The sequence below is a fragment of the Enterobacter sp. 725m/11 genome (assembly GCF_011683705.1).
Taxonomy (GTDB): Bacteria; Pseudomonadota; Gammaproteobacteria; order Enterobacterales; family Enterobacteriaceae; genus Enterobacter; species Enterobacter bugandensis.
The window spans coordinates 1-57,671 of record NZ_JAAQOK010000023.1 but is presented as its reverse complement, the minus strand read 5'-3'; the positions used below and the strand labels follow the sequence as shown (position 1 = coordinate 57,671).

General features: G+C 54.9%; 52 protein-coding genes and 1 rRNA gene. 20 read left to right on the top strand and 33 right to left on the bottom strand.

Annotated elements, in window-relative coordinates:
- Nucleotides 1-23 precede the first annotated feature (23 nt).
- Nucleotides 24-959, top strand: a complete 936-nt coding sequence (locus tag HBA26_RS11975; protein ID WP_126345639.1) for a LysR family transcriptional regulator — start codon at nucleotides 24-26, stop codon at nucleotides 957-959.
- 34 nt (nucleotides 960-993) lie between these two features.
- Here HBA26_RS11975 and gyrB read toward each other — a convergent pair whose 3' ends face one another.
- Genes gyrB through dnaA form a run of 4 tightly spaced genes read right to left on the bottom strand, consistent with a single transcriptional unit; the run spans nucleotide 994 to nucleotide 7,006 of the window.
- The gene (gene gyrB / locus HBA26_RS11970; protein ID WP_028014934.1) at nucleotides 994-3,405 is read right to left on the bottom strand and encodes a DNA topoisomerase (ATP-hydrolyzing) subunit B; all 2,412 of its coding nucleotides are present in this window, start codon (nucleotides 3,403-3,405) and stop codon (nucleotides 994-996) included.
- A gap of 28 nt (nucleotides 3,406-3,433) precedes the next feature.
- Nucleotides 3,434-4,507 (bottom strand): DNA replication/repair protein RecF, encoded by a 1,074-nt coding sequence (gene recF / locus HBA26_RS11965; RefSeq protein ID WP_045260850.1) that lies wholly within the window; start codon nucleotides 4,505-4,507, stop codon nucleotides 3,434-3,436.
- Nucleotides 4,507-5,607, bottom strand: a complete 1,101-nt coding sequence (dnaN, locus tag HBA26_RS11960) for a DNA polymerase III subunit beta (protein ID WP_008500170.1) — start codon at nucleotides 5,605-5,607, stop codon at nucleotides 4,507-4,509. The genes recF and dnaN overlap by 1 nt, the downstream gene beginning before the upstream one ends.
- A 4-nt stretch (nucleotides 5,608-5,611) precedes the next feature.
- Nucleotides 5,612-7,006 (bottom strand): chromosomal replication initiator protein DnaA, encoded by a 1,395-nt coding sequence (dnaA, locus tag HBA26_RS11955; RefSeq protein WP_032644944.1) that lies wholly within the window; start codon nucleotides 7,004-7,006, stop codon nucleotides 5,612-5,614.
- 599 nt (nucleotides 7,007-7,605) lie between these two features.
- On the opposite strand from dnaA, the gene rpmH reads away from it, so the two are divergent.
- The 9 genes from rpmH (at nucleotide 7,606) to HBA26_RS11910 (ending at nucleotide 15,125) form a co-directional block, all read left to right on the top strand.
- Nucleotides 7,606-7,746: a 50S ribosomal protein L34 gene (gene rpmH / locus HBA26_RS11950; RefSeq protein WP_000831330.1), complete on the top strand. Its 141-nt coding sequence runs from the start codon at nucleotides 7,606-7,608 to the stop codon at nucleotides 7,744-7,746.
- A 16-nt stretch (nucleotides 7,747-7,762) separates the two neighbouring features.
- Complete coding sequence (rnpA, locus tag HBA26_RS11945; RefSeq protein ID WP_014072458.1) at nucleotides 7,763-8,122, top strand: ribonuclease P protein component; 360 nt, start codon at nucleotides 7,763-7,765, stop codon at nucleotides 8,120-8,122.
- Entirely contained in the window at nucleotides 8,086-8,343 is a 258-nt protein-coding gene (gene yidD, locus HBA26_RS11940; RefSeq protein ID WP_001307474.1) for a membrane protein insertion efficiency factor YidD, read from the top strand. Before rnpA ends, yidD begins: the two co-directional genes overlap by 37 nt.
- Nucleotides 8,344-8,345: 2 nt before the next feature.
- Nucleotides 8,346-9,989, top strand: a complete 1,644-nt coding sequence (gene yidC / locus HBA26_RS11935) for a membrane protein insertase YidC (RefSeq protein WP_028014931.1) — start codon at nucleotides 8,346-8,348, stop codon at nucleotides 9,987-9,989.
- 72 nt (nucleotides 9,990-10,061) lie between these two features.
- Nucleotides 10,062-11,426 (top strand): tRNA uridine-5-carboxymethylaminomethyl(34) synthesis GTPase MnmE, encoded by a 1,365-nt coding sequence (gene mnmE / locus HBA26_RS11930; protein ID WP_126345640.1) that lies wholly within the window; start codon nucleotides 10,062-10,064, stop codon nucleotides 11,424-11,426.
- 111 nt (nucleotides 11,427-11,537) lie between these two features.
- Nucleotides 11,538-12,713 (top strand): MFS transporter, encoded by a 1,176-nt coding sequence (locus HBA26_RS11925; RefSeq protein ID WP_126345641.1) that lies wholly within the window; start codon nucleotides 11,538-11,540, stop codon nucleotides 12,711-12,713.
- A complete protein-coding gene (yidZ, locus tag HBA26_RS11920; protein WP_061096720.1) occupies nucleotides 12,682-13,653 on the top strand; it encodes an HTH-type transcriptional regulator YidZ in 972 nt (323 codons plus the stop codon). Before HBA26_RS11925 ends, yidZ begins: the two co-directional genes overlap by 32 nt.
- 122 nt (nucleotides 13,654-13,775) lie before the next feature.
- Nucleotides 13,776-14,522: a 4'-phosphopantetheinyl transferase gene (locus HBA26_RS11915; RefSeq protein ID WP_028014927.1), complete on the top strand. Its 747-nt coding sequence runs from the start codon at nucleotides 13,776-13,778 to the stop codon at nucleotides 14,520-14,522.
- 36 nt (nucleotides 14,523-14,558) lie between these two features.
- Nucleotides 14,559-15,125: an NADPH-dependent FMN reductase gene (locus tag HBA26_RS11910; protein ID WP_003861147.1), complete on the top strand. Its 567-nt coding sequence runs from the start codon at nucleotides 14,559-14,561 to the stop codon at nucleotides 15,123-15,125.
- Between the two features lie 91 nt (nucleotides 15,126-15,216).
- On the opposite strand, the gene adeP is transcribed toward HBA26_RS11910, so the two are convergent.
- On the bottom strand, nucleotides 15,217-16,554 hold the full coding sequence (adeP, locus tag HBA26_RS11905) for an adenine permease AdeP (RefSeq protein ID WP_028014926.1): 1,338 nt from the start codon (nucleotides 16,552-16,554) through the stop codon (nucleotides 15,217-15,219).
- Nucleotides 16,555-16,719: 165 nt separating this feature from the next.
- Here adeP and yieH point away from each other — a divergent pair, with 165 nt between their 5' ends.
- Nucleotides 16,720-17,385 carry a 6-phosphogluconate phosphatase gene (yieH, locus tag HBA26_RS11900; protein ID WP_047366739.1) on the top strand — a complete coding sequence of 222 codons (666 nt, stop codon included), beginning with the start codon at nucleotides 16,720-16,722 and terminating at the stop codon, nucleotides 17,383-17,385.
- Between the two features lie 44 nt (nucleotides 17,386-17,429).
- Here yieH and phoU read toward each other — a convergent pair whose 3' ends face one another.
- The 24 genes from phoU to asnC form a co-directional block, all read right to left on the bottom strand.
- Nucleotides 17,430-18,155 (bottom strand): phosphate signaling complex protein PhoU, encoded by a 726-nt coding sequence (gene phoU, locus HBA26_RS11895; protein WP_003861153.1) that lies wholly within the window; start codon nucleotides 18,153-18,155, stop codon nucleotides 17,430-17,432.
- Between the two features lie 26 nt (nucleotides 18,156-18,181).
- Nucleotides 18,182-18,955: a phosphate ABC transporter ATP-binding protein PstB gene (gene pstB / locus HBA26_RS11890; protein WP_010426574.1), complete on the bottom strand. Its 774-nt coding sequence runs from the start codon at nucleotides 18,953-18,955 to the stop codon at nucleotides 18,182-18,184.
- A 47-nt stretch (nucleotides 18,956-19,002) separates the two neighbouring features.
- The gene (gene pstA, locus HBA26_RS11885; RefSeq protein WP_014881893.1) at nucleotides 19,003-19,893 is read right to left on the bottom strand and encodes a phosphate ABC transporter permease PstA; all 891 of its coding nucleotides are present in this window, start codon (nucleotides 19,891-19,893) and stop codon (nucleotides 19,003-19,005) included.
- Nucleotides 19,893-20,852: a phosphate ABC transporter permease PstC gene (gene pstC / locus HBA26_RS11880; RefSeq protein ID WP_028014924.1), complete on the bottom strand. Its 960-nt coding sequence runs from the start codon at nucleotides 20,850-20,852 to the stop codon at nucleotides 19,893-19,895. The genes pstA and pstC overlap by 1 nt, the downstream gene beginning before the upstream one ends.
- Before the next feature lie 81 nt (nucleotides 20,853-20,933).
- Entirely contained in the window at nucleotides 20,934-21,974 is a 1,041-nt protein-coding gene (pstS, locus tag HBA26_RS11875) for a phosphate ABC transporter substrate-binding protein PstS (RefSeq protein WP_028014923.1), read from the bottom strand.
- Nucleotides 21,975-22,219: 245 nt separating this feature from the next.
- A complete protein-coding gene (stgD, locus tag HBA26_RS11870) occupies nucleotides 22,220-23,293 on the bottom strand; it encodes a fimbrial protein StgD (protein WP_052954293.1) in 1,074 nt (357 codons plus the stop codon).
- 9 nt (nucleotides 23,294-23,302) lie between these two features.
- Nucleotides 23,303-25,825, bottom strand: a complete 2,523-nt coding sequence (locus HBA26_RS11865; protein ID WP_126345642.1) for a fimbria/pilus outer membrane usher protein — start codon at nucleotides 25,823-25,825, stop codon at nucleotides 23,303-23,305.
- Between the two features lie 17 nt (nucleotides 25,826-25,842).
- On the bottom strand, nucleotides 25,843-26,529 hold the full coding sequence (locus HBA26_RS11860) for a fimbrial chaperone (protein WP_047366741.1): 687 nt from the start codon (nucleotides 26,527-26,529) through the stop codon (nucleotides 25,843-25,845).
- A gap of 70 nt (nucleotides 26,530-26,599) precedes the next feature.
- A complete protein-coding gene (locus tag HBA26_RS11855; RefSeq protein ID WP_047366742.1) occupies nucleotides 26,600-27,181 on the bottom strand; it encodes a chaperone-usher fimbrial major subunit in 582 nt (193 codons plus the stop codon).
- A 442-nt stretch (nucleotides 27,182-27,623) separates the two neighbouring features.
- Nucleotides 27,624-29,453 (bottom strand): glutamine--fructose-6-phosphate transaminase (isomerizing), encoded by a 1,830-nt coding sequence (glmS, locus tag HBA26_RS11850; protein WP_047366743.1) that lies wholly within the window; start codon nucleotides 29,451-29,453, stop codon nucleotides 27,624-27,626.
- 224 nt (nucleotides 29,454-29,677) lie between these two features.
- The gene (gene glmU / locus HBA26_RS11845) at nucleotides 29,678-31,048 is read right to left on the bottom strand and encodes a bifunctional UDP-N-acetylglucosamine diphosphorylase/glucosamine-1-phosphate N-acetyltransferase GlmU (protein WP_126345644.1); all 1,371 of its coding nucleotides are present in this window, start codon (nucleotides 31,046-31,048) and stop codon (nucleotides 29,678-29,680) included.
- 138 nt (nucleotides 31,049-31,186) lie between these two features.
- Entirely contained in the window at nucleotides 31,187-31,606 is a 420-nt protein-coding gene (locus tag HBA26_RS11840; protein ID WP_006177560.1) for a F0F1 ATP synthase subunit epsilon, read from the bottom strand.
- 20 nt (nucleotides 31,607-31,626) lie between these two features.
- A complete protein-coding gene (gene atpD / locus HBA26_RS11835; protein ID WP_003862362.1) occupies nucleotides 31,627-33,009 on the bottom strand; it encodes a F0F1 ATP synthase subunit beta in 1,383 nt (460 codons plus the stop codon).
- A gap of 31 nt (nucleotides 33,010-33,040) precedes the next feature.
- Nucleotides 33,041-33,904 (bottom strand): F0F1 ATP synthase subunit gamma, encoded by an 864-nt coding sequence (atpG, locus tag HBA26_RS11830; RefSeq protein WP_003862364.1) that lies wholly within the window; start codon nucleotides 33,902-33,904, stop codon nucleotides 33,041-33,043.
- A gap of 51 nt (nucleotides 33,905-33,955) precedes the next feature.
- Entirely contained in the window at nucleotides 33,956-35,497 is a 1,542-nt protein-coding gene (gene atpA / locus HBA26_RS11825) for a F0F1 ATP synthase subunit alpha (RefSeq protein WP_003862367.1), read from the bottom strand.
- A gap of 12 nt (nucleotides 35,498-35,509) precedes the next feature.
- Nucleotides 35,510-36,043, bottom strand: coding sequence for a F0F1 ATP synthase subunit delta (atpH, locus tag HBA26_RS11820; RefSeq protein WP_003862369.1), 534 nt, complete (start codon nucleotides 36,041-36,043; stop codon nucleotides 35,510-35,512).
- Nucleotides 36,044-36,057: 14 nt separating this feature from the next.
- Nucleotides 36,058-36,528 (bottom strand): F0F1 ATP synthase subunit B, encoded by a 471-nt coding sequence (gene atpF, locus HBA26_RS11815; RefSeq protein ID WP_003862370.1) that lies wholly within the window; start codon nucleotides 36,526-36,528, stop codon nucleotides 36,058-36,060.
- 48 nt (nucleotides 36,529-36,576) lie between these two features.
- Nucleotides 36,577-36,816 carry a F0F1 ATP synthase subunit C gene (gene atpE / locus HBA26_RS11810; RefSeq protein WP_000429386.1) on the bottom strand — a complete coding sequence of 80 codons (240 nt, stop codon included), beginning with the start codon at nucleotides 36,814-36,816 and terminating at the stop codon, nucleotides 36,577-36,579.
- A gap of 49 nt (nucleotides 36,817-36,865) precedes the next feature.
- Nucleotides 36,866-37,681, bottom strand: a complete 816-nt coding sequence (atpB, locus tag HBA26_RS11805; protein WP_028014916.1) for a F0F1 ATP synthase subunit A — start codon at nucleotides 37,679-37,681, stop codon at nucleotides 36,866-36,868.
- A gap of 8 nt (nucleotides 37,682-37,689) precedes the next feature.
- Entirely contained in the window at nucleotides 37,690-38,070 is a 381-nt protein-coding gene (gene atpI, locus HBA26_RS11800; RefSeq protein ID WP_008500194.1) for a F0F1 ATP synthase subunit I, read from the bottom strand.
- Between the two features lie 616 nt (nucleotides 38,071-38,686).
- Nucleotides 38,687-39,310 (bottom strand): 16S rRNA (guanine(527)-N(7))-methyltransferase RsmG, encoded by a 624-nt coding sequence (gene rsmG, locus HBA26_RS11795; protein ID WP_166720909.1) that lies wholly within the window; start codon nucleotides 39,308-39,310, stop codon nucleotides 38,687-38,689.
- Between the two features lie 107 nt (nucleotides 39,311-39,417).
- Nucleotides 39,418-41,307: a tRNA uridine-5-carboxymethylaminomethyl(34) synthesis enzyme MnmG gene (gene mnmG / locus HBA26_RS11790; protein WP_126345647.1), complete on the bottom strand. Its 1,890-nt coding sequence runs from the start codon at nucleotides 41,305-41,307 to the stop codon at nucleotides 39,418-39,420.
- Between the two features lie 374 nt (nucleotides 41,308-41,681).
- Nucleotides 41,682-42,131 (bottom strand): FMN-binding protein MioC, encoded by a 450-nt coding sequence (gene mioC / locus HBA26_RS11785; protein ID WP_041911749.1) that lies wholly within the window; start codon nucleotides 42,129-42,131, stop codon nucleotides 41,682-41,684.
- Between the two features lie 90 nt (nucleotides 42,132-42,221).
- Nucleotides 42,222-42,680 (bottom strand): transcriptional regulator AsnC, encoded by a 459-nt coding sequence (gene asnC / locus HBA26_RS11780; protein ID WP_008500198.1) that lies wholly within the window; start codon nucleotides 42,678-42,680, stop codon nucleotides 42,222-42,224.
- A gap of 151 nt (nucleotides 42,681-42,831) precedes the next feature.
- Here asnC and asnA point away from each other — a divergent pair, with 151 nt between their 5' ends.
- Nucleotides 42,832-43,824 carry an aspartate--ammonia ligase gene (gene asnA, locus HBA26_RS11775; RefSeq protein ID WP_126345648.1) on the top strand — a complete coding sequence of 331 codons (993 nt, stop codon included), beginning with the start codon at nucleotides 42,832-42,834 and terminating at the stop codon, nucleotides 43,822-43,824.
- Here asnA and viaA read toward each other — a convergent pair whose 3' ends face one another.
- Nucleotides 43,825-45,276: an ATPase RavA stimulator ViaA gene (gene viaA, locus HBA26_RS11770; RefSeq protein WP_126345649.1), complete on the bottom strand. Its 1,452-nt coding sequence runs from the start codon at nucleotides 45,274-45,276 to the stop codon at nucleotides 43,825-43,827.
- Entirely contained in the window at nucleotides 45,270-46,766 is a 1,497-nt protein-coding gene (gene ravA / locus HBA26_RS11765; protein ID WP_126345650.1) for an ATPase RavA, read from the bottom strand. Before ravA ends, viaA begins: the two co-directional genes overlap by 7 nt.
- 221 nt (nucleotides 46,767-46,987) lie before the next feature.
- On the opposite strand from ravA, the gene kup reads away from it, so the two are divergent.
- From kup to rbsR, 7 genes are all read left to right on the top strand, one after another.
- Nucleotides 46,988-48,856 carry a low affinity potassium transporter Kup gene (gene kup, locus HBA26_RS11760; protein ID WP_041911753.1) on the top strand — a complete coding sequence of 623 codons (1,869 nt, stop codon included), beginning with the start codon at nucleotides 46,988-46,990 and terminating at the stop codon, nucleotides 48,854-48,856.
- Between the two features lie 227 nt (nucleotides 48,857-49,083).
- Nucleotides 49,084-49,503, top strand: a complete 420-nt coding sequence (rbsD, locus tag HBA26_RS11755) for a D-ribose pyranase (protein WP_003862392.1) — start codon at nucleotides 49,084-49,086, stop codon at nucleotides 49,501-49,503.
- Between the two features lie 7 nt (nucleotides 49,504-49,510).
- Complete coding sequence (gene rbsA / locus HBA26_RS11750) at nucleotides 49,511-51,016, top strand: ribose ABC transporter ATP-binding protein RbsA (protein WP_126345655.1); 1,506 nt, start codon at nucleotides 49,511-49,513, stop codon at nucleotides 51,014-51,016.
- A gap of 4 nt (nucleotides 51,017-51,020) precedes the next feature.
- Nucleotides 51,021-51,986, top strand: coding sequence for a ribose ABC transporter permease (gene rbsC, locus HBA26_RS11745; RefSeq protein WP_006808742.1), 966 nt, complete (start codon nucleotides 51,021-51,023; stop codon nucleotides 51,984-51,986).
- Nucleotides 51,987-52,013: 27 nt separating this feature from the next.
- On the top strand, nucleotides 52,014-52,904 hold the full coding sequence (gene rbsB, locus HBA26_RS11740) for a ribose ABC transporter substrate-binding protein RbsB (protein WP_010426610.1): 891 nt from the start codon (nucleotides 52,014-52,016) through the stop codon (nucleotides 52,902-52,904).
- Nucleotides 52,905-53,012: 108 nt separating this feature from the next.
- The gene (gene rbsK, locus HBA26_RS11735; RefSeq protein WP_028014906.1) at nucleotides 53,013-53,942 is read left to right on the top strand and encodes a ribokinase; all 930 of its coding nucleotides are present in this window, start codon (nucleotides 53,013-53,015) and stop codon (nucleotides 53,940-53,942) included.
- Nucleotides 53,943-53,945: 3 nt separating this feature from the next.
- Nucleotides 53,946-54,938, top strand: coding sequence for a ribose operon transcriptional repressor RbsR (gene rbsR / locus HBA26_RS11730; RefSeq protein WP_072252026.1), 993 nt, complete (start codon nucleotides 53,946-53,948; stop codon nucleotides 54,936-54,938).
- Here rbsR and mdtD read toward each other — a convergent pair.
- Nucleotides 54,904-56,337, bottom strand: coding sequence for a multidrug transporter subunit MdtD (mdtD, locus tag HBA26_RS11725; protein ID WP_126345651.1), 1,434 nt, complete (start codon nucleotides 56,335-56,337; stop codon nucleotides 54,904-54,906). The genes rbsR and mdtD overlap by 35 nt on opposite strands.
- Nucleotides 56,334-57,041, bottom strand: a complete 708-nt coding sequence (locus tag HBA26_RS11720) for a FadR/GntR family transcriptional regulator (protein ID WP_028014903.1) — start codon at nucleotides 57,039-57,041, stop codon at nucleotides 56,334-56,336. Before HBA26_RS11720 ends, mdtD begins: the two co-directional genes overlap by 4 nt.
- Before the next feature lie 452 nt (nucleotides 57,042-57,493).
- Between HBA26_RS11720 and HBA26_RS11715 the strand changes: the two genes are divergently transcribed.
- Nucleotides 57,494-57,671 (top strand): 16S ribosomal RNA (locus HBA26_RS11715); the annotation flags it as partial.

Genomic DNA, 57,671 nt, shown 5'->3' with positions numbered 1-57,671 from the left:
TGACGCCTGAATGGATACAAACCGTGACCGATACGCTGAAAGATATTCCTGTTTTTGTCGCTGCCGTGGAGGCAGGAAGCTTTGCGCAGGCCGCAGTTCGCCTGCACCTGTCGCGCTCTGCGGTGGGTAAAAGCATTGCTCGACTTGAGGAACGTCTGGGAGTGCGGCTGTTTCAGCGCACTACCCGCAGCCAGCGGCTCACCGATAACGGCGCCCTGTTCTACGAGCGCTGCCTGCGCGCGCTGGAGGAGATCAGGAGCGCGGAATCCCTGCTGGAAACGGGGAAACATCAGATCAACGGTCGGCTTCGTGTTGCCATGCCGGTGCTGTTTGGACGCCAGTGCGTCGCGCCGCTGCTGATTGAACTGGCGCAGGAACACCCTGGGCTTGAGCTTGAAATGTCGTTCAGCGACCGCGTGGTGGATCTGGTCGAGGAAGGCTTCGATATGGCGGTACGTAACGGCACGCTGCAGGACAGCAGCGTGCTGGTGGCCAGAAAGCTGGGAGAACACCGCATGGTCCTGTGCGCCTCGCCCGACTATCTGCAAAAAAGAGGTCATCCAGACGCTGTGGATGATTTATCCCGGCACGCGGCCATTAACTATCTGCGCGCAGGCCGCGTGCTATCCTGGCAGCTTATGGACAGCGACGGAACGCCGCGCACGTTTACGCCGCGGTCATCACTCAATATGGATGATTTGCAGGCCATCTGCGACGCGGCGGTGACCGGGCACGGCATTGCCTGGCTCCCCTGCTGGATGGCCATCAAAGAAATGCATCAGGGAAAGCTCGTCCCGCTCTTTAAGCAGGCGCCGGATGTCCATTTTGACGTCCATGCCGTCTGGCAACAGACGCCGTACCTGCCCCTGAGGGTAAGAATGGCCATAGATGCGCTGGCGAGCCGTTTACCGGCGGCGATGTCGCTGGACATTCCTGCGCCCATAAAAAAGCCGCGCTAAAAGCGCGGCCAGTTTTCATGCGGGATAGCGACTGTTAAATATCGATATTCGCCGCTTTCAGTGCGTTCTCTTCAATGAACGCACGACGTGGTTCTACCGCATCGCCCATCAGGGTGGTGAACAGCTGATCCGCTGCAATCGCGTCTTTAACGGTGACGCGCAGCATGCGGCGGCTTTCCGGATCCATGGTGGTTTCCCACAGCTGATCCGGGTTCATTTCGCCCAGACCTTTATAACGCTGGATAGACAGACCGCGACGGGATTCTTTCACCAGCCAGTCCAGCGCCTGCTCGAAGCTTGCTACCGGCTGACGACGCTCGCCACGTTCGATGAAGGCATCGTCTTCGATCAGGCCGCGCAGCTTCTCGCCGAGGGTGCAGATGCGGCGGTATTCCGGGCCGGTCACGAATTCGTGCTCCAGCGGGTAGTCGGTGTCGACGCCGTGAGTACGCACGCGAACAATCGGCTCAAACTGCTGTGCCGCATTCTGCTGAACGTCGAACTTCCACTGGCTGCCGTGCTGCTCTTTCTCGTTCAGCTCGCTCACCAGGGTATTCACCCAGCGGGTCACGGCCTGCTCGTTGCTCAGATCGGCTTCGGTCAGGGTTGGCTGATAGACCAGCTCCTTCAGCAGCGCTTTTGGATAGCGGCGTTCCATACGGCCAATCATTTTCTGCGTGGCGTTGAACTCGGAGACCAGACGCTCCAGCGGCTCGCCTGCCAGTGCCGGCGCGCTGGAGTTCGCGTGCAGGGTCGCGCCATCAAGGGCGATCGCGATTTGGTACTGATCCATCGCATCGTCATCTTTAATGTACTGTTCCTGCTTACCTTTCTTCACTTTGTACAGCGGCGGCTGGGCAATGTAGACGTGGCCACGCTCAACGATTTCAGGCATCTGACGATAGAAGAAGGTCAACAGCAGCGTACGGATGTGCGAGCCGTCGACGTCCGCATCGGTCATGATGATGATGCTGTGATAGCGCAGCTTGTCCGGGTTGTACTCGTCGCGCCCAATGCCGCAGCCGAGCGCGGTGATGAGCGTCGCCACTTCCTGAGAAGAGAGCATCTTATCGAAGCGCGCTTTCTCAACGTTGAGGATTTTACCCTTCAGCGGCAGGATCGCCTGGTTCTTACGGTTACGGCCCTGCTTCGCAGAACCGCCCGCGGAGTCCCCTTCCACGAGGTACAGTTCGGACAGTGCCGGGTCACGTTCCTGACAGTCAGCCAGCTTGCCCGGCAGGCCTGCCAGGTCCAGCGCGCCTTTACGACGGGTCATTTCACGGGCTTTACGCGCTGCTTCACGAGCACGTGCCGCATCGATAATTTTGCCCACCACGATTTTCGCATCGTTCGGGTTTTCCAGCAGGTATTCGCTCAGCAGTTCGTTCATCTGCTGCTCAACCGCCGATTTCACCTCAGAAGAAACCAGCTTGTCTTTGGTCTGTGAGGAGAACTTCGGATCCGGCACCTTCACGGAAACCACGGCAATCAGGCCTTCACGGGCATCGTCACCGGTGGCGCTGACTTTCGCTTTTTTGCTGTAGCCTTCTTTGTCCATGTAGGCGTTCAGGGTACGGGTCATCGCCGCGCGGAAGCCCGCTAGGTGAGTACCGCCGTCGCGCTGTGGAATGTTGTTGGTAAAGCAGTAGATGTTTTCCTGGAAACCGTCGTTCCACTGCAGCGCCACTTCCACGCCGATACCGTCTTTTTCGGTGGAGAAATAGAAGATATTTGGGTGAATTGGCGTTTTGTTCTTGTTCAGATACTCAACAAACGCCTTGATACCGCCTTCGTAGTGGAAGTGGTCTTCTTTATTGTCGCGTTTGTCGCGCAGGCGAATAGAGACGCCGGAGTTCAGGAACGACAGTTCACGCAGGCGCTTCGCCAGGATGTCGTACTCGAATTCAGTGACGTTGGTGAAGGTTTCAAGGCTCGGCCAGAAACGCACCATGGTACCGGTTTTATCGGTATCACCGGTAACGGCCAGCGGGGCTTCAGGCACGCCGTGCTGATAGATCTGACGGTGAATTTTGCCTTCGCGCTGAATAACCAGCTCCAGCTTTTGCGACAGGGCGTTTACTACGGAAACACCTACGCCGTGCAGGCCGCCGGAAACCTTATAGGAGTTATCGTCGAACTTACCGCCTGCGTGCAGTACGGTCATGATCACTTCCGCAGCAGAGACGCCCTCTTCCGGGTGAATACCGGTTGGGATGCCACGGCCGTCATCGGTAACGGAGACGGAGTTGTCCGCATGGATGGTGACCACGATGTCTTTACAGTGACCCGCGAGCGCTTCGTCGATAGCGTTATCTACCACCTCGAATACCATGTGGTGCAGACCGGTGCCGTCATCCGTGTCGCCGATATACATACCCGGGCGCTTACGCACCGCATCCAGCCCTTTCAGGACTTTGATACTGGAGGAGTCATAAGAATTCGACATCAACGTTTCTCGCTCATTTCAACTTGGGTTAATCCGTTATTTTACCCTTTTCCACGGTAAACATCTTCGAATTTTCGTCCGACATGTCCATAACGTGTTCAGCGCTAATGGCGCTGACGAAAACCTGCGACTGCGTGGCTTTTAAGCGGCTGGCAAGCAGCCCGCGCCGCGCGTCGTCAAGTTCCGAGGCAAAATCATCTATCAGGTACAGGCAGCGTCGTCCGCTCTCGCGGGTGAGGAACTCCCCCTGCGCCAGGCGTAGCGCGCACATCAGGAGCTTGAGCTGCCCGCGCGACAGCGTGTCTTCCACCGGCGCACCGTCGGCACGAATGCGGAAATCCGCCTTGTGCGGGCCGTGCGCGGTGTAGGTCAACATCCGATCGCGCTCGAAGCTTCTCTCTAACACCTCGGCATAATCCGTCTCTTTCTCCCAGCCACGCTGGAAGGAGAAGGTGAGAGAGAACTCGGGTAAAAACTGTTTGCAGGTGTCGGCCATATCTTCGGCGATACCCGCGCTGTATTCGGCACGCCAGCGGCTTATCTGTTCCGCAAGAGGGATGAGTTCCATGTCCCACGGACGCAGCTGGGCGTAGCGCGTGACCTGGCGCAACGCGGCGTTACGCTGTTTAAGCAAACGCTTCAGGTTGCTCCAGGCGTTAAAGAAACCGGCTTCATTGTGAAAGCATCCCCAGTCGAGGAACGCTCTTCTGTATTTGGGGCCGCCGTTGAGTAAAGTAAACCCCTCGGGCGTAATCAGCTGCATTGGCATCAGCAGCGCCAGCTCCGCCACCTTATGGCCGTCGGTGCCGTCGATGCGCACCTTGCTATCGCCCTGCTTGTCTTTGGTCAGGCCGATGGCGGTTTCCCGCTCTGCGCCCTGCAAACGCCCGTGCAGAACAAAGGATTCCTGCTCGTGGCGAATGACGCGACCAATCTGCAAACTGCGAAACGCCCGGCCATGGCCGAGCGTATAGATGGCTTCCAGCACGCTGGTTTTGCCGCTGCCGTTCGCGCCAACCAGGAAGTTAAAGCCGGGGGATAAAGCGAGATCCGCGCTTTCGATATTGCGAAAGTCGCGGATCAACAGACGGGTGAGCGACATTACAGTCTCATTGGCATGACAACATAAGCCGCGCTTTGGCTGGCCGCATCTTCAATCTGTACGCTCGAAACGGAGTCGGTCAGCAGAATGCGCACATTCTCGCATTTCAGTGCATTGAGCACATCCAGCACGTAGCTGACGTTGAAGCCGATTTCCATCTCAGCCCCGGCGTAGGTGACGTCCAGAATCTCTTCTGCCTCTTCCTGCTCCGGGTTGTTGGCGGTGATTTTGATCTGGTTTTCACTCACGTACAGGCGCACGCCGCGGAATTTCTCGTTCGAGAGAATCGCCGCGCGGGCAAACGCCTGCTTGAGGCTATCGCAGCCCGCTTCCAGCGTTTTGTCCGGGTTCTTCGGCAATACGCGGCGATAATCCGGGAAACGGCCATCAACCAGCTTCGAAGTGAAGACAAAATCGCCCACGTGGGCACGGATGTTATTGCTGCCAATCTGCACCCGCAGCGGCGTGTCACCGCCGTCGAGCATACGCATCAGTTCAATCACGCCTTTACGCGGCACGATCACCGAATGGTTCGGCAGCGAGTCGCCAATCGGCATGGAACAGACCGCCAGACGGTGACCGTCGGTGGCGACGGTACGCAGCTCTTCACCTTCGGTTTCGAACAGCATGCCGTTTAAGTAGTAACGAACGTCCTGATGCGCCATGGAGAACTGCGTGGCTTCAATCAGACGCTTCATCGTCGCCTGCGGAAGAGTGAATTCAACTTCACTCTGCCAGTCGTCCAGGTTCGGGAAGTCCGCAGCGGGCAACGTGGAGAGCGAGAAACGGCTGCGGCCAGAGCGCACCAGCATGCGGTCGCCCTCCAGCTGCACGGCGATTTCAGCGCCTTCCGGCAACCCGCGGCAAATATCAAAGAATTTACGTGCCGGAACCGTTGTCGCGCCCGCGTCGTGCGGCTGCGTCAACGTAACGCGCGCGATCATTTCCATTTCCAGATCTGTACCGGTCAGCGACAGCGTACCGTCCGCGACCTGAAGCAGCAGGTTTCCGAGAATAGGCAGCGTTGGGCGGCCGCCTAATGGGCCACTCACCTGTTGCAGCGGTTTTAATAAATGTTCACGTTCAACGGTAAATTTCATAGCGTCACGATGATAATGTTCTGATTAGATTGGAAAAATCTTCTTTTATGTCGTGGCTTTCTTCGCGTAACTGCTCAATCTTGCGACAAGCGTGCAGCACGGTCGTATGGTCACGGCCACCAAACGCATCGCCGATTTCCGGCAGACTGTGGTTGGTTAACTCCTTTGCCAGCGCCATCGCCATCTGACGCGGACGCGCCACCGAGCGGGAACGACGTTTAGACAGTAAATCTGCCACTTTGATCTTGTAGTACTCAGCCACCGTCTTTTGAATATTGTCGATGGTGACCAGTTTTTCCTGCAATGCCAACAAATCGCGCAGTGCTTCACGCACAAAATCGATGGTGATCGCACGACCGGTGAAGTTGGCATTGGCGATAACGCGGTTCAGCGCCCCTTCCAGCTCACGCACGTTGGAGCGCAGGCGCTTGGCGATAAAGAACGCCACTTCACCCGGCAGGCGGATGTCGTTCTCATCGGCTTTCTTCATCAGGATCGCGACGCGGGTTTCCAGCTCCGGTGGCTCGATCGCCACGGTGAGGCCCCAGCCGAAGCGGGATTTGAGACGATCTTCAACGCCGTTGATCTCTTTAGGATAACGATCCGAGGTCAAAATGATCTGCTGATTACCTTCCAGCAGGGCGTTGAAGGTGTGGAAAAATTCTTCCTGCGATCGTTCTTTATTGGCAAAGAACTGGATGTCATCGATCAGCAGCGCGTCAACGGAACGGTAGTAGCGTTTAAACTCTTCGATCGCATTGTTTTGCAGGGCTTTTACCATGTCCTGAACGAAGCGCTCGGAGTGCATATACACCACTTTCGCGTTGGGCTTGCGCGCCATAATGCCGTTACCTACCGCATGCAGCAGGTGGGTTTTACCGAGACCCGTGCCGCCATACAGGAACAGCGGGTTGTAAGCACCGCCGGGGTTATCGGCAACCTGACGGGCTGCCGCGCGCGCCAGCTGGTTCGACTTACCTTCAACGAAGTTATCGAACGTGTGTTTCACGTTAACGTTAGAGCGGTAGGTTGGCTCTGCGGGGGCAGGGACGTTATCCCAGCCCTGACGAGCAGGTGCAACGCGAGGCGCCGGAGCCGGAACAGCCTGAGCGGGCGCGGCTACATTTACGGTTTCACGAACGGTTTGGGTGACCGGCTTTGTGCCCACTTCAAAACGCAGCTGTGGGACATCTGACCCGCAAAAATCGTTCAGCAGGCCATTGATGTTATTAAGATACTTGTCTCTTACCCAATCGAGCACAAAACGGTTTGGCGCATACAAAGCCAGCGTGTTATCGCTCAGCTCCGCCTGCAACGGGCGGATCCACATACTGAATTCTGTGGCTGGTAACTCATCCTGCAATCGGGCAAGACACTGCTGCCAAAGCGAAAGTGACACGGCGGACTCCACTCGAACAATAAAAGAAAACTATTGAATATTCATGATTGTTGGCGCACATCGACATGACCCTGTGTAAAGGGGGACGTGCGAATTGCTATCTGCAATTTATCCTGACCAGGATCCTGGGATCCCGATCGGGACCGCGGATCATAGCGTAAACTGAGCCAGAGATCTTCTGTTTCTCACAGATTCTTCCCGATTTATCCACAGGAAGATCCGAAACCGGGTAAGTGTAAACGATCCTGGCGCGAGTGCCCCGCGATTTAGCCCGCATATTGGAAAATTTAATGAGCAGCGACAATTTATTGCTTAAATGATCTAACGAAGATCCGGGACGATCCTTGCGCTTTGTTGGCGAGGCCGTATAATCCTCGACCCGGCGCGTGATGCTCATCTTCCTGCGTCGTCCGTTGCTCATTTTCCACGCGAAATCGTGCGGAAATACGCGGGAAATAAGGAAAGAGAATTGACTCCGGAGTGTACAATTATTACAATCCGGCCTCTTTAATCACCCACGGCTTCGGCGTCCGTCATTCGAAACTCGGTCGGGCATCCGCAAAAGTCATGAATTTTTTCAAGTTTAGGTAGAAATCGCCATGAAACGCACTTTTCAACCGTCTGTACTGAAGCGCAACCGTTCTCACGGCTTCCGTGCTCGTATGGCTACTAAAAATGGTCGTCAGGTTCTGGCACGTCGTCGTGCTAAAGGCCGCGCTCGTCTGACCGTTTCCAAGTAATAAAGCTAACCCCTGAGTGGTTAAGCTAGCATTTCCCAGGGAGTTACGTTTGTTAACTCCCACTCATTTCACTTTCGTCTTCCAGCAGCCACAACGGGCTGGCACGCCGCAAATCACCATCCTCGGCCGCCAAAATTCGCTGGGGCATCCCCGCATCGGTCTCACAGTCGCTAAGAAAAACGTTAAGCGTGCGCATGAACGCAACCGGATTAAACGTCTGACGCGTGAAAGCTTCCGTTTACGTCAGCACGAACTGCCTTCTATGGATTTCGTGGTGGTGGCTAAAAAAGGGGTTGCCGACCTCGATAACCGTGCTCTCTCGGAAGCGTTGGAAAAATTATGGCGCCGCCACTGTCGCCTGGCTCACGGGTCCTGATAGCCCTCATTCGGGTCTATCAACGCCTGATTAGTCCGCTACTCGGGCCGCACTGCCGTTTCACACCAACATGCTCAAGCTACGGAATTGAGGCATTGCGCAGGTTTGGAGTGATAAAAGGCAGTTGGTTGACGGTGAAACGCGTATTAAAATGCCACCCTTTACACCCCGGTGGAGACGACCCCGTCCCCCCAGGACCTTTTGATACCAGAGAACACTAACGATGGATTCGCAACGCAATCTTCTTATCATCGCTTTGTTGTTCGTGTCTTTCATGATCTGGCAGGCATGGGAGCAGGATAAAAATCCTCAACCCCAGCAGCAGACCACGCAGACCACGACCACCGCAGCGGGTAGCGCCGCCGACCAGGGCGTACCGGCCAGTGGCCAGGGGAAACAGATTACGGTTAAGACCGATGTGCTTGAGCTGACTATCAACACCCGTGGTGGTGATGTTGAGCAGGCGCTGCTGTTGACCTACCCGAAAGAGCTGAAGTCTAACGAACCGTTCCAGTTACTGGAAACCACACCGGAGTTCCTGTATCAGGCGCAGAGCGGCCTGACCGGTCGTGATGGCCCGGATAACCCGGCTAACGGTGCGCGTCCACTGTATAACGTCGAGAACGACACCTTTGTACTGGCTGATGGCCAGAACGAACTCGTTATCCCGATGACCTACACCGACGCGGCAGGCAACACCTTCACCAAAACCTTCACCCTGAAACGCGGTGAGTATGCGGTGAACGTGGGCTACAGCGTACAGAACGCCGGTGCGAAACCGCTGGAACTGTCTACCTTCGGTCAGCTGAAGCAGTCCATCAATCTGCCGTCACACCGTGACACCGGAAGCAGCAACTTTGCGCTGCATACCTTCCGTGGCGCGGCGTACTCCACGCCTGATGCGAAGTACGAGAAATACAAATTCGACACCATTGCCGATAACGAAAACCTGAACGTCAGCTCCAAAGGCGGTTGGGTAGCAATGCTGCAGCAGTATTTCGCGACCGCGTGGATCCCGAATAACGACGGTACGAATAACTTTTACACCGCGAACCTGGGCAACGGTATTGCAGCCATCGGCTACAAATCACAGCCTGTTCTGGTTCAGCCGGGTCAAACCGGTAAGCTGGCAAGCACCCTGTGGGTCGGCCCGGAAATTCAGGACAAAATGGCTGCCGTCGCGCCGCATCTGGATCTGACCGTTGATTACGGCTGGTTGTGGTTCATCTCGCAGCCGCTGTTTAAGCTGCTGAAGTTCATCCACAGCTTCCTGGGTAACTGGGGCTTCTCCATCATCGTTATCACCTTTATCGTTCGTGGCATCATGTACCCGCTGACCAAAGCGCAGTACACCTCCATGGCGAAGATGCGCATGCTGCAGCCGAAGATTCAGGCGATGCGTGAGCGTCTGGGCGATGATAAACAGCGTCAGAGCCAGGAAATGATGGCCCTGTATAAGGCAGAGAAAGTGAACCCACTGGGTGGTTGCTTCCCGCTGCTGATTCAGATGCCAATCTTCCTTGCGTTGTACTACATGCTGATGGGTTCCGTTGAGCTGCGCCACGCGCCATTCGCCCTGTGGATCCATGACCTGTCCGCACAGGACCCGTACTACATCCTGCCGATCCTGATGGGCGTGACGATGTTCTTCATCCAGAAAATGTCGCCAACCACCGTGACCGACCCGATGCAGCAGAAGATCATGACCTTTATGCCGGTCATCTTCACCGTGTTCTTCCTGTGGTTCCCGTCAGGTCTGGTGCTGTACTATATCGTCAGCAACCTGGTGACCATCATCCAGCAGCAGCTGATTTACCGTGGTCTGGAAAAACGTGGCCTGCATAGCCGCGAAAAGAAAAAGTCCTGATTCGGTAAGATAACGCTAAAATAAGGGCGGTCGATTGACCGCCTTTTTTATTTGTATTGAACGAGAGCAACCATGAGCCATAACGACACTATCGTCGCCCAGGCAACCCCACCGGGACGCGGTGGTGTAGGCATTCTGCGTATCTCCGGCCTGAAGGCGCGCGAGGTGGCTGAAGCGGTGCTGGGTAAACTGCCAAAGCCGCGCTACGCTGATTACCTGCCGTTTAAAGATGCCGACGGCACGGCGCTGGACCAGGGCATTGCGCTGTGGTTCCCCGGCCCGAACTCCTTTACCGGCGAAGACGTGCTGGAACTTCAGGGCCACGGCGGCCCGGTTATCCTTGACCTGCTGTTAAAACGTATTCTGACCCTGCCTGGCCTGCGCATTGCGAAGCCGGGCGAATTCTCCGAGCGTGCCTTCCTGAACGACAAGCTCGACCTGGCGCAGGCCGAGGCGATTGCAGACCTGATCGACGCCAGCTCTGAACAGGCGGCCCGCTCCGCCCTGAACTCGCTGCAGGGCGCGTTTTCCGCACGTGTGAATCACCTTGTGGAAGCACTTACTCACCTGCGAATCTATGTCGAAGCGGCTATCGACTTCCCGGACGAGGAAATCGACTTCCTCTCTGACGGTAAAATCGAAGCACAGCTGAACCAGGTGATGAGCGATCTGGATGCCGTCCGCGCCGAAGCGCGTCAGGGCAGCCTGCTGCGTGAAGGGATGAAGGTCGTCATTGCTGGTCGCCCTAACGCCGGGAAATCGAGCCTGCTGAACGCCCTGGCGGGCCGTGAAGCGGCAATCGTAACCGACATAGCTGGGACCACCCGCGACGTGCTGCGCGAGCATATCCACATCGACGGGATGCCGCTGCACATTATCGACACCGCGGGCCTGCGCGATGCCAGCGATGAAGTCGAGCGTATCGGCATCGAACGCGCCTGGCAGGAGATTGAGCAGGCCGACCGCGTGCTGTTTATGGTAGATGGCACCACGACCGACGCCGTTGACCCGGCGGAGATCTGGCCGGACTTTATCGCCCGTCTGCCGGCCAAACTGCCAATAACCGTAGTGCGCAACAAGGCAGACGTGACCGGCGAAACGCTGGGCATCACCGATGTGAATGGTCACTCACTTATTCGCCTGTCGGCGCGGACGGGTGAAGGCGTGGACGACCTGCGTAATCATCTCAAGCAGAGCATGGGCTTTGACACCAGCATGGAAGGTGGCTTCCTGGCGCGTCGCCGTCACCTGCAGGCGCTGGAAGAGGCGGCACGCCATCTTGACCAGGGCAAAGCGCAGCTGATTGGTGCGTGGGCGGGTGAACTGCTGGCGGAAGAGTTGCGTCTGGCGCAGCAGAATCTGAGCGAGATCACCGGGGAGTTTACGTCGGACGATCTGTTGGGCAGGATTTTCTCGAGCTTCTGTATTGGTAAATAGTTTCCGCTAATTGATGGTGATTTCCTCTCAGGAAATCACCATTGTCCAAATGGCAACTCGCCTAAACCCTTTTCACCCCCTATTCTGCATGCCTGCATTTATGGGGGGTTTATGGCGCGTTTTCTGTTTTGTAGTTTCGCATTAGTTCTGCTTTATCCGTCGGGTATTGATATGTATCTGGTGGGATTACCGCATATCGCCCGCGATCTGGGTGCCAGCGAAGCGCAGCTGCATATCGCGTTTTCGGCCTACCTCGCAGGAATGGCGTCGTCGATGGTCTTTGCCGGGAAGATCGCGGATAAGGCTGGCCGTCAGCCCGTCGCAATTACCGGAGCCATCATCTTTGCCCTGGCCTCTCTTCTCTGCTCACAGGCACAGAACAGCACCTTGTTCCTGGCAGGACGGTTCATCCAGGGCATTGGTGCCGGCGGCTGTTACGTGGTGGCGTTTGCCATTTTGCGCGACACCTTAAGCGCCCAGCGCCGTGCTAAAGTGCTCTCCATGCTGAACGGGATAACCTGCATCATTCCGGTGCTGGCACCGGTTGTAGGCTATCTGATCATGCTGAAATTCCCGTGGCAGAGCCTGTTCTGGACCATGGCTGCAATGGGCGCCCTGGTCTTTGTGCTGTCGATCGCCGTACTGAAAGAGACCCACCCGGGCTCGCAGAATCCCAGCCATACCGCGACCATTCATCCGGCAGAGAAACTTCTCAATCGCTTCTTCCTCAGCCGTCTGGCCGTAACCACGTTAAGCGTGGCGGTGATCCTGACGTATGTAAACGTTTCCCCGGTGTTGCTGATGGAGACCATGGGTTTCGATCGCGGTGAGTATTCCACGGTAATGGCATTAACCGCTATGGTCAGTATGGCCGTCTCATTTTCTACCCCCTTCGCGCTGAATATCTTCCGCCAGCGCACGCTGATGCTGACCTCGCAGGTACTGTTTCTCGCCGCAGGTGTGGTTCTGGCAACCACCAGCTCGCATGCGCTGATGCTGACGGGCATTACGCTCATCTGTGCCGGGTTCTCGGTTGGCTTTGGCGTGGCGATGAGTCAGGCGCTTGGTCCCTTCTCGCTGCGGGCAGGCGTGGCAAGCTCGGTCCTGGGGATCGCGCAGGTCTGCGGTTCGTCTCTGTGGATATGGCTGGCGGCAGTCATCGGACTTAACGCGCTCAATATGCTGATCGGGATTCTGATTGGCTGTAGCATAGTCTGCATCACCTTACTTATGGTCATCCAGCCCGCGGCACAGTATGAAGAAGCCCATCAGCAGTCTCGATCTTAACCTGTTGCTTTGCCTGCAGCTTTTGCTGCAGGAGCGCAGCGTCACCAAAGCCGCAAAGCGGATGAACGTGACGCCGTCGGCGGTGAGTAAATCGCTGGCCAGGCTGCGCGACTGGTTTGACGACCCGCTGTTTGTCAAAACGCCGTTAGGGCTGCTGCCTACGCCGCTGACAGTCAGCCTGGAGCAGGATTTGGCCGACTGGATGCAGATCGGCAACCAGATCCTCGATAAATCTCACCATGATTCGCCTGGCGGGCTGACGTTTGTGCTGGCCGCCGAAACGCCGCTGATGCTCATCCGCTTTAACGCCCTGCTTGAGCAGGTGAACCAGCGTTATCCGCAGGCGACGGTGAAGGTGCGTCACTGGGATTACGACTCGCTGGACGCCATTACGCGCGGGGAAGTGGACGTTGGCTTCACCGGTCGCGAAACCCACCCGCGCTCGCGTGAACTGCTGAAGCTGATGCCGTGGTTTATCGACTACGAAATCCTGTTTAGCGACCGTCCATACGTCTATTTGCGTGAGGACCACCCCGCTCTGCAGGAGGAGTGGAATCTGGAGACCTTCCTGCGCTATCCCCATATCAGTATCTTCTGGGAACGGAGCGACACCTGGGCGCTGGATGAGGTGCTAAAAGAGATGGGGCGGGAGAGAAACATTGCCATGTGTTTGCCGGGCTTTGAGCAGTCGATGTTTATGGCGGCGCAGCCCGGTCATAACTATATCGCCACGGCTCCCCACTACTGTCGCCACTACAATGAACTCCACCAGCGGAAGCTGATCGCGCTTCCTATTCCCATTGACGAAGCGCAGGCTGAAAAGCTGACCGTTCCCTTCACGCTGATCTGGCATAAACGGAACAGCCATAATCCGAAAATCCTCTGGCTGCGGGAGACCATCAAGGCGTTGTACGGTGGCAGCGATCCAATTTTTGCCTAAGAAAATGTAAAGTTCGGCCTTCAGGCTTCTCTTACTCCGATTTACTGATTAAAACAGGAGTCAAGTTAAGCGATAATCATGTAACCGTTTAACCGATTACGACCATTATCAAGGAGCGAAAAATGGCAACGCACTTTGCAAGAGGGATACTTACAGAAGGACGTCTCGTATCGGCCAGACTCTCTTCAGCCTGTCACAGTGAGGCGCTCAAACTCCCCGAACACCGCAGGACGCGGTTTTTAGCCTCGAGAGCACTTCTCGCAGAACTGCTGTTTATGCTGTACGGCACCAGCGAACTGCCGGAGATCATCACGCAACCTGAAGGCCGCCCGGTCTTTGCTGACCCGGAACTCCCCCGTTTTTCCATTGCCTATACGGGCAATATCATTGGCGTGGCGCTGACCACCGAAGGGGATTGCGGGCTGGATATGGAGCTTCAGCGTGCAACGCGGAGCTTCCACGGCGCAAGCCCGCACGATGACTACCCGCTCTCCAGTAATGAGAAGCTGTGGGTACGCAACCAGAACGACTCCGTCGAGGCCAGAGCCCAGCTCATCACCCTGCGCCAGAGTATTCGCAAGCTCTGCGGATGCGCTTCAGACGACGCCAGCCTGTTGCAATTGTTGCCCGGCTCCGGACGCCTGCGTGCCGCTAAAGCTACGCTTGTAGAGGCGCTCAGCGATGCAGAAGATGTGTTGATATGGTCTGTTGCAGTTAGCCCAGCCATCGAACGGCTAAAGATTTGGGAATTTGACAGTAAAGAGGGATGGAGTAGCCTTCCGGATGTGCCCGAGCGCGCCAACGAGCCCGCCGCACGCCTGATGCGTTTAACCAGTTTACCGGCAGAAAAAGCATTTACCCATAGCTGATCCAATCAGGGTCATCATGATGAAACAGGAGTAATCATGTCTGATACGTTGAAAGTAGTTACGTTACTGGGAAGCCTGCGCAAAGGTTCATTTAACGGAATGGTTGCCCGCACGCTGCCGCAGCTGGCCCCGGCAGGTATGGAAATTAGCGCCCTGCCATCTATTGGCGATATCCCGCTGTATGATGCAGATGTCCAGCAGGAAGAGGGGTTCCCGCAGAGCGTGGAGGCGATAGCCGAGCAGATCCGCCAGGCCGACGGTGTGGTCATTGTCACGCCGGAGTATAACTACTCGGTGCCGGGTGGCCTGAAGAACGCGATTGACTGGTTATCCCGTTTACCGGAGCAGCCGCTGTCTGGCAAACCGGTGCTGATCCAGACCAGCTCAATGGGCGCGATTGGTGGCGCACGCTGCCAGTATCACCTGCGTCAGATCCTGGTGTTCCTGGATGCGATGGTGATGAACAAGCCGGAATTTATGGGCGGTGTGATTCAAAACAAGGTCGACCCGCAGACGGGTGAAGTGGTGGATCAGAGCACGCGTGACCATCTCTCTGGCCAGCTGACCGCGTTTGGTGATTATATTAAGCGGGTTAAAGCCTGATAAAAAAGCCCGGTGGCGCTAGCGCTTAACGGGCCTACACTCGTCTGTAGGTCAGGTAAGCGAAGCGCCACCTGACACCACAAACCGCACCTTAGTGCGCGTCAATAAACACAATCTTCAACACAAACAGCAGCGCAACGATAATCACGCACGGGCTGAGTTCGCGGAAGCGGCCGGTACCGATCTTCATTACGCAGTAAGAGATAAAGCCCAGCGCGATACCTTCGGTGATCGAGAAGCTGAACGGCATCATCACGGCGGTAATAAAGGCCGGCACCGCTTCGGTTAAATCTTCCCACTTCACGCGCGCCAGGCTCGAGGTCATCAGCACGCCCACGTAAATCAGCGCGCCGGCAGCCGCATACGGTGGAACCATACCCGCCAGCGGAGAGAGGAAGATCACCAGCAGGAACAGGATACCCACCACCACCGCCGTCAGGCCGGTACGGCCACCCACGGACACGCCGGAAGAGGATTCAATGTAAGCGGTAACAGATGAGGTGCCGATGAAAGAGCCGGCGACGGACGAGATGCTGTCCACATACAGCGCCTGCTTCATGCGCGGGAATTTGCCTTTCTCGTCAGCCAGACCCGCTTTGTCCGTCACGCCAATCAGCGTACCGGAGGAGTCAAACAGGTTGACCAGCATGAAGGAGAAGATCACGCCCGCCAGGCCCAGGTTCAGGGAACCCGCCAGGTCAACGTGACCAATCACGGTAGAGACGCTCGGCGGCGCAGAGACAATACCGCTGTAATGCACGTCACCCAGCATCCAGCCCAGCAGCGTGGTCACGATGATAGAGACCAGCACCGCAGCGTGGATGTTGCGCGACGCCAGGATCGCGATGATGAAGAAGCCCAGCACGCCCAGCAGCACGCTGTGCGAGGTCAGGTTACCGATGCTCACCAGCGTTTCCGGGTTCGCCACGATCACACCGGCGTTTTTCAGCCCCATCATGCCGATGAACAGACCGATACCGCTGGTGATACCCACGCGCAGGCTCACCGGGATATTGGCAATCATCCAGTAGCGGACGCGGAAGATGGTCAGCAGCAGCAGGCCGACCGCACCCCAGAAGATAGCGCCCATACCAACCTGCCACGGCAGGCCCATCGCCTGAACCACCACGAACGCGAAGAACGCATTCAGGCCCATAGCGGGTGCCAGCGCCACAGGCAGGTTAGCGAAAACGCCCATCAGAATGCTGCCAAGGGCCGCGATCAGACAGGTGGTAACAAAGACGGCGCTGGTGTCCATGCCAGCGACGCCCAGAATTTGCGGGTTCACAAAAACGATATAGACCATCGTCAGGAAGGTGGTGAAACCGGCGATCACTTCGGTGCGTGCCGTTGTGCCGTGCTCGCGCAGTTTGAATACGCGCTCAAGCAGACCCTGACCAGATGTCTGGGTTGTGTGTTGTTGACTCATCATCAATTTCCGAACAAGGAGGGAAAATTCGTCGCTATCCTATACCAAAATGCGACAATAGTGGCGGTTACGGGATACTTTTTTCATTGATTATGCTTATACGGCAACGATTGCGTCTCGTAAATCTGTCGTACGTAAACGTTAAACTTGTTAAAAGGGAAGGGCATGTCCGGAATTGAAGCGGTATTTTTCGACTGTGACGGTACGCTGGTCGACAGTGAGGTCATTTGTTCCCGCGCGTATGTCGCCATGTTCCAGGAATTTGGCATTACGCTCGATCTCGAAGAGGTGTTCAAACGCTTTAAGGGCGTGAAGCTGTACGAGATCATCGACATCATTAACGAAGAGCACGGGGTGGATCTGGCGAAAGCGGAGCTGGAACCAGTGTACCGCGCCGAGGTCGCACGCCTCTTTGACTCAGAACTGGACGTTATTGCCGGGGCTAACGCGCTGCTGGATGCGATGACGGTGCCAATCTGCGTAGTTTCCAACGGTCCGGTCAGCAAAATGCAGCATTCACTGGGCAAGCTTGAAATGCTGCACCACTTTCCGGAAAAACTGTTCAGCGGCTACGATATCCAGCGCTGGAAGCCCGATCCGGCGCTGATGTTCCACGCGGCGAAAGCGATGAACGTCAACGTGGAGAACTGCATTCTGGTGGATGACTCGCCTGCGGGCGCCCAGTCGGGGATTGATGCGGGGATGGAGGTGTTTTACTTCTGTGCCGATCCGCACAACAAGCCGATCGATCATCCAAAAGTGACGACCTTTACCGATCTGGCGCAATTGCCAGAGTTGTGGAAGGCCCGCGGGTGGGATATTACGCGTTAAGCTAACGTAGGGCGGGTAAGCGCCAACGCCACCCGCCACAAACATCACTCTTTCGGATCTTTACCCGCCAGCAGCTTGTCCAGCTCGTCGCCGCCCACGTGACGGAAGTCCTGACCCTTCACGAAGTAGAAAATATATTCGCAAATGTTCTGGCAGCGGTCGCCGATACGCTCGATTGAGCGCGCGCAGAACAGGGCCGTCAGCACGCTTGGGATGGTACGGGAATCTTCCATCATGTAGGTCATCAGCTGACGCACAATGCCTTCATACTCCTGGTCGACTTTCTTGTCTTCACGGTAGATACGCACCGCTTCATCCAGATCCATACGCGCAAAGGCATCCAGCACGTCGTGCAGCATCTGCACGGTGTGGCGGCCCAGCGACTCCAGGCTCACCAGCAGCGGCTGATGCTGCTGGGAAAACTTCTCCAGCGCGGTGCGGCAGATTTTATCCGCCACGTCACCAATACGTTCCAGCTCGGCGATGGTTTTAATGATCGCCATTACCAGACGCAGGTCGCTCGCGGTCGGCTGACGCTTGGCGATAATACGCACGCAGGCTTCGTCGATCGCCACTTCCATCATGTTGACGTTATGGTCGCCTTCGATGACGCGCTTCGCCAACTCGCTGTCCTGGTTATGCATTGCCGTAATCGCATCAGAAAGCTGCTGCTCAACCATGCCACCCATGGTCATCACCTGCGTGCGAATACTTTCCAGCTCTGCGTTGAACTGGCCTGAAATGTGTTTATTAAGATTGAGGTTGTCCATGGTTTCTCCACATGCACTAAGGCAAATCAACCGTAGCGGCCAGTAATATAATCTTCGGTTTGTTTCTTCGCGGGCCGGGTGAACAGCGCGTCCGTATCGCTGAACTCAATCAACTCGCCCAGGTACATAAACGCCGTGTGATCTGAGCAACGCGCAGCCTGCTGCATGTTGTGGGTCACGATAACCACGGTGTAATCCTGCTTCAGCTCGGTGATCAGCTCTTCAATACGGCCGGTTGAGATCGGGTCCAGCGCTGAACATGGTTCATCCAGCAGCAAGACTTCCGGGCGGATGGCGATACCGCGCGCAATGCACAGACGCTGCTGTTGACCACCGGAGAGAGAGTACCCGCTCTGATGAAGTTTATCTTTGGTTTCGTTCCATAATGCGGCCTTGGTCAATGCCCACTGCACGCGCTCGTCCATGTCCGCACGGGAGAGCTTCTCAAACAGGCGAACGCCAAACGCGATGTTGTCATAGATGGACATCGGGAACGGCGTCGGTTTCTGGAACACCATCCCCACTTTGGCACGCAGCAGGGCGATATCCTGGGCCTGGGTCAGAATGTTTTCGCCATCCAGGATAATTTCACCTTCAGCGCGCTGCTCCGGATAGAGCGAATACATTTTGTTAAAGGTACGCAACAGCGTGGACTTGCCACAGCCAGACGGACCGATGAATGCCGTGACCTGGTTCTTCGCGATATCCAGGTTGATGTTCTTCAGGGCATGGAATTTGCCGTAGTAGAAGTTCAAATCACGAACCTGAATCTTACCCGGGGCAGTATCAACCATACTCATTGACTCATTTCCTCATTCGACGCCGCGAGCTGCCGCGCCGTAAAAAATTAACCGTGTTTCTTCTTCGCGAAAATGACGCGCGCCAGAATGTTCAGCAACAGTACGCAAAGGGTGATGATCAGCACCCCGGCCCAGGCCAGCTGCTGCCATTCCGCGAATGGGCTCATCGCAAATTTAAAGATCGTCACCGGCAGGTTGGCGATCGGCTGCATCATGTCCGTGCTCCAGAACTGGTTGGAGAGGGCAGTAAACAGCAGCGGTGCCGTTTCACCGGCAATACGGGCGATAGCCAGCAGGATACCGGTCATGATCCCGGAGACCGACGCTTTGAGGGTGATCGCAGAAATCATTTTCCATTTCGGCGTACCCAGCGCGTAAGCTGCTTCACGCAGGCTATCCGGCACCAGTTTCAGCATGTTTTCGGTGGTACGAATGACGATAGGCACCTGCAGCAGCGCCAGCGCAATTACGCCCGCCCAGCCAGAGAAGTGTTCCATTTGCGCGACTACGATGGTGTAAACAAACAGGCCCACGACAATCGACGGAGCGGAAAGCAGGATGTCGTTAATGAAGCGAATCACCTCTGCCAGCCAGGATTTACGCCCGTACTCGGCCAGGTAGATGCCGGCCATGATGCCCAGCGGCGTACCGAAAACGGTCGCCCACAGGATCAGCAGGCCGCTGCCCGCCAGGGCGTTCGCCAGACCACCACCCGCCGTATTTGGCGGCGGCGTCATCTCGGTGAACAGCGCCAGAGACATTCCATCAATACCACGGGTGATGGTGGACATCAGGATCCAGATCAGCCAGAACAGGCCGAATGCCATCGTTGCCATGGAAAGCGTCAGCGCAATGCGGTTTTTAAAACGACGCTTCGCCTGCATTTTGCGGCGGGATTCGGCAAGCTGAGCGGTGCTTTGCATTTCGAGAGTTGCCATCAGCGTGCCCCCTCATTTTTCGCGAGACGCAGGATCATCAGCTTGGAAATCGCCAGAACAATGAAGGTGATAACGAACAGAATCAGACCCAGTTCCATCAGCGCTGCGACGTGAAGCCCGGATTCCGCTTCGGCAAATTCGTTTGCCAGCGCGGAGGTAATACTGTTACCCGGCATATAGAGTGAAGCGCTGTCGAGCTGGTAGGTGTTACCGATGATAAAGGTGACCGCCATAGTTTCACCCAGCGCGCGACCTAAGCCCAGCATTACGCCGCCGATCACCCCATTTTTGGTGAACGGAAGGACAATGCGCCAGATAACTTCCCAGGTGGTACAGCCGATGCCGTAGGCCGACTCTTTCATCATCACCGGGGTTTGTTCGAAGACATCGCGCATTACCGCCGCAATGTACGGAATAATCATGATGGCGAGGATCACACCTGCCGCCAGAATACCGATACCGAATGCCGGGCCAGAGAACAGGGCTCCCACAAACGGAACAGCGGAGAGAACATTACCTACCGGCTCCTGGAAGTACGTGGCAAACAGCGGCGCAAAGATAAACAGGCCCCACATGCCGTATACGATACTTGGGATGGCCGCCAGCAGTTCGATGGCAATACCCAGCGGGCGACGCAGCCAGCCCGGCGCCAGTTCCGTCAGGAACAGCGCGATACCGAAACTTACCGGAACAGCAATCAGCAGGGCGATGAACGAGGTCACCAGCGTACCGTAAATCGGCACCAGCGCACCGTAGATATCGTTCGGCGCGTCCCACTCTTTGGTCCACAGGAAGGAGAAACCGAATTTCTGAATGCTCGGCCAGGAGGAGAAAATCAGAGACACGATAATGCCGCCCAGCAGCAATAGCACAATCAGCGCAGCCAGTTTGACCAGCGCGCCGAAAATCATGTCACCTTTTTTACCCGGAGGGTTAAATGCAGGCTTGGTTGCAGCCATAAATCACTCTTCTGTTAAACGCGTTTACGAAATCGGCGGGTAAGCGCAAGCGCCACCCGCCATTTTCGTCAGAATGCTAAATTAATACAATGCTTTACCGCTGCTGTCTTTCACGTTGGTTTTCCATGCAGCACGAATCTGCTCAACCACGCTGTCTGGCAGGCTGGCGTAATCCAGGTCGTTAGCCTGTTTGCCGCCGTTTTTGTATGCCCAGTCAAAGAACTTCAGCACTTCAGTACCTTGCTCTGGTTTCTTCTGATCTTTGTGAATCAGAATGAACGTTGTAGAAGTGATTGGCCACGCGTTGTCGCCTTTCTGGTTAGTCAGATCCTGTGCGAAGGATTTGCTCCAGTCAGCGCCTTTCGCTGCGTTAGCGAAGTTCTCTTCAGTTGGGCTAACCGGTTTGCCGTCAGCAGAAACCAGTTTGGTGTAAGCCAGGTTGTTCTGCTTCGCGTAAGCGTATTCTACGTAACCGATAGAGCCAGGCAGACGCTGTACGAAGGCAGCGATGCCGTCGTTACCTTTACCGCCCAGACCGGTTGGCCAGTTAACGGTAGAGCCGGAGCCGACTTTCGATTTCCACTCTTCGTTCACTTTTGCCAGGTAGCTGGTGAACACGAAGGAGGTACCAGAGCCGTCAGCACGGCGAACCACAGCGATGTTCTGCGAAGGCAGCTTAACGCCCGGGTTCAGCTTAGTGATGGCTTCGTCATCCCATTTTTTGATTTTGCCCAGGTAGATGTCGCCCAGGGTTTTGCCGTCCAGCACCAGCTCGCCTGATTTCAGGCCAGGGATGTTAACGGCCAGCACAACGCCGCCGATCACGGTCGGGAACTGGAACAGGCCTTCCTGATTCAGTTTTTCATCAGACAGCGGAGCGTCGGATGCGCCGAAATCAACGGTATTCGCGGTAATTTGTTTTACGCCACCGGAGGAGCCGATACCCTGATAGTTCACCTTGTTACCGGTTTCTTTCTGGTAGGTATCCGCCCATTTGGCATACACCGGCGCAGGGAAGGTTGCACCAGCGCCAGTCAGGCTTGCTGCTGCAAAAGCAGAGAAAGCGCTCAGAGATAAGGTCGCGGCGACAACAGTTGCGACAGTGGTACGCATAACTTTCATAATGTCTCCTGCAAGGATTTCGTAAATCATTGTTTAAGTGGCTACGATGAGCAAAATAGGACAAACAGGTGACAGATAAATGTACGAAATATGACAGTTTTATGACAATCAACGTGTTTGAGTTAAGGTAATGATTTTAATACAAATAAAATCATATCCCTGTCATGATAATGTCACACTGAGATACGTTAAGCCTGGTTCAAAGATGTGAATATGACAACGGCTGTCATAAACAGCCGTTGTTATTAATTTTGAATTTCGAAGGTCACGGTTGCCCAGGCTTCAAAGGCGCCGGGCTTCGGAATACTCCCCGTCGCGCTGGCCGGGGCAGCAGAGAAGGTGAGTGAGTTAACTTCGGCGCCCCCCTGGTTGGCTCCCATATCCATCTCCATGCTCCCCCCATTGACGTTGACGACGCGGTCCCATTTATCATAAATAACGATCCCTACATCATCATTGCCGTTCACTTTCATCATCGTGGCGTCAGCGTCAACGGGATCGGCATGGAAAGCGGATCGGACGATGTTCTCATCCAGCATGCCGGTACATTTCACCTGTATCATCTTGCGGATTTTGCGGCTACCGACCGCCTCGCCTTTGGTGGCTGAAAACGCGCTGGCGGGAATTTTTCCAAAATCAATTTCCAGCGACTGACCCGGCGCAATCTCGCAGTTTTGCGGTACCACGATGTCTCCGGCAATTTTTATTTCGGCGAGCTTCTCGGTACTTGCCAGAGAGGATGCTTCATCGATACCGCCATAGAGCGTGGCAATCGTCGTACCCGGAACGGTAATTTTTCCAATAAAGGGCTTGTCGATCAAAAACGATATTTTTACCTGAGAGCCGGTATCAAGCGTTGCCTCTGAGCCCTCTACACTGGAGGTATAACAGTAGATACCGGACGTCACCCGATTGGGCTCCGCCTCAAAGGGAACGGCGAGATAGTCACGTCCCAGCACGTGAATAGAGGACGCAATACTGAGGTGATCGTTCAACCTGTAGTAGGTATATCCATTTTTAACGGTATTAACGCTTAAGGGCGAACGCGCGGTGAAGTAGACGCTACGAAACGTGGTGGTGAAATGGGTCAGGCAGTTACATCCCAGTTTATACTGGGAAGGCGATTGCAGGGTCGTCAGATCGCGCACCTCGGTTCCCGCCTGGTTTTTATCTGCCGGTATTTCTGCCCCGTTAAGATTCAGATTGAAAATATAGGTGCCGCCGATGGCGAAACACACCCCGCCTTCTGTCGTCGCAGCGTGGGAAAAAGGGGTAAAAAGCAGCATGGCGACTGCTATAAAAGTGATACGTCGTTTCATCTCATTTCCCTATTGGCACACGACCGCTGTTTGAACCAGTTCAACACCCGTTGGTTTGGGGAACTGATAATGGACCTTGCAAGGTTTTGTCTTTTCACTCCCCCACTTCAGCGTGAACGTTCCCTCTTCCGGCATGCCCGAAAGATACAGTTCGCCATTCTCGCCGGTAATGCCCGACACGCTGCCCGTCGCCAGTTCGGCAGACGCCACTGCGCCAAAGGGAACCGGTTTGCCGTTGGCCTGTGTGACCTCAAAGAGCACGCGATAGCCAACGTGGGTGATAAATTCCGCCCGCACCACCGCACCTCGCGTGGGGATGACGTTAAGCACGCTGTTCTCCAGCTCGACGTTCGCTTTTTCAAAATAGCCGCTCTCAATTTCCACACGGTTTTCATCGTAAGCGTTAAGCTGCGTTTGAACGGTGTAGCCTCGCCAGTCGGTTGCCGTACCGGTGCCGTTTTCCATTGCCAGACCGGCTGCACCGGGTGCTTTAATCAGCGCCACGGTTTCGCCCATCTCCTGCGAGAACGTCACTCCATCGCCATGCAGCAGGATCCCACCGCGCGCGCCGTAGTTGAGCCGCTGGCTGTCCTGGTTGTAGTCATAGCTGCCGTTAACCGAACCATAGGTTCCGTCATATCCCACCCCCGCGCTGCTGCTGTATACACTGTCATCCGCATCCCAGGACTGCTGGAGGTTCCAGGAGAGATTACGGTTATCAAGCGCCGTACCGTTCAGGCCAAGCTGGTGCATTCCTTTTCCGCTGTTATTCTGCGTGAGGCCGTAGCTCACATAGCTGTCCGGCAGCAATGCTGACAGCGGCACGGAGAACGACAGCATAAAAACCTGTTCGCTTTCTCGATCGTCGCTATCTGTATACTCCGCGCTCTGCGCCGTGGTGATGGAATCGCTGTAGTTCCAGGAGAGGTTCCAGGAAAGCGACCGCCAGACATTGCTGTAGCCAAGCTGAACCAGGCGTTCAACTTCGTCGGTTTTCCAGTACTGCTGGCGGCTCAGCGTGAGATAAATGTTCCCCATGCCATCGCCGAAATTCTGCGTCCAGGTCCCTTCAAGCCGGCTGCGTCGGTTGCCCGTTACCCAGAAATCGCGCTGACTGTTCTGGCGTGACGCCCATTCATTGAGGGTGTAGTAGCCCTGTGTTGAGTAGCGATACCCCACCAGCCTCAGCGTGGTATCCGTCTCATCAAACCGTTTCGAATAGAGAAAACGCCAGGACTGGCCGGACTCCTCTGAGTCCTCGTCCGTAAACTGCGCGCGTGCCTGGGTGATATCGACGGAAAACGCGCCAACTGCCCCCATATCTTTGCCGACCCCCACCGCTGCCGAGCGATACGCTTCCGCGGCCTGCACGCCACCGTAAACCGTTATCCCGGCAGGAAAGCCGTGCAGAATCTGCGCCTGAAAAACGTTGGGCTGGAATTCGCTTTGATCGCGCAGTTCACCCGCGCTGATATCGACGTCGGTCTGATCTTCACGCTTGAGGATGGCCAGCGAGGCGTAGGGCTGCGTGAAGTGTTGCTCACTGCCGTCTTCTTCTTTGATGGTCACGTCCAGGTCGCCGCCGGAGCTGGTGGTGTTTAAATCTTTTAGCGCAAACGGTCCCTGCGGCACGGCAGATTGGTAAATGATGTAGCCGTTCTGCCGAATAATCACCGTCGCATTGCTTTTCGCTACGCCCCGAACGACCGGCGCAAAGCCCGTCAGGCTGGAAGGAAGCATTTCATCATCTGTATACAGGCGCACGCCGCGCACCTGGGTACTGTCGAAGACATCGCTCGCGGTCCAGGTATCACCCAGCATGATCTGGCTGCGTAACGTCGCGAGGTTTCGCTGCACATAGGTGCTGATGGAATGGTAATCCGAATGACCGTCAATGATGTTTAGCGTGCTGTAATTGCGTAAACGCCACGCGCCAATGTTCGCCCCGTTTCGCAGGTTCAGATAGTAGAAATCGCTATTGTCGTCATCATCAGACTGCAACGTGCTGGAGCCGGAAAAGTCATAGTTCATCATCAACGCATTAATACCTTCATCCCAGCGGGCAGGATTGATGGTGCCGCGGGCGGTGGTATCAATGTAAATCTGCGGCAGCGTGACGTTGAGCAGCAGCTTATCGGTATCGAACGTCCATGTGGCGCCAGGGATCAGCGGGGTAGGGTCCACACAGGCGTTTTCGTCCAGGCGATCCAGCGAACCGATCGCCGCCACCTTAGCCCCGAGCTCCGCAAGCACCGTCCTGACGTGCTTAAAACAGGGATGCAGCCTATCGCCAGCCTTATCTTCAATAAAGGTGACCTCCCGGCTATCGATAAACTCATCGTTAACATGAATATCAACCTTATAAGAGCCCGCAGGTAACGTATTGGCGCGGTTAAACTGGTGGATATCAACATCCACCGGATGGTCAATTTCAAGAAGCGCAGGGTTAAAGATATCTTTTGCCAGCGTCACGCCTGAAAAGCCGAGAGATACCCCCGAGGCCAGCGCAATGAAAAAACGGAAACACCCCATATCAAACATCCCTATGTTTACAGCGTGACGTGAATTTCCTGACTGATTGCCCCAAAATCGTTAACGAAACGCCAGACCAGCGCGTGGCCGTTAATCCCTTCCGGAAGCGGCAAACGCACGGTGTCAAAAGGGGGAATGATGTTTAAGGGAACGTCTTTTTTATCGACGGTGACATTCATAACGTTAATATGTAGCGGGCTCGGATTTTCAATCACGAGCTGCCGGTTTTGAACACGCCATTTAACCTTCGCCGCAGCCCGTTCAGGCGTGATATTCAGGGTCGCCGGACGCCAAAAAAGTTTTATCCGCGTCTTAATCGCAATTTCGAGCGAATTGGGGTTTGAACTGGACGGCGGAATATTTTTGATGTTGAGCCAGAACAGCGATTCCCGATCGTGAGGCAGTTCGCCCTTCACTTTCATGATGCGCAATACTTTCTCCTGCCCGGCCTCCAGCCTTGAAACCGGCGGAATAACGGTAAAAGGAGGTTTATTCGACGCAGTATCGCCTTTAAAAGGATCGACCCACGTCTGTATGAGATAAGGCGTAGTCGCTTCGTTATTTTTTATGCTAATTGTCGCATCGGATTTATCGCTACTATAAACAACGCGGGTTCCGCCAATAATGACGCCAGCCGTCGACAAGGGTGTTAAAAATGAAAAAGAGAGCATGATGAACAGAGTCAACAAACGCCGTAAATACATCAGTTATCCTCACATCCTGTGGAGGAGCCTGCAAAAAGGATAAAACAGGCTCCTGGCGAACAGCTGAAGATTATTTCAGGTATTCAATGGTGAACTGGGAATCCGCGTTCGCTGTACCCGGCGTAACCGTAGCCAGCGTCTGCACAAACTTCGCTTTGAAGCCCATGTCCGCTTTGCCGTCGGTGATAGCAACATAATTTGAATTGTTATACAGCGGGATCGCCGTATCATCGTTCAGGTTGAAGAGCTTGATTGCAACGCCGGTAGCCGTAACGGCTTCACCTTCGCCGGTGTAAATACCGTCAGTATCCGCTTCACCGTTAACAGGCGTGCCAATAGACAAATATCCTTTGCCGATGGTGTCTTTATCTTCTGTTCCGTCAAAACGAACTGCTGCCTGAGTATAGGTTGCAGGGCATTTCTCCAGTTTAATATGGAAATCTTTTACTGACGCCGTTGAGTCAATGCCGGAGAACGTCGTTTTGGCAACGCGGCCGATATTCACCGTCTGATCGGCGGTATCAGGCGTCACTTCACACGTTGAATCAATAACCTCTCCGCGGAAATGAACCGTACCATCCGCAGCAAATGATTGTCCTGCCATTAACGCCGATGCGAGTGCAATCGCCACCGTAATTCCATTATTTTTCATGATAACTCCATTAATTAAATCAATATTGCGTTTATCATAAAGACAACGCCATCCCAAATGCGATGAAATAATATTCTTCGGGAAGAATGATCTTCAAGGGGGGAGTTTAAATTAATGGAATAATGACGAACCATAGCTGGAATAATAATAGAGAAAAACAAATATAATATTATTTTTGCTTTATCATTAAAATTCCTATTCAGTATACACATAAAAAGGACACATCTTTTATAAACAAACCATTTTTAGGATTCCGTTAATAAAAGCTGATCGTTTAGTGATCAAAATAGAAAATACTAATGCCTGGAAGCAATCTCGTTCATTATTCACACAATAAAGTAACGAAATGCGTCAGAATAAGATGATTGATAGCAAAGAGAAAGCTGATGAGAAAAAGTAAGGAAAAAATGGCTACACGTCGTGTAGCCATTAACAGAAGGGATTATTCTACGGTGACCGATTTCGCCAGGTTACGCGGCTGGTCAACGTCGGTGCCTTTGATCAGCGCCACGTGGTAAGCCAGCAGCTGCAGCGGAACGGTGTAGAAGATCGGTGCAATCACCTCTTCCACATGCGGCATCTCAATGATGTGCATGTTGTCGCTGCTGGCGAAACCGGCATCTTTATCAGCGAAGACGTACAGCACGCCGCCGCGGGCGCGTACCTCTTCGATATTAGACTTCAGTTTTTCCAGCAGTTCGTTGTTCGGTGCGACAACAATGACCGGCATATCCGCGTCAATCAGCGCCAGCGGGCCATGCTTGAGCTCGCCTGCCGCGTAGGCTTCCGCGTGGATGTAGGAGATCTCTTTCAGCTTCAGTGCGCCTTCCAGCGCAATCGGGTACTGATCGCCACGACCCAGGAACAGGGCGTGATGTTTGTCAGAGAAATCTTCCGCCAGCGCCTCAATGCGTTTGTCCTGAGACAGCATCTGCTCAATACGGCTCGGCAGCGCCTGGAGACCGTGAACGATGTCGTGCTCAACGGAAGCATCTTCGCCTTTCAGACGCGCCAGCTTCGCCACCAGCATCAGCAGAACGGTCAGCTGAGTGGTAAACGCTTTGGTGGAGGCCACGCCGATTTCGGTGCCCGCTTTGGTCATCAGCGCCAGATCGGACTCACGCACCAGGGATGAGCCCGGGACGTTACAGATGGCCAGCGAGCCCAGATAACCCAATTCCTTAGACAGACGCAGCGCTGCCAGCGTATCCGCCGTTTCGCCGGACTGGGAAAGGGTGATCATCAGGCTGTTACGACGCACCGCAGACTTGCGATAGCGGAACTCAGACGCGATTTCCACGTCGCACGGCACGCCCGCCAGGGATTCAAACCAGTAGCGAGAGACCATACCAGAGTTATAAGAGGTACCGCAGGCTACGATCTGAATATGTTCAACCTTGCCGAGCAGTTCGTTGGCGTTTGCCCCCAGCTCGCTCAGATCCACCTCGCCGTGGCTGATGCGCCCGGTCAGAGTGTTTTTGATAGCGTTCGGCTGCTCGTAGATCTCTTTCTGCATGTAGTGACGGTAAGCGCCTTTGTCGCCCGCGTCGTACTGCAGGTTAGATTCGATCTCCTGACGCTTCACCTGCTCGCCTTTGGTGTCGAAGACGGTCACGCTGCGGCGCGTCACTTCCGCGATATCGCCCTCTTCCAGGAAGATAAAGCGACGGGTGACTGGCAGGAGCGCCAGCTGATCGGAGGCGATAAAGTTTTCACCCATGCCCAGACCGATAACCATCGGGCTACCGGAACGCGCGGCCAGCAGGGTAGATGGATCGCGGGAGTCCATGATCACCGTACCATACGCACCGCGCAGCTGAGGGATAGCGCGCAGCACCGCATCACGCAGCGTACCGCCCTTTGCCAGCTCCCAGTGCACCAGGTGAGCAATCACTTCGGTGTCGGTTTCAGAGACGAAGGTATAGCCGCGCGCTTTCAGTTCTTCGCGCAGCGGTTCGTGGTTTTCGATAATGCCGTTATGCACCACCACGATGTGTTCAGACACATGCGGGTGCGCGTTACCTTCAGACGGTTCGCCGTGCGTCGCCCAGCGGGTGTGCGCAATACCGGTACCCCCGTGCAGCGGGTGTTCTTCTGCGGCCTGGGCCAGCATCTGCACTTTACCGAGACGACGCAGACGGGTCATATGCCCTTCTGCATCCACGACAGCCAGACCGGCAGAGTCGTAACCACGGTATTCCAGACGACGTAAACCTTCGAGAAGGATTTCAGCAATATCACGCTGCGCAACTGCGCCAACAATTCCACACATATTTTAGATTCCGAATTTAGGCATTATGCCTGCGTTGTCGCTGACCTGTATTTACCCTTTCCGGGCGCCCCGAGCCTTGTAGAGAGTGGGGTTATTTTTATGGGTACTGCTTGTGGGGGGAGATATATATTTATCTCCTCTCCCGGGTTTGCCTGATGACGGCTACGCCTTATCAGGCCTACTCAATCGTAGGGCGGGTAAGCGTAGCGCCACCCGCCTTGTTGTTACTTTTTCTTCACCGGGCGTTTCCAGCCCTGCTTGTGTACCTGCGGCACGCGGCTTAACACCAGCTCGTTATCCGCTACGTCGCGCGTGACGGTCGTGCCGGCGGCAATGGTCACGCCGTCACCCACGGTAACCGGTGCCACCAGCTGCGTGTCCGAGCCCACGAACACGTCATTGCCGATGATGGTTTTAAACTTATTGGCGCCGTCATAGTTACAGGTAATGGTTCCTGCACCAATATTCACGTTATCGCCAATCTCCGCGTCGCCCAGATAGGTCAAATGACCGGCTTTCGAGCCTTTACCCAGACGCGCTTTTTTCATTTCCACGAAGTTGCCCACGTGCGCGCCTTCCAGCAGCTCAGCGCCCGGGCGCAGACGCGCAAACGGGCCGATGGTACACGCTGCTTCAAGATGAGCATCTTCCACCACGCTGTACGGGCTGATTTCGCAGTCGTCGCCGATGGCGCTGTTTTTAATCACGCAGCCAGCGCCGATTTTGACGCGGTTACCCAGCGTGACGTTACCTTCCAGGATAACGTTAGTATCGATCTCAACGTCGCGCCCGTGAGACACGGTGCCGCGCAAATCGAAACGCGCCGGATCGCGCAGCATCACGCCCGCGAGCAGCAGTTTTTCGGCCTGCTCGGACTGATAAATACGCTCAAGACGGGAAAGCTGCAGGCGGTTATTCACGCCGTCCGTTTCGCTGATGCGCGCCGGATGAACGGCGGCGATCTCACGCCCTTCGTGATACGCCATCGCAATGATGTCGGTGATGTAGTACTCACCTTGCGCGTTATTGTTGTCGAGCTGAGAGAGCCAGCGCTTCATGTCCGCGCCATTGGCAATCAGGATGCCGGTGTTGATCTCCTGAATCTTGCGCTGTTCATCACTGGCATCTTTATGTTCAACGATACCCGTTACGTTGCCGTTTTCACGCGTGATACGGCCATAGCCCGTTGGATCGTCCAGCACAACGGTCAATAAACCGATGCCGCCCTGCGGCTTGGCTGCACGCAGGCGAGTCAGCGTTTCAACGGAGATCAGCGGAACATCACCGTAGAGCATCAGAATATCTTCGTCATCGGCAAAGAACGGCGCAGCCTGCTGCATCGCATGACCGGTACCCAGCTGTTCAGCCTGAAGCACCCAGTTGAGCGCGTCATCGCTCAGCGTCTTTTTAAGCAGATCGCCGCCGTGGCCGTAGACCAGGTGAACCTGACGGGCACCCAGTTCATTCGCTGCATCAATGACATGCTGCACCATTGGCTTTCCTGCCAGCGTGTGGAGCACTTTAGGCAGATCGGAATACATGCGGGTACCTTTGCCAGCGGCAAGGATCACCACGCTCATCGCACTGTTTGACATACGCATCCTGACGGTAGTTTGAGTGAGAAGTAAAAACGTTTGATGCCTAAAATTCTACATCTTTTTCATCATGAATTAAGGATGAAAAAAAAAGCCAGTCTGGTATCCAGACTGGCTTTTGTGCTTTTCAAGCCGGTGTTACATCGCTTTTTTGGTCAACTCGATAACGCGCAGTTTCGCGATCGCTTTGGCCAGCTCCGCAGACGCCTGAGCGTAATCCACGTCACCATGAGAGCTGCTAATGTGCTCTTCAGCCTTACGCTTCGATTCCAGGGCTCGCGCTTCGTCGAGATCCTGGCCACGAATAGCGGTATCGGCCAGAACGGTCACACTGCCAGGCTGCACTTCAAGAATGCCGCCGGACAGATAGATAAACTCTTCGTGACCGAACTGTTTAACGATGCGGATCATACCAGGCTTAATGGCGGTGAGCAGCGGTGCGTGACCCGGGAAAATACCCAGTTCACCTTCACTGCCCGTTACCTGGATTTTCTCGACCAGACCAGAGAACATTTGTTGCTCTGCGCTGACGACGTCCAGGTGGTAAGTCATTGCCATATCACCCTCCGATTAAGGCGTTAAAGTTTTTTGGCTTTTTCCACGGCTTCTTCGATGGAACCAACCATGTAGAACGCCTGCTCTGGCAGGTGATCGTATTCGCCTTCCATGATGCCTTTAAAGCCACGGATGGTGTCTTTCAGGGAAACGTATTTACCCGGAGAACCGGTGAATACTTCAGCAACGAAGAACGGCTGGGACAGGAAGCGCTGGATCTTACGCGCACGTGCTACCACCAGTTTGTCTTCTTCAGACAGTTCATCCATACCCAGGATGGCGATGATGTCTTTCAGTTCCTGGTAACGCTGCAGCAGGGACTGTACGCCACGCGCGGTGTCGTAGTGTTCCTGACCAACAACCAGTGGATCCAGCTGACGGCTGGTGGAGTCCAGCGGGTCAACGGCCGGGTAGATACCCAGAGACGCGATCTGACGGCTCAGTACCACGGTTGCGTCTAAGTGCGCAAAGGTGGTTGCTGGAGATGGGTCAGTCAAGTCATCCGCAGGTACGTATACCGCCTGAACGGAGGTGATAGAACCGGTTTTGGTAGAAGTGATACGTTCCTGAAGAACACCCATCTCTTCCGCAAGCGTAGGCTGATAACCTACCGCTGAAGGCATACGACCCAGCAGTGCAGATACTTCGGTACCGGCCAGGGTGTAACGATAGATGTTATCAACGAACAGCAGAACGTCACGGCCTTCGTCACGGAATTTCTCAGCCATCGTCAGACCAGTCAGCGCAACGCGCAGACGGTTTCCTGGTGGCTCGTTCATCTGGCCGTAAACCAGGGATACTTTGTCCAGAACGTTGGAGTCGGTCATTTCGTGGTAGAAGTCGTTACCCTCACGAGTACGTTCACCTACGCCCGCAAACACGGAGTAACCGGAGTGCTCGATCGCGATGTTACGGATCAGCTCCATCATGTTTACGGTTTTACCTACACCCGCACCACCGAACAGACCAACTTTACCGCCCTTCGCAAACGGACACATCAGGTCGATAACTTTGATGCCGGTTTCCAGCAGTTCCTGAGAGCTGGACAGCTCTTCGTAGGAAGGTGCCGCGCGGTGGATAGCCCAACGCTCTTCTTCACCGATGTCGCCTTTCATGTCGATTGGCTGACCCAATACGTTCATGATACGACCCAGTGTTGCTTTACCTACCGGGACTTCGATCGGGTGCTCAAGGTCTTTAACTTCCAGACCACGACGCAGACCGTCGGAAGAACCCATCGCGATGGTACGCACGATACCGCCGCCGAGCTGCTGCTGAACTTCCAGCACCAGGCTCTCGTTACCATTCTGTACCTCAAGCGCGTCGTACACGCGTGGTACGGCGTCCTGAGGGAACTCGACGTCCACCACGGCGCCGATTACCTGGACAATCTTTCCAGTAGCCATCTTGAATCCTCTACGTAATTCGTAAACCTGGTTAAACCGCGGCGGCCCCCGAGACGATCTCGGTGAGTTCCTGAGTAATGCTGGCCTGACGAGCTTTGTTGTAAACCAACTGCAGCTCTTTAATCAGGCTGCCGCCATTATCGGTCGCGGCTTTCATCGCCACCATTCGTGCGGCCTGCTCGCTGGCCAGGTTTTCTACAACGCCCTGATAAACCTGAGATTCAACGTAACGACGCAGCAGGGTATCCAGCAGCGGTTTCGGATCGGGTTCATACAGGTAATCCCAGGCTTTCTGCTTCAGCTCGTCATCTTCTGATGCCGGTAACGGCAGCATCTGAGTGAGCGTTGGAACCTGAGACATGGTGTTAATGAATTTGTTGCTGACAACGTACAGTCTGTCCAGACGGCCTTCATCGTAGGCCTGCAACATCACTTTAACCGGGCCGATCAGTTCGGACAGGGACGGGTTATCACCCATACCGGTCACCTGAGCGACAATGTTGCCACCAACGGAGTTAAAGAAAGAGACGCCTTTAGAGCCAATCAGTGCCAGATCGCACTGAACGCCTTTATCAGACCAGCCTTTCATATCCGCCAGCAGTTTTTTGAACAGGTTAATGTTCAAACCGCCACACAGACCACGGTCAGTCGACACCACCAGGTAGCCCACGCGCTTAACGTCGCGTTCTTCCAGGTAAGGGTGCTTATATTCCAGATTACCGTTTGCAAGGTGACCAATCACTTTGCGCATGGTCTCTGCATAAGGACGGCTGGCCGCCATGCGATCCTGCGATTTACGCATTTTGGAAGCGGCGACCATCTCCATCGCTTTAGTGATCTTTTGCGTGTTCTGGACGCTTGCGATCTTACTACGTATCTCTTTTGCGCCGGCCATGAGCTTCTCCTCAATGCCAGGCGGCTTGCCCTGAGACAAGCCGCCGGACGATTACCAGGATTGGGTTGCTTTGAAGGAATCGAGGATAGCTTTCAGCTTGCCTTCGATTTCGTCGTTGTAGCCACCGGTCTGGTTGATCTCTTGCATCAGCGGAGCGTGATCACGGTCGACGTAAGCCAGCAGAGCGGCTTCAAAGCTACCGATTTTCGCCAGTTCCACATCTTCGAGGTAACCGCGTTCAGCCGCGAACAGTACCAGGCCCTGCTGAGCAACAGACATTGGAGCGTACTGTTTCTGCTTCAGCAGCTCGGTCACTTTCTGACCATGGCTCAGCTGTTTACGGGTTGCTTCGTCCAGATCGGATGCGAACTGAGAGAACGCAGCCAGTTCACGATACTGTGCCAGCGCGGTACGGATACCACCGGACAGTTTCTTGATGATCTTGGTCTGAGCAGCACCACCAACACGGGATACGGAGATACCCGGGTTAACCGCCGGACGAATACCGGAGTTAAACAGGTTGGTTTCCAGGAAGATCTGACCATCGGTAATGGAGATTACGTTGGTCGGAACGAACGCAGAAACGTCACCCGCCTGGGTTTCAATGATCGGCAGCGCGGTCAGAGAACCTGTTTTGCCCTTCACTTCACCTTTGGTGAAGTTCTCGACGTATTCCGCGTTAACGCGGGAAGCACGCTCCAGCAGACGAGAGTGGAGGTAGAATACGTCGCCCGGGAATGCTTCACGTCCTGGTGGACGACGGAGCAGCAGGGAAACCTGACGATAAGCAACAGCCTGTTTAGACAGGTCATCGTATACGATCAGCGCATCTTCACCGCGGTCACGGAAGTATTCGCCCATTGCGCAACCGGCGTATGGCGCCAGGTATTGCAGTGCAGCAGATTCAGACGCGGTTGCTACCACAACGATGGTGTTAGACAGTGCGCCGTGCTCTTCCAGTTTACGAACCACGTTAGAAATGGTGGACGCTTTCTGGCCGATAGCCACGTACACACATTTGATACCGGAGTCACGCTGGTTGATGATGGCGTCGATTGCCATCGCGGTTTTACCGGTCTGACGGTCACCGATGATCAGTTCACGCTGACCACGACCGATTGGGATCATGGCGTCAACGGACTTATAACCAGTCTGCACTGGCTGATCAACGGACTGACGGTCGATAACGCCTGGTGCGATAACTTCGATTGGGGAGAAGCCATCGTGCTCAACCGGACCTTTACCGTCGATTGGCGCACCCAGGGTGTTAACAACGCGACCCAGCAGGCCACGGCCAACCGGCACTTCCAGAATACGGCCAGTACACTTAACCTTCATGCCTTCGGCGAGGTCAGCGTATGGACCCATCACAACTGCACCTACGGAGTCGCGCTCCAGGTTCAGTGCGATAGCGTAACGGTTACCCGGCAGGGAAATCATCTCACCCTGCATACAATCGGCCAGGCCGTGGATGCGGATAACACCGTCACTTACAGAAACAATAGTACCTTCGTTGTGAGCTTCACTCACAACATTGAACTGAGCAATGCGCTGCTTGATCAGTTCGCTGATTTCGGTGGAATTCAGTTGCATGCTCCAGTCCCCTTAAGACTGCAAGACGTCTGCAAGGCGCTCAAGACGGCCGCGTACGCTGCCATCAATGACCATATCACCCGAGCGGATGATTACGCCTGCCATTACAGACTTATCGATTTTGCAATTCAGCTTAACTTTGCGTGACAGACGTTTTTCCATCGCGGCGGTGATTTTCGCAAGCTGTTCGTCACTCAGTTCAGTCGCGGAAGTCACTTCGACTTCTGCAGTTGCTTCACTAAGGGCACGTAAGTGCTCAAACTGCTCGAGAACATCCGGGAGCACACGGAGACGACCATTTTCTGCCATCACCTTAATCAGGTTCTGGCCGTTGGCATCCAGTTGCTCTCCGCACACGGCGATAAACGACGCGGCGAGGGTTTCAGGCGCTAACGCACCGGAAAGCAACTCGGCCATTTGTTCGTTTTTCGTCACCTCAGCGGCAAACGCCAGCATATTCTGCCAGCGATCGACATTTTGGTGTTCGACAGCAAAGTCAAAAGCTGCTTTGGCGTAGGGGCGAGCTACCGTAACAAATTCAGACATCAGCCCCTCCCTCCTTACAGTTCAGCGACAAGTTTGTCCACGATGTCGCTGTTAGCAGCTTCATCCACGGAACGTTCGATGATCTTCTCGGCGCCAGCAACAGCCAGAATCGCAACCTGCTTACGCAGTTCTTCACGAGCACGTTTACGCTCAGCTTCAATTTCAGCCTGAGCCTGTGTCACGATCTTAGTACGTTCCTGTTCTGCTTCAGCTTTGGCTTCGTCCAGGATCTGAGAACGGCGCTTGTTAGCCTGTTCAATGATTACCTGAGCTTCAGCTTTCGCTTTTTTCAGCTGGTCTGTCGCGTTGGCCTGTGCAAGGTCCAAATCTTTCTTAGCGCGTTCTGCGGAAGCCAGACCGTCAGCAATTTCTTTCTGACGTTTTTCGATGGCAGCCATTAAAGGCGGCCATACATACTTCATGCAGAACCAGACAAAGAGAATAAACGCGATGGCCTGGCCGAGGATTGTTGCGTTCATGTTCACAGCACAATACCTCTTAAATTTCTGTGGCTTGGGGTTTTAAAACAACTACTACGCGACAGCAAACATCACGTACAGACCCAGACCTACAGCGATCATTGGGATAGCATCCACCAGACCCATAACGATAAAGAACTGAGTACGCAGCAGAGGAATCAGATCAGGTTGACGCGCTGCGCCTTCCAGGAATTTACCTCCGAGGATGCCGATACCGATCGCAGCACCGATAGCCGCCAGACCCATCATCACAGCGGCAGCCATGTACAGCAGATCCATATTCAGGTTTTCCATGACAGTCTCCAGTTTGTTTCAATTAAAACGTAGTAGTGTTGGTAAAAAATCAGTGCTCTTCAGACGCCATCGACAGATAGACGATCGTCAGAACCATGAAGATAAAGGCTTGCAGCGTAATGATCAGGATGTGGAAAATGGCCCATGGCACATTCAGAACCCACTGTGACCACCACGGCAGAAGACCCGCGATCAGAATGAAAATCAGCTCACCCGCATACATGTTGCCGAACAGTCGCAGACCCAGTGAAACAGGTTTGGACAGCAGGCTAACGCCTTCCAGGATCAGGTTGACCGGAATAAACGCCCAGTGGTTGAACGGCTGCAAGGTAAGCTCTTTCACAAAGCCGCTTACGCCTTTCATTTTGATGCTGTAGAAAAGAATCAGGATAAACACGCCCAGCGCCATAGACAGGGTGATGTTCACGTCCGCAGACGGTACAACACGCAGCGCAGGCAGGCCGAAGATGTGCTCGCCGATGAACGGCAGCAGGTCAATTGGCAGCAGGTCCATCAGGTTCATCAGGAAGACCCAAACGAACACGGTCAGGGCCAGCGGAGCAATCAGCTTGCTCTTACCATGGTACATATCTTTCACGCTGCCATGGACGAAGCCGATGATCATCTCAACGAACGTCTGGAATTTCCCTGGAACACCGCTGGTCGCTTTTTTAGCAACGCTGCGGAACATGGCCAGGAACAGAAGACCCAAAACCACCGAGAAGAACATGGAATCGATGTTGATCGTCCAGAAGGTGGCCGGGGGGTTATGTGGATCCACCAGCGAGAATGTACGCAGGTCCAGCTGAAGGTTATTCAGATGGTGACCTATGTAATCCTGCGGCGTCATATTTTCTGAAGCCATGATGCCTTTTACCCTTTGTTATTGATTACAGCTGGAGCCAGAACTTGTACCACCAGCACCAAAACCCACGTTGCTATCAGCGGCATGAATACCACTTTCAAAACCGCCAGCGCCATCACCAGTAGAGCAAAGGTCAGCAACACCTTACACACTTCGCCGAGGGCGAAGGACCAGGCCACGCGGCCTTTGGCGGGTGTATGCGCCTGATGACGCCAGGCAAAAATCATAAACAACACGTTTGGCAGCACGACCGCCAAACCCCCGCACACGGCGGAGATGCCCCAGAAGGGGTCTTTGAGGCTAAACAGCAGTCCACTTGCTATCACAGCCAGAAACTGAATGAACAGAAGCTTACGAGCAACGTTTCTACTCAAGAGCGACACAGACATCACGTTTTTACTCCTGCTCCCTTCGAGGTATGCCGCGTGTCGTATAAAACGTCCTTTAAGGCTCAGAGTCAAGCATCAAAAAGCGGACAAATTATACGGTGCGTACCCGTGATTTCAAACATTAAGTAGCGAAAAGGTGAATAAATGTTTAAATATTTTTCCCCAGCGCTATTTTTTAACTTTCGTAGAAAGCACCGACCTTCGAGCAAAACTGCAAACAGCGCGAAAACGTTGACTACAAAGCGTGCACGAGATCACAAAACACACATTTGCGATAAGGTTGTATTTATCAAAGCCGTAAATCGCCCAGGATTATCTTTCTGAAATTAAACACAAAATATCGCAACTATTTTCAAAACAGCCCCGTACACAATAAAAACCTTTTATTGACATTCTTAATAAATAATTAACATTGCGTTCTGGTTACAGCCTTCCACTTTTAGCAGGCTGATATTTTCATAGTTGACTATCTTCGCGATGAATAATCGACGTGAGGTTAACCGCAAGAAAATCCCTGGTAAAAAAGCGGTTAAACGCTCTCTGGTTAATCCCGGGTAGTTGTGCTGTTTTTTAACATACTCAGAACAGCACAAATTCCACATTTTTTATTATTTTTTTAAAAATTGTTTGGCTTAATTATCACCAGATGACGTTCACCGTCGAGCTGCGGAACGTTTAATTTCTCGATGGTTTCAACGCTAAAACCGTCCGGAAGCTGTTCAATTTCATCACCGGGCAGCTGTCCTTTCAGCGCATAAAAACGGCCATCTTCTGCCGGCAGATGCTTACACCAGCTCACCATGTCATTGAGCGAAGCAAACGCACGGCTGATAACGCCGTCAAACGGCGGCTCTGCCGGAAACTCCTCTACCCTGCTCTGTACGGGCGTGATGTTATCGAGCTTCAGTTCATGCTGAACCTGGCGTAAAAAGCGCACGCGCTTGCCCAGGCTGTCCAGCAGCGTGAAATGGCTCTCGGGTCGGACAATCGACAGCGGAACGCCCGGCAAACCCGGCCCCGTCCCCACGTCGATAAAACGTTCACCTCTCAGGTACGGCGCCACCACGATACTATCGAGAATATGGCGAACCAGCATCTCGTTGGGATCGCGCACAGACGTCAGGTTGTACGCTTTATTCCATTTGTTCAGCATATCGACATACGCCACCAGCTGGTTTTTCTGGTGATCGGTGAGCGAAATACCTGCCTGATCCAGCAGACGAGAGAGTTTGTTGAGCACGGTGAATACCTGTTGAGAGTTTTTTTGCCCGGTGGCGCTGCCGCTTACCGGGCCTACGAATAAGTAGGGCGGGTCAGCGAAGCGCCACCCGCCAAAAGCAATGTCAATTACGCGCTACGGCGCAGCATGCCCTGCTTTTTCAGCCACACCAGCAGGATCGAAATCGCCGCCGGCGTAACGCCCGAGATACGGGAGGCCTGGCCAATCGATACCGGTTTGTGATCGTTCAGCTTAGCGATCACTTCGTTGGAAAGGCCCGTCACCTGACGGTAGTCCAGCATTTCCGGCAGCAGCGTGTTTTCGTTGCGCTGCTGTTTTTCGATCTCATCCTGCTGACGCGCGATGTAGCCTTCGTACTTCACCTGAATTTCGACCTGCTCGGCAGCTTCAGCGTCTTCAAGGCCCGGTGCGAACGCGGTCAGTTTGACCAGATTCTCGTATGTGACTTCAGGACGACGCAGCAGATCTTCGCCGCTGGCTTCACGCGACAGCGGCGCTGTTAAGTGAGCGTTCACTTCGGCAGCGGTTTCCGCCTGTGGGTTTACCCACGTGGTTTTCAGGCGCTGACGTTCCTGTTCAATACGTTCCAGCTTCTCGTTGAAGCGCGCCCAGCGTTCGTCATTTACCAGACCCAGGTCGCGGCCTATCTCGGTCAGACGCAGGTCGGCGTTGTCCTCGCGCAGCATCAGACGATATTCCGCGCGAGAGGTAAACATACGGTACGGTTCTTTGGTGCCCAGCGTGCAGAGATCGTCGACCAAAACGCCCAGATAGGCCTGAGAACGCGCCGGCGCCCAGCCCTCTTTCTCGGCAGAGAAGCGGGCAGCGTTCAGACCGGCAAGCAACCCCTGCGCTGCGGCTTCTTCGTAGCCGGTGGTGCCGTTAATCTGCCCCGCGAAGAACAGGCCGTGGATGAATTTGCTCTCCAGCGTCGGCTTCAGGTCACGCGGGTCGAAGAAATCGTACTCAATAGCGTAGCCAGGGCGAACGATTTTCGCATTCTCCATCCCCTGCATTGAGCGAACAATTTGCATCTGCACGTCGAATGGCAGGCTGGTGGAGATGCCGTTCGGGTAAATTTCGTTCGAGGTCAGCCCTTCCGGCTCCAGGAAGATCTGGTGCTGGTTACGATCGGCAAAGCGCATCACTTTGTCTTCGATCGACGGGCAGTAACGTGGGCCGATCCCTTCGATCACGCCAGCGTACATTGGGCTGCGATCGAGGTTATTGCGGATCACGTCATGGGTTTTTTCGTTGGTATGCGTGATGTAGCACGGTACCTGCTGCGGGTGTTGCGCCGCGTTGCCCATGAACGAGAAAACCGGCATCGGGTTATCGCCGTGCTGTTGGGCCAGTACGCTGAAATCAATGGTGCGCGCATCGATACGCGGCGGCGTGCCGGTTTTCAGACGGCTGACGCGCAGCGGCAGTTCACGCAGACGACGAGACAGCGGAATGGACGGCGGATCGCCAGCACGGCCACCGCTGTAGTTGTCCAGACCAATATGGATTTTGCCGTCCAGGAATGTCCCGACCGTCAGCACCACGGCTTTGGCGCGGAACTTGAGGCCCATCTGGGTCACGGCGCCCACGACGCGATCGTTCTCAACGATAAGATCTTCTACCGCCTGCTGGAAGATCATCAGGTTCGGCTGGTTCTCCAGCGCGGTGCGCACGGCCTGGCGGTAAAGCACGCGGTCTGCCTGCGCACGAGTGGCGCGAACAGCAGGGCCTTTACTCGCGTTTAGTATCCTAAACTGAATGCCCGCATGATCGATCGCTTTCGCCATCAGGCCGCCAAGTGCATCCACTTCTTTTACCAGGTGTCCTTTCCCAATGCCGCCAATCGCCGGATTACAGGACATTTGTCCCAGCGTGTCGATATTGTGTGTCAAAAGCAGGGTCTGCTGACCCATTCGCGCTGCGGCCATTGCGGCCTCAGTGCCTGCATGACCCCCGCCAATGATGATGACGTCAAAAGGATCCTGATAAAACATGGTGGTCTGCCTCGCGTAAAGCGGTATGAAAATGGATTGAAGCCCGGGCCGTGGATTCTACTCAACTTTAGTCTTTCGAGAAAGCATTGGGATCCTGGGCTATTAAAAAGAAGATCTTTTTATTTAGAGATCTGTTCTATTGTGATCTCTTATTAGGATCGCGGACACGTGTGGATAAGTCCGATCCTGCAAATAAGATCATGCAGTTAGGAAGGATCGTTTGCTGTGAATGATCGGTGATCCAGGACCGTATAAGCTGGGATCAGATCGCGACTTTATACACAGGCCAAAAACGACGCTAGGGTTGTTCTTTGGATAACTACGGGTTAATACGAGCTTTTAACCAGAGTTATCCACATCTGTTCGCGCGATCTTTAATCGTTTTTGAGTAAATTTTTCCATTCCGCGAGCCAGATCTCGGCTGGATCTTCCGGAATGTCATGATCGAGGATGTTGATCTTGAGCGTTTCACCCAGCTGTTTTGCTCCGCAAGCGGTAACAGCGGCTTCGACCTTCTCTATTGCCCCGCAAAAGGTGTCATATTCACGACTGCCGATCCCCACTGCGCCAAAACGGACGTTTGACAGGTCGGGCTGCTGTTCCAGCAGTTCGTCATATAAAGGTTGCAGGTTATCCGGCAGATCGCCCGCGCCGTGCGTGGAGGTGATCAGCAGCCAGACCCCGTCAGCCGGGAGATCTTCAAGCAGCGGCCCGTGCAGAGTTTGTGTAGAAAAGCCTGCATCTTCCAGCTTCTCAGCCAGATGTTCCGCTACGTATTCCGCACCGCCAAGAGTGCTGCCGCTGATAAGGGTAATGTCCGCCATTGATCGCTCGCTCAGATAAAGAGGGGATCATTGTACGCTGTGAACGAGCTGGGATCTACCTGTGGAAAATGTGGGAATGAATTTGCCCGATCACGGGCGGATGGTACGCATGATCGGGTTTTGCAGGGAGATCAGTGTCTCGGTGGACTGAATTTCATCGATTGTTTGGATCTTGTTGATAAGTACCTGCTGGAGGGCATCGATGGATCGGCACATCACCTTAATAAAGATGCTGTAATGCCCGGTGGTGTAGTAAGCCTCGGTGACTTCATCGAGCGCGTTCAGTTTTGCCAGCGCGGAGGGGTAATCTTTTGCGCTTTTAAGAATAATGCCGATGAAGCAGCAGACGTCGTAACCCAGCTGCTTCGGGCTGACGTCGATGCGCGCGCCGGTAATAATCCCTGCCTGCTTCATCTTCTCTACGCGAACGTGAATGGTTCCCGGGCTGACGCCAAACTGTTTCGCCAGTTCGGCGTAGGCTGTACGAGCATTGGCCATTAAGGCCTCAAGGATGCCGCGGTCCAGATTGTCGATCTGATAATTTTCCATAGCTTTTTCTTATGAAGATTAATGAATACGTCTATTCTAGCGTCTTATTTTAACGAATCAAAAGTGAAGGTGGCTTTTTGTTGATGGGTTATTGAATTAAGTGTCGGTTCTGTTGCTTAATCATTATCAACAGGACGCAGGAGTATAAATAATGAAAACCGCTTACATCGCAAAACAACGCCAGATCAGTTTCGTAAAATCCCATTTTTCCCGCCAACTGGAAGAGAAGCTTGGTCTTATTGAAGTTCAGGCGCCGATTCTGAGCCGCGTGGGTGACGGGACGCAGGATAACCTGTCTGGATGCGAAAAAGCGGTACAGGTGAAAGTGAAAACACTGCCAGATGCACAGTTCGAAGTGGTGCATTCCCTGGCGAAGTGGAAGCGTCAAACCCTGGGACAACACGACTTCAGCGCGGGCGAAGGGCTCTACACGCACATGAAAGCCCTTCGCCCCGATGAAGACCGCCTCTCCCCGATTCACTCTGTCTACGTTGACCAGTGGGACTGGGAGCGCGTAATGGGTGACGGCGAGCGTCATGTCGGTACGCTGAAATCCACCGTTAAGGCGATCTACGCCGGAATCAAAGCGACCGAAGCGGCCGTGAGCAAAGAGTTTGGTCTGGTACCGTTCCTGCCGGATACGATCCACTTTGTCCACAGCCAGGAACTGCTGAGCCGTTTCCCGGATCTGGATGCCAAAGGCCGCGAGCGGGCGATCGCCAAAGAGCTGGGCGCGGTATTTCTGATTGGCATCGGCGGCAAACTGTCTGATGGCAAACGTCACGACGTTCGTGCGCCGGATTATGATGACTGGAGCACCGCGGGCGAAAGCGAATATGCCGGTCTGAACGGCGATATTCTGGTCTGGAACCCGGTTCTGGAAGATGCGTTTGAGCTCTCTTCGATGGGGATCCGCGTGGATGCAGAGGCGCTGAAGCGCCAGCTGGCGGTGACCGGTGATGAAGATCGCCTTAAATTAGAGTGGCATCAGGCGCTGCTGCGCGGTGAAATGCCGCAGACCATCGGCGGCGGTATCGGGCAGTCCCGTCTGACCATGCTGCTGCTGCAACTGTCTCACATTGGTCAGGTGCAATGTGGAGTCTGGCCGCAGCAGGTACGTGAAAGCGTCGGTTCTCTTCTTTAATTAACGCCGCCAGCGTCTGAGCAGGCGGCTACGCAACCCGGTATCAAAGCGCCAGATATGATCGAAGATGCGCATGATGCCGGGTTTTCCATGTGCGGACATCGCCACGGCATGAAAACGGTGCTGTTGCACGCGCTGCAGCTCCTTCACTTTATTTACCACATCTTCCGGCAGCCGCTGGGCAATGAAATCGGAAATCACCACCGCGTCAGCGTCGTACCAGTCGCCGCCCTGCATCCGTTCTACAATGCTGCGAAAACAGCTGGCCAGATCGGTGCCGCCGCGAAAACGCTGGCTTAAAAAGCGGATGGCCTGCTCAATGCCCTGCTGGTTCGTCAGCTCATAGCCCACAACTTCGCTGGAGAAGAGCATGATAAAGCAGCGACGGCGGTCAGCGAGCGCCACGCGCATCAGCGCCAGACAGAACGCCTTCGCACACTGCTCGTTAAAGCCGCCCATTGAGCCGGACGTATCCACGCAGACAATAAACGGCCCGCGCGGCTGCTCATCAAAGTCCTGATGCACGACCGGGCGCTGGCTGAGCTTCTCTCGCCAGGCTTCGCCGTGCAGCCGATAGGTGAGAAGCTGTTTTTCCACCAGCCGCCGGTAAAACTCATACTCCAGTTCGGTCATCCCCAGCGTGCTTAGCTCGGTCGGCAGCAGGCGCAGGATGTCATCGCTTTGCTGGAGTCCGTCGACCTGCTCCGGCACGGTAGCCGGTTCGCGTACAAGGGTGCGGAAGGTTTCCATCGGGGCATCTTTCTTTGGGACCGATTTGGCCTCTCGCGAGCGGCCGAGCTGTTCCGCGAGCTTCATCAACTCCGGCTGCTGGGTAAGAAAGTCGCCGTACTTCACGATCAGTTGATAATCCCCGCGCCGCAGCTGCCCGGCGCTCATATCCCAGAGGCGACCAGCGGCGTTTTCATTTTCTACCAGTACCTCTTCGAGCTGGCCACTCAGCGTCATGCGTTCCTGGACCTCGCTGAGCAGTTGTTCCCGTTCTTCATCCAGAAGCTGTTGGTTCAGCGTGGTAGCCTGGACGACCAGGCTCAGGCGCCAGCGCTGTAAAAAGAGCGTGTGCAGCGCCGGGGTAAAGGTGGCGTTTTCTGTGACCAGCGTTCTGGCCTGGCTGGCAAACGGAGAGTGGACTTTATCGAGCAGGGTAAGGGTTTGCGGGATCTGGACGATAAACTGTGGCGTCGATAGCCGCTGACACTGCTGATAGGCCGCGACTTCCTCCGTCAGTTCGGGCGGGACTTCTGTCTCCTTAAACCGCTGCCGCAGATTGTCGCGCCAGCGCGGGAGATCGTCCGTCATCGCTTTTTTGAGCTTCGGGAATTTTTCAAAGAAGGCCGCCAGCTGCGGCGATGCCAGAAGGGTAATAACCACCTCCTCGATCAACCCTTCCTCGCTGACGGCCAGCATCATATTGAGCGTGTCCAGCGTTAGCATTGACGCGCCTGTTTGATCTGTGCGCTGACGTCCTGCAGGCTGGCTTCAATGCGACCTAGCCAATCGCTATGAATAAAGAGGCATTTTTGCTGCTCGCTGAAGCGGGTGTGCTGCTGATGCCATTCGGTATCCAGCGCTTCCAGCTGCTGTTTAATCTCTTCCGGCACGCTGTCCGAGGCGGTGCCGGGAAGCGCAAGACGCGATCCCTGAAGGCTCACGTCGCGGATCACCAGGTGCTGGCTGCTGTCCACTTCCATATTCAGCGGCTGCGCGAAACCGATGCCGTTGAGCTTTCCGCGGATCTCCCCGCCCTTATCCAGCCACTGCGCCAGCGGCTCGCGTTCAATCGTAATGTGCACCACCTGCATATCATGCAGCTTGAGGGGCTGCTGGAGCAGCAGTGTCAGCGTCGTTCCGGTCAGATCGGCGGGTAGCTCGTAATGCGGTTTGCGGGCGAACATGCCGCCCAGTCGGTTCACTTTTAGCGCGGTTTTATCGCTTTGCTGCTGCTGGAGATGAATGCGCCGTTGGGCAATCGCCCCCAGTTGGTTGAGCATCGCCTGCTGCCCCCAGGCGTGCCCGGTCATCAAAACGTCCAGCTGCTGCTGCATCAGGTTCATGCCTTCTGCGTCGTGCCAGAGGCAGTCTTTTAGCAGGATCAGATCGATAGGGGCGACCGCGTCGCGACCGCTGAACAACGCGCTGGCCTGGAGCAGACGGATCGCTTTTTTCCAGCGACGATCCGAGACGTACGGGGCGGAAGGCAGGGAATCAAGCTGCTGGCGCAGCATGAAGATCAGCTCAAAGACGGCGTCGGGCAGTTTAATTTTACCGATCTCGTCCTGCCACTGATGGTACTCCTCGTCCGTCACCTGCAGTGAAGGCGCGACCGGGTTTTCGTTTTCGTCCTGCTGGCTCACCAGCATTGAACGGAAGTTTGATTTATCCTGGACTTTATCCAGCCACAGGCGGATCAGCATGCGGTCATACAGCGCTTCCAGGCTGCTGTCGGCTTCGGGCAGTTCGTTTGACGCGGCCACCAGCAGGCGCATGGGGATCTTCTCTTCGCTCGCGCCGTTACGGAAGCGGCGTTCGTTGATTGCCGTCAGCAGGGTATTCAGAATGGCCGGGCCGGCTTTCCAGATCTCATCAAGAAAGACGATTTCCGCTTCCGGGAGATAGCCCGCCGTCAGACGCTCATAGCGCCCTTCATCTTTCAGCGCCTGAATAGAAAGCGGGCCGAAAACTTCTTCTGGCGTGGAGAAGCGCGTCATCAAATACTCGAATGCGCGAGCGTTCTGGAAAGCGAATTTTAGGCGGCGTGCAATCAAACTTTTGGCAATGCCCGGCGGTCCCAGCAGAAATACGCTTTCACCGCTCAATGCCGCCAGCAGGCAAAGGCGAATGGCGTGGCTACGCTCGTAAAGGCCTTTCTCCAGCGCGCTGCTGAGGCGGGAAATTCTTTCTGCTAATAAATGTGAGTGAGCCATAATAGTTTTGCATCCTTTCGCCGTTGTGGCGGCCAATTGAAGCGAGTATAGACGTTTCAGTCAGGGCTGGTAATAGGCTGAAGTGCGGCGCAATTTTCTTTGCGCTACATTAATGCGGTTGCATTTAGGGGTACGATTTTGCAATGAATCGTGCATACTGTGCGCTTTTTGTGGACCAAGGGACAGGAACACATTTGTTATTTAAACGAAAAGACTAGTCTATGAGCACTGATAATAAGCAATCATTACCCGCAATAACGCTTGCGGCGATCGGGGTTGTCTACGGTGATATCGGCACCAGCCCACTTTATACGCTTCGTGAATGTTTGTCCGGCCAGTTTGGCTTTGGTGTTGAGCGCGATGCCGTGTTTGGCTTCCTGTCCCTCATCTTCTGGCTGCTGATTCTGGTCGTTTCCGTTAAATATCTCTCCTTCGTTATGCGTGCAGATAATGCGGGCGAAGGCGGGATCCTGACCCTGATGTCCCTTGCCGGTCGCAATACCTCGGCCAGAATGACGTCTGTGCTGGTGATTATCGGCCTGATAGGTGGCAGCTTCTTCTACGGGGAAGTGGTGATAACACCGGCTATCTCGGTGCTCTCGGCGATTGAAGGGCTGGAGATTATTGCCCCGCAGCTTGATGCCTGGGTTGTCCCGCTGGCAATCATCGTGTTGACGCTGCTGTTCATGATCCAGAAACACGGTACCGGGCTGGTGGGCAAACTGTTTGCGCCGATTATGCTGGCCTGGTTCCTGATCCTGGCGGCGCTCGGTTTGCGCAGCATTATTGCGAACCCGGACGTGCTGCATGCGCTAAACCCTTACTGGGCGGTGCATTTCTTCCTTGAATACAAAGTGGTTTCCTTCGTGGCGCTGGGTGCGGTCGTGCTCTCCATCACCGGTGTGGAGGCGCTCTATGCTGACATGGGGCATTTCGGGAAGCTGCCTATCCGCGTGGCATGGTTTATTGTGGTGCTCCCGTCGCTGGTGCTGAACTACTTCGGTCAGGGCGCGCTGTTGCTCAAGAACCCGGAGGCGATTAAGAACCCATTCTTCCTGCTGGCACCTGACTGGGCGCTGGTGCCTATGCTGATCCTCGCAACGCTGGCGACCGTGATTGCCTCTCAGGCGGTGATTTCCGGGGTGTTCTCTCTAACCCGTCAGGCCGTTCGTCTGGGATATCTCTCGCCAATGCGCATCATCCATACCTCAGAGATGGAGTCGGGCCAGATCTACATCCCGTTCGTTAACTGGCTGCTCTACTTCGCTGTTGTGATCGTGATTGTTAGCTTCGAACACTCCAGTAATCTGGCGGCGGCCTACGGTATTGCCGTGACCGGTACGATGGTGCTGACGTCGCTTCTCTCCACCACGGTGGCGTACCGCAACTGGCACTGGAATAAGTTCCTCGTGGGGATGATTCTGGTGGGCTTCCTGTGCATTGACGTGCCGCTGTTCTCTGCGAACCTCGACAAAATTGTCTCCGGTGGCTGGCTGCCGCTGACGCTGGGCCTGTTGATGTTCATTGTCATGACCACATGGAAAAGCGAGCGCTTCCGCCTGCTGCGCCGCATGCATGAGCACGGTAATTCTCTGGAGGCGATGATCGCGTCGCTTGAGAAATCCCCGCCGGTGCGCGTGCCGGGTACCGCGGTTTACATGTCTCGTGCCCTGAATGTGATCCCGTTTGCGCTGATGCATAACCTTAAGCACAACAAAGTGCTGCACGAGCGCGTGATCCTGCTGACGCTGCGCACCGAAGATGCGCCGTACGTTCACAACGTACGCCGCGTACAGATTGAGCAGCTGTCCCCGACCTTCTGGCGCGTGGTGGCGAGCTACGGCTGGCGTGAAACGCCGAACGTGGAAGAGGTGTTCCACCGCTGCGGTCTGGAAGGGTTAAGCTGCCGGATGATGGAGACGTCGTTCTTTATGTCCCACGAGTCGCTGATCATCGGCAAGCGCCCGTGGTACCTGCGTCTGCGCGGCAAGCTGTATCTGATCCTGCAGCGTAACGCCCTGCGCGCGCCTGACCAGTTTGAGATCCCGCCTAACCGCGTCATTGAGCTGGGGACGCAGGTTGAGATTTAAGTCTCCGTGCGGCCTGATGCCCTCACCCCGTCCCTCTCCCACAGGGAGAAGGCGCAAACATCTAAAACGGTAACCTGACGGTTACCGTTTTGCATTTACCTCCCCCTCCATTTCACTTAGCGAAACGTTTCGACGTTGATCACAAATCCGTTACGTCATGATGGTTTTCTGAACATTTATGCGGCTACACTATTTTTAGCGAAACGTTTCGCTAGTGGAGCAAGAAAATGAAGAAAGGCACGGTTCTCAACTCAGAAATCTCATCGGTTATTTCCCGTCTTGGGCATACCGATACGCTGGTGGTTTGCGATGCAGGCTTACCGGTTCCGCGCAGCACAACCCGTATCGATATGGCGTTAACGCAGGGCGTGCCCTCGTTTATGCAGGTACTGGAGGTGGTGACGGCGGAGATGCAGGTTGAGGCGGCCATTCTCGCGGCGGAAATCAAACAACATAATCCGCAACTCCACGAAACGTTGCTCAGCCACATTGAGCAACTGCAACAACACCAGGGAAACACCATAGAAATTCGTTACACAACGCACGAACAGTTCAAACAACAAACCGCAGACAGTCAGGCGGTGATTCGCAGCGGGGAGTGTTCCCCGTATGCGAATATCATTCTCTGTGCTGGCGTCACCTTCTGAGGCCATCATGGACGCATTACTGCAACTCAAAGGGATCGATAAGTCGTTCCCGGGCGTAAAAGCCCTCTCCGGTGCGGCGCTTAACGTCTACCCAGGACGCGTGATGGCGCTGGTGGGCGAAAACGGTGCCGGCAAATCCACCATGATGAAAGTGCTGACCGGGATCTACCAGCGTGATGCCGGTTCACTCGTTTGGCTGGGTAAAGAAACCACCTTTAACGGCCCGAAATCCTCTCAGGAAGCGGGCATCGGCATTATTCACCAGGAGCTGAACCTCATCCCGCAGCTCACCATTGCGGAAAACATCTTCCTGGGCCGCGAGTTCGTGAACCGGTTCGGCAAAATCGACTGGAAAACCATGTACGCCGAAGCGGACAAGCTGCTGGCGAAGCTGAACCTGCGCTTTAAGAGCGACCGCCTGGTGGGCGACCTCTCCATCGGCGATCAGCAGATGGTGGAAATCGCGAAGGTGCTGAGCTTCGAGTCGAAGGTCATCATTATGGATGAACCGACCGACGCCCTGACCGATACCGAAACCGAATCCCTGTTCCGCGTGATCCGCGAACTGAAAGCGCAGGGGCGCGGCATTGTCTATATCTCTCACCGCATGAAAGAGATCTTCGAAATTTGCGACGACGTGACCGTCTTCCGCGACGGCCAGTTTATTGCCGAGCGCGAAGTGGCGACGCTGACCGAAGATACGCTGATCGAAATGATGGTGGGACGTAAGCTCGAAGACCAATATCCGCATCTGGACAAAGCGCCGGGCGAGATCCGCCTGAAGGTAGATAACCTCTGCGGCCCAGGCGTAAACGATGTGACCTTTACCCTGCGTCAGGGCGAGATCCTGGGCGTGGCGGGCCTGATGGGCGCGGGCCGTACCGAGCTTATGAAAGTGCTGTACGGCGCACTGCCGCGCACCAGCGGTTACGTTACCCTTGACGGCCATGAAGTGGTGACCCGCTCGCCGCAGGACGGGCTGGCGAACGGCATTGTCTATATCTCCGAAGACCGCAAGCGCGACGGCTTAGTGCTGGGCATGTCGGTGAAAGAGAATATGTCCCTGACCGCGCTGCGCTATTTCAGCCATAGCGGCGGCAGCCTGAAGCATAAAGATGAGCAGCAGGCGGTCAGTGATTTTATCCGTCTCTTCAACGTTAAAACCCCGTCGATGGAGCAGGCTATTGGCCTGCTTTCCGGCGGGAATCAGCAGAAAGTGGCGATTGCCCGCGGGCTGATGACGCGCCCGAAGGTGTTGATCCTCGACGAGCCAACCCGCGGCGTGGACGTGGGCGCGAAAAAAGAGATCTATCATCTGATTAATCAGTTCAAGGCCGACGGTCTGAGCATCATTCTGGTCTCTTCCGAGATGCCAGAGGTATTAGGCATGAGCGATCGCATTATCGTCATGCATGAAGGGCATCTCGGCGGTGAATTCACTCGCGAGCAGGCCACCCAGGAAGTTCTGATGGCTGCCGCTGTGGGCAAGCTTAATCGCGTGAATCAGGAGTAAGAAGATGACTACCCAGGCTGTTTCTGGTCGCCGCTATTTCACAAAGGCATGGCTGATGGAACAAAAATCGCTGATTGCCCTGCTGGTGCTGATCGCGATTGTCTCGACCATGAGCCCGAACTTTTTTACCGTCAATAATCTGTTCAACATTCTGCAGCAGACGTCGGTGAACGCCATTATGGCGGTCGGCATGACGCTGGTGATTTTGACCTCGGGTATCGATCTGTCCGTCGGTTCCCTGCTGGCGCTCACCGGTGCGATCGCCGCTTCAATTGTGGGAATTGAGGTCAACGCGCTGGTGGCCGTTGCGGCTGCACTGGCGGCTGGCGCGGCGATTGGTGCCGTTACCGGCGTGATTGTGGCAAAAGGCCGCGTTCAGGCGTTTATCGCCACGCTGGTGATGATGCTGCTGCTGCGCGGTGTGACCATGGTTTACACCAACGGTAGCCCGGTGAATACCGGGTTTACGGATAACGCGGATCTGTTTGGCTGGTTCGGTATCGGTCGCCCGCTAGGTGTCCCGACCCCGGTCTGGATCATGGCTATCGTCTTCCTGGCGGCGTGGTACATGCTGCACCATACCCGCCTGGGCCGTTATATCTATGCGCTGGGTGGTAACGAAGCGGCCACGCGCCTGTCCGGTATCAGCGTTAATAAAGTCAAAATTATCGTGTACTCCCTGTGCGGCCTGCTGGCCTCTCTGGCGGGCATCATCGAAGTGGCGCGCCTCTCTTCCGCACAGCCGACGGCGGGTACGGGGTACGAGCTGGATGCCATCGCGGCGGTGGTTCTGGGCGGTACGAGTCTTGCGGGCGGTAAAGGTCGCATTGTTGGGACATTGATCGGCGCACTCATCCTCGGTTTCCTGAATAATGGTTTGAATTTGTTAGGTGTTTCCTCCTATTACCAGATGATCGTTAAGGCAGTGGTGATTTTGCTGGCGGTACTGGTAGACAACAAAAAACAGTAACTGACGACACTACAGGACATCTTAGATATGAACATGAAAAAACTGGCTACCCTGGTTTCCGCTGTCGCGCTGAGCGCAACCGTAAGTGCTAACGCCATGGCGAAAGATACCATCGCGCTGGTTGTCTCTACCCTGAACAACCCGTTCTTCGTCTCCCTGAAGGACGGTGCGCAGAAAGAAGCGGACAAACTGGGCTACAACCTGGTGGTGCTGGATTCACAGAACAACCCGGCGAAAGAGCTGGCTAACGTTCAGGACTTAACCGTTCGTGGCACCAAAATTCTGCTGATCAACCCAACCGATTCTGATGCCGTAGGCAACGCCGTGAAGATGGCAAACCAGGCGAAAATTCCGGTGATCACTCTGGACCGTCAGGCAACGAAAGGCGAAGTTGTGAGCCACATTGCGTCTGATAACGTGCTGGGCGGTAAAATTGCTGGTGACTACATCGCGAAGAAAGCCGGTGAAGGCGCGAAAGTTATCGAACTGCAGGGTATCGCCGGTACTTCCGCGGCCCGTGAACGTGGTGAAGGCTTCCAGCAGGCCGTGGCTGCACACAAATTCAACGTGCTGGCCAGCCAACCGGCAGACTTCGACCGTACTAAGGGTCTGAACGTCATGCAGAACCTGCTGACCGCGCATCCAGATGTGCAGGCGGTATTTGCACAGAACGATGAGATGGCGCTCGGTGCGCTGCGTGCGCTCCAGACTGCGGGTAAATCAGATGTGATGGTTGTCGGATTTGACGGCACGCCGGATGGTGAAAAAGCAGTAAATGATGGCAAACTGGCTGCGACCATCGCTCAGCTGCCTGAGCAGATTGGCGCGACTGGCGTTGAAACTGCCGACAAAGTGCTGAAGGGCGAAAAAGTTCAGGCCAAATACCCTGTTGACCTGAAGCTGGTCATTAAGCAGTAAAGGCGATTCAGGCAGTCGCTGGCTGCCTGAGGGACACCAAATAAAAGAAAAGTGTGGCATACGCCACCGGGTAATACCGGTGGCGCTCTCAGATGGACACCTCAATACATGAAAACCGCAGGCAACCTCGTCGTCCTTGGCAGTATCAATGCCGATCACATTCTTAACCTTGAAACGTTCCCCACTCCGGGCGAAACCGTCACCGGCAATCAGTATCAGGTCGCGTTCGGCGGTAAGGGCGCAAACCAGGCAGTTGCCGCCGGGCGCAGCGGGGCGAATATCGCGTTTATCGCCTGTACGGGTGATGACGATACCGGCGAGCGCGTACGCAAGCAGCTGGCGAGCGACAACATCGATATCGCACCGGTCAGCGTTGTCGCGGGAGAGTCTACCGGCGTGGCGCTGATTTTCGTTAACGCTGAAGGTGAGAATGTCATTGGTATTCATGCGGGGGCTAACGCCGCGTTAACGACTGAACGCGTCGAAGCGCAGCGTGGCATCATCGCCGGAGCGGAAGCCCTGCTGATGCAGCTGGAGTCTCCGGTTGAAAGCGTGCTGACCGCCGCGAAAATTGCGCATGAAAATCATACCACTGTCGTACTTAACCCTGCGCCTGCCCGTGTATTATCAGATGAACTGCTGGCGCTGGTGGACATCATTACGCCGAACGAAACCGAAGCGGAAAAGCTGACGGGCATTCGCGTTGAAAATGACAATGATGCCGCGCGTGCGGCGAAAGTGCTGCATGCAAAAGGCATCGGGACCGTTATCATTACTCTTGGTAGCCGCGGGGTGTGGGCTAGCGTCAATGGCGAAGGCCGTCGCGTGCCGGGCTTTAAGGTCAAAGCCATTGATACCATCGCCGCTGGAGACACCTTCAATGGTGCGCTGGTGACGGCATTGCTGGAAGGAAAAGCGATGGATGACGCGATCCGCTTTGCACATGCCGCCGCCGCGATTGCGGTGACGCGCAAAGGCGCACAGCCTTCCGTTCCGTGGCGTAAAGAGATCGATGAATTCTTAAGTCAGCAGGGGTAACGCTTGGCTACGATGAAAGATGTCGCCCGCATGGCGGGCGTTTCTACTTCGACCGTCTCTCACGTTATTAATAACGACCGCTTCGTCAGCGAGGCGATTCGGGAGAAAGTCGAAGCCGCAGTAAAAGACCTCAACTATGCGCCGTCGGCGCTGGCGCGCAGTCTGAAGCTTAACCAGACGCGCACCATCGGCATGCTGATCACGGCCAGTACCAATCCTTTCTATTCTGAACTTGTTCGTGGCGTAGAGCGCAGCTGCTTCGAGCGTGGCTACAGTCTGGTGCTGTGCAATACTGAAGGCGACGAGCAGCGCATGAACCGCAACCTGGAAACGCTGATGCAAAAACGCGTCGACGGGCTGCTGCTGCTCTGTACCGAAACGCATCAACCTTCAAAAGAGATCATTCAGCGCTATCCTTCTATTCCCACGGTAATGATGGACTGGGCGCCGTTCGACGGTACCAGCGATCTGATTCAGGATAACTCGCTGCTGGGCGGCGATATGGCGACGCAGCACCTGATTGATAAAGGCTATACCCGCATTGCCTGCATTACCGGCCCGCTGGATAAAACCCCGGCGCGCTTGCGTCTGGAAGGCTATCTTTCGGCAATGGAGCGGGCAGGGCTTGCCATTCCTGATGGCTATCGCATCACCGGCGATTTCGAGTTTAACGGCGGTTTCGAGGCAATGCAGACGCTGCTGGCGCAAGAGCCTCGCCCGCAGGCGGTGTTTATCGGCAACGATGCGATGGCGTTTGGTGCCTATCAGGCGCTGTATCAGGCGGGACTGCGCGTTCCAGACGATATGGCGATCGTGGGCTACGATGATATCGAACTGGCGCGCTACATGACGCCGCCGCTGACCACGATCCATCAGCCGAAGGATGAACTGGGTGAGCTGGCCATCGACGTGTTGATCCACCGTATGGCGCAGCCCACGCTGCAACAGCAACGTTTGCAGCTTACTCCTGTTCTGATGGAACGCGGTTCGGTTTAGCTTTCTCTTTGTGACGCTCTTTAATCAGGTTCCGGCCATCTTTCGGTTTTAACAACATAAAGACCAGCGCCGACACCACGGTAAGCGCGCCCATGGTGATAAAGGCATAGTGGAACTGCTCAACGGTATTCGTGCCGCCAAACCCTTCATAAAACCGCAGCACCGCCGCGCTCACGGCTACCCCGAGGCTGATCGACAGCTGTTGGGTCACCGCCAGTACGCTGTTGCCGCTGCTCGCGTTCTCGTCGGTCAGGTCCGCAAGGGTGATGGTGTTCATCGACGTGAACTGCGTTGACATCGCCATTCCCAGCACAAACAGCGGCAGGATCAACATCCAGACCGGTAACGCCGCGGATTGCAGCGAGAACTGCGCAATCATCAGACCGATAAAGACCGTCACGCCAACCAGCGTTTTACGATAGCCAAACCAGCGCAGTACCTGCGTGACCGTTGATTTCGCCAGAATGGAACCCATTGCCGTGGGCGCCATCATGCAGCCGGCAATCAGCGCCGGGTAGCCGAACCCCACCTGCAGCATCAATGGCATCAGGAACGGTACGCAGCCCGTGCCCAGACGTGAGGCAATATTGCCCGCGATCCCGACGGAAAAGGTTCGGGTGTTAAAGAGAGATAAAGAGATAAGCGGTGTCGGGTGACGACGCGCATGGCGTATATAAAGAAGGAACAGCAGAATACCACTGAGGATGACGGTGAGCGCCAGCCACGTTTCAACGAGCTTCTCGCCAATGAGCTCCATGCCACTGGAGAACAGCACCAGGCTCAGTCCAAACAGGAAAAAGCCGCCCATATCGAAGCTGCGCCTTGGCGTGGTGAAGTTCGGCATATATTTGCGGGCATAGATCAGCCCTGCCACGCCAATCGGAATATTAATCAGGAAAATCCAGTGCCAGCTTGCCCAGGTAACCAGCACACCCCCGAGGACCGGGCCAAGTATTGGGCCGACCAGCCCCGGCATGGTGACAAAGTTGAGTACGGGGAGCAATTCGCTGCGTGGGTAGGCACGCAGCAAAGCGAGGCGCGCCACCGGCATCATCATCGCGCCGCCGATGCCCTGCAGTACGCGAAAGATAACCAGCTCCGTTAATGAAGTGGAGAGCGCGCAGGCCAGTGAACCGAGCGTAAAGAGCGTTACGGCCAGCATGAACACTCTGCGGGTACCGAAGCGATCGGCCAGCCAGCCACTTACCGGGATCAACATTGCCACCGTGAGGGTGTAGCTGATGATGGCGGACTGCATTGCCAGCGGGGAGCGGTTAAGGCTTTGCGCAATGGCGGGAAGCGCCGTATTGAGGATGGTGGCATCCAGTGCCTGCATAAAGAACGCCATGGCTGCAATCCACGGCAATCCGGCCATGCTGCGCGCTTTTTTCTCTGTCATTTATTTACCTGCTGGTGGGTTGGTGCGGTCAGCAATGCCTGACATGCAGTCAGGGCTCGCTGCCCGTCGCTCTCCTGAATGGCATCTACTATCGCCTGATGCAAATCCAGCTTTACCACTTCGTCTTGTGTAATAGAGGTAAAGTAGGTGTGGTACACCGAATGGAATAACGAAGCAAAGGAAGTGAGGAACGGATTGGCGCTCATCATATAGATATGTTCATGCCAGGCCATATCGACCTCAATCCATCGTTCCCGGTTGAAGTGTTTTTTCAGGAACACCATCTCTTCCATGAGTGCGTTAAGCTGCGCTTTCTGCTCTGCTGTCCCGAGCGTGGCGGCAAGCAGGCATGCCTGAGGTTCAAGGCTGCTGCGCATTACAAGAAAGTGGTCGACGACCTGATGAAAGTTGTCTTCGGTCATCCACCAGGAGAGCAGCTCCTGATCGAGAAAATTCCAGTTATTCTGTGGCATCACGCGCGTGCCAATACGAGGGCGTGGAAGCACCATACCTTTTGCCGTAAGGGTTTTCACCGCCTCGCGAACCGCGGTACGGCTTACTCCAAACTGCTCACCCAGCTCCAATTCGCCCGGCAGGATGCTCCCCGGGGCATATTTACCCGCTAAAATCCGCTGCGCCAGCTTTTCTGCCAGCACATAGGACAGATTTTTTTGGGCGGCCAGCTGTTGTGCGCTTAATGGCATCGCTTTTATTCCTTAATGTTTCATGCTGTTAATTATGCCACCTCGAATGTGATTGTGGTTGCAGATACATCAAATAGAACAATTTGTAGCTTGATAGCACCTCTGTTGGTGAAAAAAAACACGGTCAGAAACTTTTTTTGAATTTCCTCTTGTCACTTAAGAATAACGCCCTATAATGCGCCTCCACTGACACGGAACAACGGCACACACGCCGCCGGGTCAGCAGAGAAAAGCGAAATAAATGCTTGACTCTGAAGCGGGAAAGCGTAATATGCACACCCCGCGCCGCAGCGAAAACGTAGCGGCACTGCTCTTTAACAATTTATCAGACAATCTGTGTGGGCACTCAAAGTGACATGGATTCTTAACGTCCTCGGACGAAAAATGAATACCAAGTCTCTGAGTGAACATACGTAATTCATTACGAAGTTTAATTCACGAGCATCAAACTTAAATTGAAGAGTTTGATCATGGCTCAGATTGAACGCTGGCGGCAGGCCTAACACATGCAAGTCGAACGGTAGCACAGAGAGCTTGCTCTCGGGTGACGAGTGGCGGACGGGTGAGTAATGTCTGGGAAACTGCCTGATGGAGGGGGATAACTACTGGAAACGGTAGCTAATACCGCAT

What these genes read in the sequence shown, in the direction of transcription:
- mnmE (WP_126345640.1), top strand. Translation starts at nt 10,062, where the DNA reads ATGAGCCATAACGACACTATCGTCGCCCAGGCAACCCCACCGGGACGC.
- ravA (WP_126345650.1), bottom strand. Translation starts at nt 46,766, where the DNA reads ATGGCTCACTCACATTTATTAGCAGAAAGAATTTCCCGCCTCAGCAGC.
- yidC (WP_028014931.1), top strand. Translation starts at nt 8,346, where the DNA reads ATGGATTCGCAACGCAATCTTCTTATCATCGCTTTGTTGTTCGTGTCT.
- atpG (WP_003862364.1), bottom strand. Translation starts at nt 33,904, where the DNA reads ATGGCCGGCGCAAAAGAGATACGTAGTAAGATCGCAAGCGTCCAGAAC.
- pstA (WP_014881893.1), bottom strand. Translation starts at nt 19,893, where the DNA reads ATGGCAACTCTCGAAATGCAAAGCACCGCTCAGCTTGCCGAATCCCGC.
- HBA26_RS11855 (WP_047366742.1), bottom strand. Translation starts at nt 27,181, where the DNA reads ATGAAAAATAATGGAATTACGGTGGCGATTGCACTCGCATCGGCGTTA.
- recF (WP_045260850.1), bottom strand. Translation starts at nt 4,507, where the DNA reads ATGTCGCTCACCCGTCTGTTGATCCGCGACTTTCGCAATATCGAAAGC.
- dnaN (WP_008500170.1), bottom strand. Translation starts at nt 5,607, where the DNA reads ATGAAATTTACCGTTGAACGTGAACATTTATTAAAACCGCTGCAACAG.
- atpE (WP_000429386.1), bottom strand. Translation starts at nt 36,816, where the DNA reads ATGGAAAACCTGAATATGGATCTGCTGTACATGGCTGCCGCTGTGATG.
- phoU (WP_003861153.1), bottom strand. Translation starts at nt 18,155, where the DNA reads ATGGACAACCTCAATCTTAATAAACACATTTCAGGCCAGTTCAACGCA.
- yidZ (WP_061096720.1), top strand. Translation starts at nt 12,682, where the DNA reads ATGAAGAAGCCCATCAGCAGTCTCGATCTTAACCTGTTGCTTTGCCTG.
- rbsB (WP_010426610.1), top strand. Translation starts at nt 52,014, where the DNA reads ATGAACATGAAAAAACTGGCTACCCTGGTTTCCGCTGTCGCGCTGAGC.
- HBA26_RS11910 (WP_003861147.1), top strand. Translation starts at nt 14,559, where the DNA reads ATGTCTGATACGTTGAAAGTAGTTACGTTACTGGGAAGCCTGCGCAAA.
- mdtD (WP_126345651.1), bottom strand. Translation starts at nt 56,337, where the DNA reads ATGACAGAGAAAAAAGCGCGCAGCATGGCCGGATTGCCGTGGATTGCA.
- rbsD (WP_003862392.1), top strand. Translation starts at nt 49,084, where the DNA reads ATGAAGAAAGGCACGGTTCTCAACTCAGAAATCTCATCGGTTATTTCC.
- yieH (WP_047366739.1), top strand. Translation starts at nt 16,720, where the DNA reads ATGTCCGGAATTGAAGCGGTATTTTTCGACTGTGACGGTACGCTGGTC.
- gyrB (WP_028014934.1), bottom strand. Translation starts at nt 3,405, where the DNA reads ATGTCGAATTCTTATGACTCCTCCAGTATCAAAGTCCTGAAAGGGCTG.
- glmU (WP_126345644.1), bottom strand. Translation starts at nt 31,048, where the DNA reads ATGTCAAACAGTGCGATGAGCGTGGTGATCCTTGCCGCTGGCAAAGGT.
- atpD (WP_003862362.1), bottom strand. Translation starts at nt 33,009, where the DNA reads ATGGCTACTGGAAAGATTGTCCAGGTAATCGGCGCCGTGGTGGACGTC.
- pstB (WP_010426574.1), bottom strand. Translation starts at nt 18,955, where the DNA reads ATGAGTATGGTTGATACTGCCCCGGGTAAGATTCAGGTTCGTGATTTG.
- pstC (WP_028014924.1), bottom strand. Translation starts at nt 20,852, where the DNA reads ATGGCTGCAACCAAGCCTGCATTTAACCCTCCGGGTAAAAAAGGTGAC.
- HBA26_RS11840 (WP_006177560.1), bottom strand. Translation starts at nt 31,606, where the DNA reads ATGGCAATGACTTACCACCTGGACGTCGTCAGCGCAGAGCAACAAATG.
- atpH (WP_003862369.1), bottom strand. Translation starts at nt 36,043, where the DNA reads ATGTCTGAATTTGTTACGGTAGCTCGCCCCTACGCCAAAGCAGCTTTT.
- glmS (WP_047366743.1), bottom strand. Translation starts at nt 29,453, where the DNA reads ATGTGTGGAATTGTTGGCGCAGTTGCGCAGCGTGATATTGCTGAAATC.
- rbsK (WP_028014906.1), top strand. Translation starts at nt 53,013, where the DNA reads ATGAAAACCGCAGGCAACCTCGTCGTCCTTGGCAGTATCAATGCCGAT.
- pstS (WP_028014923.1), bottom strand. Translation starts at nt 21,974, where the DNA reads ATGAAAGTTATGCGTACCACTGTCGCAACTGTTGTCGCCGCGACCTTA.
- atpA (WP_003862367.1), bottom strand. Translation starts at nt 35,497, where the DNA reads ATGCAACTGAATTCCACCGAAATCAGCGAACTGATCAAGCAGCGCATT.
- stgD (WP_052954293.1), bottom strand. Translation starts at nt 23,293, where the DNA reads ATGAAACGACGTATCACTTTTATAGCAGTCGCCATGCTGCTTTTTACC.
- HBA26_RS11720 (WP_028014903.1), bottom strand. Translation starts at nt 57,041, where the DNA reads ATGCCATTAAGCGCACAACAGCTGGCCGCCCAAAAAAATCTGTCCTAT.
- atpB (WP_028014916.1), bottom strand. Translation starts at nt 37,681, where the DNA reads ATGGCTTCAGAAAATATGACGCCGCAGGATTACATAGGTCACCATCTG.
- yidD (WP_001307474.1), top strand. Translation starts at nt 8,086, where the DNA reads ATGGCGCCGCCACTGTCGCCTGGCTCACGGGTCCTGATAGCCCTCATT.
- HBA26_RS11860 (WP_047366741.1), bottom strand. Translation starts at nt 26,529, where the DNA reads ATGTATTTACGGCGTTTGTTGACTCTGTTCATCATGCTCTCTTTTTCA.
- rpmH (WP_000831330.1), top strand. Translation starts at nt 7,606, where the DNA reads ATGAAACGCACTTTTCAACCGTCTGTACTGAAGCGCAACCGTTCTCAC.
- adeP (WP_028014926.1), bottom strand. Translation starts at nt 16,554, where the DNA reads ATGAGTCAACAACACACAACCCAGACATCTGGTCAGGGTCTGCTTGAG.
- asnA (WP_126345648.1), top strand. Translation starts at nt 42,832, where the DNA reads ATGAAAACCGCTTACATCGCAAAACAACGCCAGATCAGTTTCGTAAAA.
- rbsC (WP_006808742.1), top strand. Translation starts at nt 51,021, where the DNA reads ATGACTACCCAGGCTGTTTCTGGTCGCCGCTATTTCACAAAGGCATGG.
- mioC (WP_041911749.1), bottom strand. Translation starts at nt 42,131, where the DNA reads ATGGCGGACATTACCCTTATCAGCGGCAGCACTCTTGGCGGTGCGGAA.
- HBA26_RS11915 (WP_028014927.1), top strand. Translation starts at nt 13,776, where the DNA reads ATGGCAACGCACTTTGCAAGAGGGATACTTACAGAAGGACGTCTCGTA.
- viaA (WP_126345649.1), bottom strand. Translation starts at nt 45,276, where the DNA reads ATGCTAACGCTGGACACGCTCAATATGATGCTGGCCGTCAGCGAGGAA.
- rbsA (WP_126345655.1), top strand. Translation starts at nt 49,511, where the DNA reads ATGGACGCATTACTGCAACTCAAAGGGATCGATAAGTCGTTCCCGGGC.
- HBA26_RS11865 (WP_126345642.1), bottom strand. Translation starts at nt 25,825, where the DNA reads ATGGGGTGTTTCCGTTTTTTCATTGCGCTGGCCTCGGGGGTATCTCTC.
- asnC (WP_008500198.1), bottom strand. Translation starts at nt 42,680, where the DNA reads ATGGAAAATTATCAGATCGACAATCTGGACCGCGGCATCCTTGAGGCC.
- mnmG (WP_126345647.1), bottom strand. Translation starts at nt 41,307, where the DNA reads ATGTTTTATCAGGATCCTTTTGACGTCATCATCATTGGCGGGGGTCAT.
- HBA26_RS11925 (WP_126345641.1), top strand. Translation starts at nt 11,538, where the DNA reads ATGGCGCGTTTTCTGTTTTGTAGTTTCGCATTAGTTCTGCTTTATCCG.
- atpI (WP_008500194.1), bottom strand. Translation starts at nt 38,070, where the DNA reads ATGTCTGTGTCGCTCTTGAGTAGAAACGTTGCTCGTAAGCTTCTGTTC.
- kup (WP_041911753.1), top strand. Translation starts at nt 46,988, where the DNA reads ATGAGCACTGATAATAAGCAATCATTACCCGCAATAACGCTTGCGGCG.